The sequence below is a fragment of the Chryseobacterium sp. HNCC26DJ240 genome, assembly GCF_057180485.1.
This window is the reverse complement of the sequence record NZ_JBXUGK010000001.1, coordinates 576024-633694: the sequence shown is the minus strand read 5'-3', so window position 1 is coordinate 633694 and position 57671 is coordinate 576024. Positions and strand designations below refer to the sequence as shown.

The following is a 57671-nucleotide window of genomic DNA, read 5'->3' as shown; positions in this document are numbered from 1 at the left end:
ACTGTGAATGACAGGGAAATCTGAAATTCTTTTACCTAAAAGTGCTTCAGCATTGGAGATATCGAAAATTTCACAGATGTTTTCACTGCAGAAATTAATCGTCTCAGATACTGAACAAACGCCAATAAGGTATCCAAAACTTTGTACATGCCCAGGTATGTGAATGGGCTCTTCGTGACATTCTACGAAATTCATAAGAAATATTAAATACCAAATATACTTATAATTGATCTCTTAAATTTATGATTGAGATACGATTTGTGAAATATGTCACAATTTTAATATAAGTTAAAATTCATTAATATAATTTTAAGAATATTTATAAATCTTAACCAATATAACTATTATGAATCTTTATCCGCAAATTTATATAAATATTCTCGCGAATTACCCATTTTAAAATCAATACAAATTATAGTGTTTTTTATACTTCTTTATCAAAATACAACATATAAAATTTCCCTTTTTCATCCTGACCCTGTTCCAGCATTTTGCGGTCTCCGTGAATGTAAATATGAAAGTTTTTATCTAATTTGATAATACTTTTGAAATGCCTCTGCGTTTTTTTCACTGCCGCTTCACTGATTGGAAATTCTTCAGCAATATTGATTTGCATTTCCTGCTCATAATCGGTTTTAAAATTATTAAAACTCTCTATCACGTGCTCGTCTTTCAAAACCTCAGCTGCAAAATCATCTAATTTAAATTCTTCCTTTTCTTTAAAAAAGTTGATAGACTGATTCAGAAAATCTGCCTGATCTGCCTTTGAAACCTCAAATTCCTGCGGAAGCTGTTTAGTAATATAATCTTTATAAACCATCAAAGCCTCCTGTGTATGAAAATATTCGTCGTCACGCTGTTTTACCTTTAGAAAATCTTCAAACCAGTAATACATATCCCCGTTTTTGTTGTTGTCAACCACAGAAAGAACGTAGCCATTTTCTTTTCCGTTATTGTAAATCAACGCTGCTTTATCAATTTTTGAAAGACTGATTCCCTGATCTTTTTCAAGCTCGAAAGTTTCATTTTTAGGAAATATTTTCAGGAAAGAATCTCTTTTTTCAGTTTTAAAGATTCCGATTTTGTGTACTTTTTCGTCGCCCTCTTTTTCATCTTCAAAGAAAACAATGAATAATTCTCCACCCTGAACTCTCGGGTTTTCTGCTGCTTCGAAAAGATGTTTTGCGATGTTTTCTGCTTCCCAAAGGAACTTATCTTTATCTTCAAAAATCTCTGAAACCGCACTGTAAACAGGATTATTAACCAAATAAGTGTCACTGTAGAATTGATAAGTTTCTTCAGTTTTGAACGAACCTAAGAAATAATTTTCCAGCATTTCTACCGTTCCTTCATCCAATTGAAGCTCTTCCTGTGAAAGCAGAAGCGATTCTCCGTTAATTTTATTTCCGACTCTGTGGACAACAATTTTTGTAAACATCAATGATTTTTTATGGACTGCAAATATATTTATTCTGAAATTAAAAAAGAAAAAATATCATTTTACTTTAAACAATTAATCTGAAAATATGGCATATTTAAAATTCATTACATAATTCTACAATTTCATTACATAAAAACTAAAAACTCATCACAAAAACCTCATTTAAAATCAATAAATCATGCTTCATAACTCTTTATATAGTGAAAATAAAACATCTTGTAATTACCATCAATAAGCAAATTGAGGGAAATGTAAATTGAAATTATTATTTTTAAATTATTAAAAAAACTTCTTTATCACACGAAAGAATTGGTACGGTTTTGGCTAAAAAGAGAATATCTAAAAATATTTTAGTTATGAAGAATATGGAGATAAAAACCATTAATGAAAATGCAGCAATCGAACATTTAAAAGTATTTTACCCTACGATACAAAACGAAATCGTACAACTTTCTGCACAGGATAACTTCGCAGGAGTCATTCAGGCAACCGTAAATCACCTGAAAAACCTTTTGCAGGAATCAAAAATCAACATTGTAAATCACAACATCAAAATGATGGACTGGATTTACCGAAACGGAACAAATACCGTACAGCAAATCATTGAGAATCTTTTTGTAAGATCGTTCAGAAGTTTTAAAAAGCAAACTGACCTTCACCAATGGAATATTTTATATCAATTTATGCCAGTAAATTTTCAGAAGATTTATGTAAAGCAGACAAAAATGGATGAAATATTATTCAAAAGACACTAAATCAACTATTCATATCACGAAAAAATCCCGAAGCAAATTTGTTTCGGGATTTTTATTTTATTGACAAATCTTGTTGTTGTCAATTTGTCTACATGATTTTAATATTTTCTGATCTGCACTGCAGAAACGTTTTCTATTTTAATTTTTCTGCCCACTTTTGTAAGCAATCCGGTTTCAAAATTTCTTCTGAAAACTACGACAGTTCCGGTTCCTGTATTGGCAACAATGACAAATTTTCCGTTTTCATCCATTCCAAAAACTCGAGGGTGTTTTCCTTTTGTTGATTGATAACCGACTGGTTTTAAACTTCCATCATTTTTAACAGCAAAAATGGCAATATTATTTTCAGAACCACGGTTTGAAGCATACAAAAACTTCCCGTCGGGAGAAATATGAATGTCTGAACTTTCAAAATCTGCATTCAATTTTTCTGAATGCGTATCAATTCGCTGAATGTTTTTTAATTCTCCATTTTTACATTGATAAGCGCTTACTGCTCCTACCATTTCCTCAATCAAGTAGGCAAAATTTCCGTTGGGATGAAATGTGAAATGCCTTGGTCCGCTTCCCGCAATGGTTTTTACGAAAGGTTGTTGGCAACTTTCCAGCGGCTCGTTTTTATCTTTATTAAACTGATAACATCTGATTTTATCAGCTCCCAAATCGGGCAGAAAAATATAATTGAAATCGGGCGAAAATACCGTCGAATGAATGTGAGCACGATCCTGCCGACCTTTATTCACACTACCTTCAGAAAACTGAAAATTCTGGACAAATGGCTGAATTTTTCCATCTTCCAAAATCGGATAAACGGAAACGCTTCCTTCTGTATAGTTCCCATTTACAAGCCACTTTCCATCTTTGTGAGCCGTTAAATAAACCGGATTTTCGCCACCACTTTTCTGGCTGTTGATGAAAACCAAAGATTTATTTTTTGGATCAAATTTAAAACTACTCACGCTTCCGCCATTTTCTGTTTTGCTCTCTGTGCACGCAAAAACGTATTTACCATCTGTAGAAATCGTCAGAAAAGAAGGGTTTTTGATGTTCTTTATGGCTGTTACTTTTGATAAATTTCCTTTGATAGTGTCTAATTCGTAGACAAATAGTCCTTCCTTTTCTTTATCCCAATTGAATGAGCCGAGAAAGACGAAAGTGTTTTGAGCAAAAAGATTTGAAAAGAATAATAATGCAAGTAAAATTTGTAATGATTTCAATATAGATTTTTTTTAATTTTATTTATGCTGTTTCATCAGCCATTTTGGAATTTCATCAACCAATTCTGCAGACAAAATATTGTTGTGGTATTTATCTTTAAATTCCCAGAAGAAAATATTTCCATCGCCTTTTAATTCTTCAAAAAATTTGAGATTACTTTTTATCGAATTTTCTGTATCCAGACTTCCGTGAACCATCCAAATCGGGAGATTTTTAAGCTCATTTATTTTATTAAATTGTGAAACTCCGGAAATATTGATTGCTGCTGCAAATAAATCCGGACGGTTGGAAATCGCATTGGAAGTCGTAGAACCGCCCATAGAAAAACCCATCACATAGATTCTGTTTTTATCAATATTTTCTTTTTCGATGAAAGAATCCAATGAATTTAAAACCAAATCTAAATATGCACTGGATTCTGAGGCTAAAACATTTCTGTCTTTATCTAAATGATAATTTGACGACCGCTCAGGAAACTGTGGCGACAAAACGTACACCGGATATTTTTCTCTGTTTCCAGGCAGCAACCACATTTTCGCCAAAACTCCCATTTGGGAAGTATTGTTTGTACCAATCGCTCCCGAACCGTGAAACACCAAAACCAAGGGATACTTTTTACTTGTATCAACAATTTTTGGCTTTAAAAGACGGTAATTCACGACATTTTTTTTATTTTCAAATTTTCCTTCTTTGAAATCTGAAAAATCCAGACTTTTGATGTGCTTGATTTTCGCTAATGATTTTGCAGAATCTGCTTTGTCATGAATTTCGGTTTTTGTGCTATAGTTCATTTTTTGCGAAGTGCAGGAAAATAAAATTAGAACTGCAAAAAGGGTTAGTAAATATTGGGAAATATCTTTCATTATTCTGTAATTTTTATAACAAATTATTATTTTAACAGCACACTTTCCTGCACAATTTTTCTCACACCCTGCTCAAAATAATACGCAATATCAAAATTTTCGTTTCCCACATTTTCCATAATGATGACGCTGGTTTTGGTTTTCGGATAGTATAAATTGACAGCCGTAAAACCTTCGCCCGGATGAAAGCCAGTGTGCCCCATTTCGTTGATTTCAGCTTTATCATTTATTCTCAAACCATATCCGTAACCAATGGGATTTTCGCTGAAGACCTGATGTTTTGCTGTAATTGAATAATTGGTCATCATTTTATAAGTCGCAGGTTTCAGTAATTTTCCATTGTTAAGGGCTTCGTTCCATTTTGCTAAATCGGAAGCTGTGACGATGAGATGACTTCCGAAATAATAATTTGGTTTAAAATCTGATTTTTCATTGAGTCGGAAAGTTTCATCTTTTCTGACGGTGTGACCTTTTACCAAAAGCTTGCTGTTCGTTTCATTGGGATAAGAACTGTTTTTCATCTGGCATTTTTTGAATAAAGCTGTTACCAAATCCTCAAATTTTTTGCCGCTTTGTTTTTCCAAAACCAATCCTGCAACGGAATAGCCAATATTTGAATAACTAAATTCCGTTCCAGGCTGAAGCTTGAGATTTGGTTTTAAATCATCACTGTATAGCCCTGAAGTATGATTGAGTAACTGATGAACACTGACTGAATCTGCCCACGGATACTGAAAATCCGGTAAATATTTGCGGATGGGAACTTGTAAATCGATTTTTCCCTTTTCAACTTCCTGCAAAATTAAAGTTGCGGTAATTTGCTTGGCAATTGACATTGTTGAAAATTTGTCTGAGATTTTAAGTGGTGTTTTTTTATTAAAATCAGAGAAACCAAAAGCTTTGGAATACATTTGTTTTCCGTTTTGCTGAATGTAAACGACACCGTTGAATGACCTGGGTTTTGTAATCTTTACTAAACTGTCGATTTTTGCAGAATAATCATCTTTTTGCTGAGCAGAGGATTGAAATGATGTGAAAAACAGAGTGATAGCTAGAGAAGTCAGCCTAAATAGTTGTTTCATTTGTGGATTGAAATAATTTTTGATTAAAATAACTGAACTTAAAAGATTCTATAAATTTAAATTTTTAATCTAAAAAATAATAAAAAAAGTTATCCACAAATGTTGAGTTTTCTTTAAATAAACTTCGAGAAATATTGATTTTCAGTTTCAGTCAGCTTTTTTTTCAGCCTGAATTTCTTCATTCCTTTTTTTGAGGAACTCTGCGGGTCTCATTCCGTTTTGTTCGTAAAAGAAGTTTGAGAAACTCTGTCTGTTGCTAAAACCACATGCCAAAGCAATATCTTCAACCGAATATTTGCGCCATTCTTTATGGTTATAGATTTGGTCTACTGCATATTTTATGCGAAGATTATTGAGGTATGTATTGAAATTACTGTCTTTAAATTCACTCACAAACTGAGAAAAATAGGTTGCATTGGTTTCAAATTCTGCGGCAAGCCGTCCAGCGGTAACACCCCTCTCAAGAAATCTCTTATTCTTTTCAAAATGTTTGAATTTTTCTTTCAGGCTTTTAATAACAGTGGGATCCAGTTTTGAAACTTTTTCAATATTTTTTTCCTCAGCCTGAATAATTTCCGGTCTTACAGAATCAAGTTCACTTAAAATATGATTGTACTTTTTCTGAAGATCTTTTTTCCTTTTAAACCAATAAAAAACCAGCCCAACTAAAATCAAAAGTGCTACAGATAAAATAATAACCAGCTTTTCGCTAAAACTGTTTTTATTTTCCAGTTTGGCCTGAGCCTGAAGTAACTCTTTCGTATCATACTCCTTGTGGATGCGGTTGGCAAGGTATTTAAAATCATTCGTAAGAACGCTGTCTACCTTGATAAGCTGTTTGGTATAATATAGTTCCTGTTGAGGATTATTTTGCTTTTTATAATAGTCAATCAACTCTTCATAATTGCTTCTCGTTTGAGGAAAAATAAACTGATGCTTTGTAAAAATAGAATCTACGGTCTTGTATCGTTTGATTGCCTCTTTTGCATTTCCTTGATTTTTATAGCTCATTCCTGAATAATAATAGGCAGCAGAAATCCATGAAAAATCATTTACTTTCTTCAAGCCCGGAATAGATTTATTGAGATTGTTGATGGCTTCAGGATAATTTTTCTGATGAATCTCGTTGATGCCTTTGGCTTTATAAAAATAACTTCGTTCAAGCTCAAAATCATTCGTTAAGGGAGTTTCTTTTAACCCTTGACCGGTATGAATTACCGCATTTTTATAATCTCCCATCGCCTGCTCGCAAACAATGAGTTGGTGCAGGGCGTTTAAATATCCTTTTCGGTTATTAAAAATCAGGTTTGGATGAATATCACCTTTGGTATTTGGCTGGAAAAACGCTATACTTTTTTTAAAAATTTCTGCAGATTCACTGTAATATCCAAGATAGCTTTTTACAACACCTATATAGTATAAATTCCTGTTTTTCAAATATAAATCCTGAGAATTTTTAAGATAATTGTATGCTTTCAAATATTCATTGAGTGCCGGTTTGAATTTTCTGAAAGTAAAGTAGTAAACGCTGCCTTTAGAAAGATAGGAATTACCAATTATATCGGGATTTTTTGAGAGTTTGGCGGCTGACACTGCGCTGTCGGCATACTGCAGTTTCTTGTCTGGTGTAAACTGTATAGCATCGTGATAGGCCTGAAAAAGCTCCTTGTAATCTTTGTCTTTTTTTGCAGATTTGATATAAAGATTAACATAAGTAAAAGCTCTTTCATCATTTTCTTCAAATTCCCAATATTTATCCCTCAATTCAGAATAATATGCCTGCGATTGAAATTGAGTAAAGACAAAAAAGATAATGAAAGCTAAGATCTTCCTCTGCATTGGTAATTTTAAAAAAAGTTATACAAAAATACTGTTTTTTATATCTAAAATCATTGAATAAGTCTAAAAAAAAGCAAAAATAGAATAAACAACAATTAATTGATTTACAGTTACTTAAAAATTATTTTGGTAAAAATTTTAAAAATACATCCGTGAGATTTTAATATTCTGACCAATATAAGATTGCATGGCAGACCTACTCTTTTTAATTTAGCAAAAAATAATTCTGACGCATATAATCTGTTATACTTATTTTAAAGTAACTGGTAAATAAGAAACAGTAAATAAACGGTGCTTCGCTTTAAAAATTGTATCAGAATTTTAATTTAAGCATTAAAACAAATAACCATTTTAACTTTTAAAGAAGAGAATTTATTTTATTTCTGGTCTTATTTATAATGTCTTTGTTTGCATAAAATATACCAGACCGCTTATTTTTAATTATGTAATTTTTTCCTGTTAAGATTGAATTACGTGGAAAGATCTTTTTGTTTCAAATTGCTAAAAAACACAAAAACATTGTAATAGAAAACGGATCTTTCAGTCGACTTTTTAAGTATTGCATGAATGAAATTTTCATGAAGATGAGCGAAGTCAAACAAAAAATAACGGTAGTTTTTGTTTTAAGATTAAACAAAACTGTAAAAAACAGATGTGGATCATTAAAAGATTTTATCTGAAGGGCGGTAACTTCCAGTTATCTTGGCAGGCCTCTGAGAAGCTCGCTGTCCTGAAAAAGAATCTTTCCAGTGATTCATGTCTTTTTTTTTGTTTAAAACCTCAACCTTTTCTAAGGATTGATTTTTCCGGAAATTTCGCGCTTGAATTCTTTGTCATTTACTTCATCAAACCATTGTGAAGGATTTTTCTCATGATCAATGCTTACCGCTATATGCGTCATTGATTCAGACTCAGTTCCGCCATGCCAGTGTTTCACGTTTTTTCCGACCTTAATGACGTCACCTTTCTTAATCTTTTGTACAGGTTTTCCTTCTTCCTGATGATAGCCAATACCGTCTGTCACCAAAAGTGTCTGCCCGCCGGGATGATTATGCCAATGGGTGCGTCCGTCGGGTTCAAAAGTAACATTGCTTACACGGGTTCCTTCATCACTTAAAATTGCCTGATAGACAACTCCTGTGAATTTATCATTCGGAACTTTCTTGCCTTTCGGAAAAACTGTTTCAAGATTATTTCCCAAGCTTTTTTCCTGTGCTTCTGCAGTTTTGTTGCATGAGATAAAGCCCATTGAAATTGAAAAAAGCGTAAATATTTTTGTGATTTTCATTGAATAAAATTTAGTGTTAGAATTTTGCCAGTCGACAAAATAAACATTTTAAAAAGAAATAACACGTTAATAATAACTGATTATTTTACAATCATTTTCAATAAAATAATTAAAAAAATAAATATATTTATTATTTTTGCATTAAAATACATCTTTTAAAATTGAATAATTATAAAATTTATTAACCCTCAAAGTCTTAGATTAGAAAAACTATTTTTTTACATGAGAATATCAAATTATAAATTATCTTTATCTCTGGCACTTTTTCTGGTTAGCATGATTATACTTTCTGTTTTTACAATTATCATCTCTAAGATTATCGTTCTAAGAATTTTACTTTCTGTTTCTGTAGTGATTTTTACAGTCTTATTATGGAGAATCAGATGCGTTGTTTATGAGAATTCCGGCCATTGTATCACCTTTACAAAACATCATCCTTTCACTTTCAAAAAGTTTATTCATCCATTTGTAGAATTGCCGCAATCGAGCATTAAAGATTTTAATTTCCGACAGGGAATGATTTCAAATAAACTCATACTAAAAGTTGATTCTAAAAGAAGAAAAAAATTCATTTTAAAGATGAAACTGTTTGGATTCAGCGATGCTCAAAACAAAAAGATCATCACTTCTCTAAACTCAATAAAATTTGAAAATAAAAATTACTTATCGTCAGATAATGAAATCAGAAATATAAACCTTAGTTTATCCTAAAATTTGATTTTAAACAAACTTAAAACCCCACAATAAACCCTCAAGCTAAATAACCTGAGGGTTTTATTTTTAATTTTTCTGAGGCAAAACATCTTTATTTTCTTCTGCCTGTCTTTTATCTGATTTGTTATTTTATTTTGATAAAATTTGCTTATAGTATTAAGGTATTTTGGTTTAAATATATTCTTAATTTCTTTCAAGGCAGCATTAAATAATTACGACTAAAAATCCCCTCGCTTAAAAACGAAGGGATAATCTAATTTAAAATGAAAAAATATTTTAAGGATTTTGCTCATATCCTGCAATCTGAACCTGATTCAACGGGATTTGATACAAATAATCGTTGGTAGTAATCGTAAAATTATAGTTGTTTGCAGCGGCAGCAGCATTGATGACAGCCACTCCTGTATTCCATCTTACTAAATCGTGCCAGTAAACACCTTCACCTGCAAATTCAGATCTTCTTTCTCTTCTCAATGCAGTTGTAAAATCTGTTGAACTGATAGATGTAGGAAGTGCAGTAAGACCGGCTCTCTGGCGAATTCTGTTCAAATGAAAAACAGCCGTGCTGGTATTTCCCTGATTATCTAAAACCTCAGCATACATCAAAATTACATCTGCATATCTGATAATCGGGAAATTGATTGGCCAGTCGTAACGGCCACTGATTACAATCCCCGGCTCACGGAATTTAATAAAATAATTTGCATTATCTGGTTGACCGTTTTGTGCGATAAAAGTAGTTTTTGTAGTAATATTTTTTCTTAAATCCCCTGCTTCATAAGAATTTAGAAGAGATGTTGAAACACCCAGTTCTGCTGAGCTGTAAAGACTGCTCTGTGCGTTGTAAAGAGGATCGTTGATTCCGAAATTCGGAGAAACAAAACTTGGAAGATAAGTACCCTGAGACAAACCTCCGCTGATATGCTGAATTTCGAAAAGATGGTATTTGTTGTCATTGGCACTTTTGAAAAGATCTGCATAATTGGGTGCGAAAGTTACAAACTGACCCTCAGCCTGAATTACAGCAGACAGGTGATCTCTTGCTTTGGTAAGGTAAGAGCTGTTATTTAAAGGGTATCCATTTCCTGTAAGGTAAATTCTTCCCAACATTGCATGGGCAGCAGATTTTGTAATTCTGCCTTTATTTTTTGCGTCGTAGGTATCTTTCAAACCGTCAATAGATGCTTCAATGTCTGAAGTGATAAAATTGTACAAAGTTGCAAGATCTGTTCTGGGTATTGCCGCAGCTTCGTTGGGGCTTACAGGCTTGTCTATCAAAGGTACTTTTCCGAAAGCCCTCATCAGTTCAAAATAGGCGTAAGCTCTTAAAAATTTAACTTCAGAACGGTATTGTTCTTTTGTAGCAGGACTGGCAAAAGGTACAGCATCAATTCTTGCTAAAATATTGTTGGCATACGTCACCAGCTGATAAGCATCATCCCAAAGAATTGCCATCTCTTCAGTAGAAGAAGTATCCTGAAAACGGTTGATGGCGAAATAATCTCTGTTTCCGTTTTGAGAAATCGCATTAAAGTTATTAGAACGAACTTCGGATGCCAAAAGATAATAATTAACATCAAAACCACCTCTTGAAGACGAATTAATCATCGCAGAATATACTCCGGAAACAGCCTGCTGGATTTGCAATTCTGTGGTATAAAAAGAAGTTTGCGTAATGTTGTTTTCAGGTTCAAGCATCAGGTCTTTTTCGCAACTCACTGCTCCTAATGTTAAAGCTCCAAATAGTAAAGCTTTACCTAAAGTTTTAAAATTTAAAGGTAAAAAAGATTTATTTTTAATATTGATTGTTTTCATTTTAAAAAATTTAGAAGTTAAAGTTTAAGCCCATCATATAAACTTTCGCATTAGGATATGCACCATAATCTGTTCCGTCAGACTGCACAGATTCCGGATTATAACCGCCGTAGTAATGATCTTTTCTCCACACGTTTTCTAAACTGACATAAAGTCTAAGATTGGAAATTTTCAGTTTGCTTACCAAGTCCTGATCAAAATTATATCCTAACGTAATGTTTTTCAACTGAATATAAGTAGCGTCATAGAGCCATCTTGTATCAAGAAGTCCCCCTGTAGTACCATCCAATCTTGGTGTTTTACCATCTCCAGGATCTTCATCTGAACGCCAGCGGTTTGCCCAGTTACCCATTACGTTGCTGGTAGTACCCATACTTGTACGGTCAATTGCACGGCCTAACAAAGCGTAGCTATAACCACCTTTCTGCCCTTGGAAGAACACGGATAAATCGAAATTCTTGTAAGAGAAGGTGTTGGTAAAACCCCAGTAGTAATCAGGAGTAGGTCCACCAATGATGTGACGGTCTTTCTCATCAATTTTTCCGTCGCCATTCGCATCCTTATATTTTACGTCTCCGGCAATGGCTCCGACAGTTTTTGCAACACTTGCGTTGTTGATATCTGCAGTTGAAAGTACTCCGATGGCTTCATATAAATAGAAAGAATTTAATTCTTCACCCACCTGAATAATATTGGTAAGATTATCATAACCCGATGGAATCGGCTTGTTGTTATTACCCAGTTTTGTTACTTTATTATTATTAAACGCAATGTTTGCAGAAGAATTCCACTTGAAAGCTCCTACTAAGTTTTTGGTACTTAAATCTAATTCCAAACCTGTATTTCTTACAGAACCCACGTTTCTCCACATCGTTGTATATCCTGTAACTGAAGGAATAGGTTCCTGTAAAAGAAGATCGTTGGTATTTTTGATGTAATAATCTGCAGTGAAATCAATTCTTTTAAATAAACCCAATTCAAAACCAAAATCTGATGATCTTGTTTTTTCCCAGGTAAGATCCTTATTTTCGATCGTATTTGGAATCAAACCATTCGATAATGCTCCTCCGAAAGAATAATTACCACCGGCAAGTGTTCCGAAAGCTCTGTATTCCCCGATAGAATTATTTCCGTTTTCACCCCAGCTGTATCTTAATTTAAGGTTACTTAACCAGTTTTGATTCTGCAGAAACTCTTCTTTATCGATTTTCCAGCCTCCACCAAATGCGGCAAAAGTTCCCCAAAGATTATTCCATCCGAATCTTGAAGACCCATCTCTACGAATACTTGCCGATGCCATATATTTACCTTTGTAATTATAATTTACACGGCCAAACATAGAAACGAGCATCCACTCTGAAGCAGTATATTCTGAATTTAAAACAGCTCCTGACTGAGTGAAGTTAAAAGTTTTTAAATCATCATTAGGAAAACCTCTGTTTCGGTTGTACTGAGAGGTTGTTCTGTAATTTTCTGCACTGTAACCAGCGATAGCATCTAATTCATGGCTTCCGAAAGATTTTTTGTAGGTTAGTAATGCTTCCCCTAAATATCTGTTGTAGTTGATTGTTCTGCGGCTGGCTGTACTCACCTGCCCCGGTATGTTGGTAATTAAATCAAAAGTTGGTGTATAACCTGTATTTATATTAAAATTATTGGTTGCTCCTCCTGATAATTTAAAGTTCAATCCTTTCATAATATCATACGAAACATACAAACTTGAAAGCAATCTGAATTCGTTGGTATCATTGGTTGTATTTTCCATTAAACCAATCGGACTCTGTGTAGAACCTGCCCATCTGTATCTCAAATTTTTCCAGAAATTGGTGTAAAGACCTGCACCGACCTCTGCAACAGGTACCATCGACAACATTTTATGAGCATTATTATCTTTCCCGTCAACAGTTGCTCCGTAGCTCTTAGAATAACTTGGGCGTAAGGCAATTCCCGCTTTTAATTTATCTGTAAGATTAACGTCTACCGAAGCACTTAAATTAAATCTGTTAAACCCTGTATTAATCGCCAGACCTTCCTGATCAAAATAAGCTCCCGAAATCGCATACTTTACACCTTTTCCTCCACCTCTCACGGCAAGCTGATAATTTTGAATGGTTGCCGGACGGTAAAATGCATCCTGCCAGTCGATATTTGCTACTTGATTTGTTCCCCAACGAGGATCAATCATTGCAGTAATATTAGCAAGATTATAATCTGTATTGTTTGCCAAATTAAAATAACTCGCTCTCACTGCATAACTATCCGACGCCGAATGTCCTGGAGCTAAACCCACCCATCTTTTGTTGATGGCTTCGGTAGCAAAATCAATCCATTCTGAGCTTGTCATGATATCGAGTTTTTTCTCAATAGTCTGCACTCCATAATATTGAGAAAAGCTAAATGACGGTTTGCCGGACGTTCCTTTTTTGGTTGTTACAATCACCACACCATTAGATCCTCTGGATCCATACATTGCCGTTGAAGCCGCATCCTTAAGTACATCAATCGATTGCACATCATCTGGTGAAATGTTGGCGATATCATCTACCACAATTCCATCAACTACATAAACCGGGGAATTATTTGCTGAAATTGAAGCAGTACCACGCACTCTCACTTCCAGTGGCTCTCCAGGTTTTCCGGTAGTTGAGCGGGTTTTCACCCCTGCAATCTGACCAGTCAAGGCCTGATCTACTCTTGCAATAGGCCTGTCTTTAAAACTTTGTGCACTTACTTTCCCTACGGAACCGGTAACTTCGCCTTTCTTTTGCGAACCGTAAGCGATTACAACAACTTCCTCAATATCTTTTGTCTTGTTGTTGCCAATACTGTCTTTTTCCTGTGCGAAGATAAAACCTGTGGTACCAAATAAAATACCTAAAGCTACGATTGATTTCTTCATTCTCTGTCTGGTGGATTATTAATTATTTACTGATTAGTTTTCATTAAAATTAAAGTTGAGAAATGTTAAATCTTAACGACATGATATTTCTCATATTTTAATTTCCTAAATGTAAAGTTCTCATCATTTTCAGCTATCCTGCGGTTACCTGCTAATGTTTCGTATAGAATAAATAGCGGTTTTAAAGTGATTCAGATGATGATTTTTGTCTAAAAAAAATTGAATAACCAACAAAAATTCACAGAAAAAATAATGATAAGTGGTAAAATTATCCTGCAGATTTTGGCTTCGGGAATGCATTTTTATGAATTATTCTGAAAATTAAATTAAATTTTGCTTAAATTAATATTAAATAATTTGAAAGAAAGTTAATTGCTGAATTGAAAAAAATAGATTGGGATCAGTACACAATCTTGAGAAGATTTAAAAAATAAATTTTTATAAAGAGACTATGCATTCGAATTTTCATCCAACACATTTTTTGTAAAAGTGGCAAAATTACAGCTGAAATTCTCAATTTATTTACACAAAAAATCCCCAAGTTTTCACTCGGGGATTTCTATTTATATTGACTTTTAAAGTCTTATTTAACTTCTTCGAAATCTGCGTCTTGAACGTCCTCCGCTCCATTTGCATTTCCTTGAGTTTGTTGAGCTCCAGCATCAGCCCCCTGACCTTGAGCATACATTTCTTCAGAAGCTGCCATCCAAGCTGCATCTAAAGCTTCGGTTTTAGCTTTTACTTCTTCTCCATTCTTAGCTTCGAAAGCGGTTTTCAATTCTGCGTGAGCAGTTTCGATGGCTGCTTTTTTGTCTGCAGATAATTTATCACCGAATTCTTTCAATTGCTTTTCAGTCTGGAAAATCAATCCGTCAGCTTTGTTGAAGATTTCAACTTCTTCTTTTCTTTTGTTGTCTGCTGCAGAGTTTTCCTGAGCTTCTTTCTTCATTCTTTCGATTTCTTCGTCAGAAAGACCAGAAGATGCCTGAATTTTGATTGACTGCTCTTTACCAGTTCCTTTATCTTTAGCAGAAACACTTAAGATACCATTCGCATCAATGTCGAAAGTAACTTCGATTTGAGGAACTCCTCTTTGTGCTGGTGGAATATCTGTTAAATCAAATCTACCGATTTCTTTGTTATCATTAAACATTGGTCTTTCACCCTGTCCAACTCTGATGCTTACTGCAGGCTGATTGTCAGACGCTGTAGAGAATACTTCAGATTTTTTAGTTGGGATTGTTGTGTTTGCATCAATTAATTTTGTGAAAACAGAACCCATAGTTTCAATACCTAAAGAAAGAGGTGTAACGTCTAATAAAAGTACGTCTGTAACGTCTCCAGTTAAAACTCCACCCTGAATAGCAGCACCAATCGCTACAACTTCGTCTGGATTAACTCCTTTTGAAGGTTTTTTACCGAAGAATTTCTCAACTTCTTCCTGGATGATTGGGATTCTTGTAGAACCACCCACCAAGATTACTTCGTCGATATCTGAAGTAGATAAACCTGCATCTTTCAACGCTTTAGCAACCGGCTCCATAGATCTTCTTACTAAATCTGCAGATAACTGCTCGAATTTAGCTTTAGTTAAAGTCTTCACTAAGTGTTTAGGACCTGTAGCTGTAGCTGTAATATATGGAAGGTTGATTTCAGTTTGAGGAGAAGCAGACAATTCGATTTTTGCTTTTTCAGCAGCTTCTTTTAGTCTTTGAAGAGCGATTGGATCAGCTTTCAATTCAACACCTTCTTCAGATTTGAATTCGTCTGCCATCCAGTTGATAATTACATCATCAAAGTCATCACCACCTAAGTGCGTATCTCCGTTTGTAGACAATACTTCGAATACACCGTCTCCTAAATCAAGAATTGAAATATCGAAAGTACCACCACCTAAATCGTAAACAGCAATTTTTTGATCTTTGTTAGTTTTGTCCATACCATAAGCCAAAGCTGCTGCTGTAGGCTCGTTGATAATTCTTTCTACTTTAAGACCTGCAATTTCTCCAGCTTCTTTAGTAGCCTGTCTTTGAGCATCGTTGAAGTAAGCCGGAACAGTGATTACCGCTCTTGTTACTTCTTGTCCAAGATAATCTTCAGCAGTTTTCTTCATTTTCTGAAGCGTCATTGCAGAAATTTCCTGTGGTGTATATTCTCTGTCGTCGATTTTTACTTTTACAGTATCGTTTGGTCCTGCAACTACTGCATACGGCACTCTAGAGATTTCTTTAGCATCTTCTTTAAAGTGTGTACCGATAAATCTTTTGATAGAATATATAGTTTTTGTAGGGTTTGTTACTGCCTGTCTTTTAGCAGGATCTCCTACTTTTCTTTCTCCGTCCTCTGTGAATGCCACGATAGATGGCGTTGTTCTTTTACCTTCTGCGTTAGGGATTACAACAGCGTCTTTACCTTCCATTACGGCAACACAAGAGTTTGTTGTACCTAAATCGATTCCGATTATTTTACTCATAATATTTATATTTTTTCTAATTTTTAAAATTCAATAACACTCTCACTTTCTCAATATCTGTACCAAGGGAATTTTTATGACAAATTGACAGTTTTGGATTTTTTAAAATGAAATTAAGACAAATTTCAAATGAATCTGGTTTAAAATGACAGCGATACTGCTTTTTTTAACCGCATAAGAGACATAAGATTTTGATTTGATTTTTAGTTTTTCAAAAGTTTTCAAAATATTTGACTTAAACTTTTGCGTTTAGAAATATTTTGATTTTAAACCTAATTATTATTTATTGAAAAACGCTTCGACAGGCTCAGCGTGACATCGCTAATACTAAATGTTATTGGATTGGTTTGTAAAAAGAAACTTACAGTCAAATAATATCTGATTTCAAAATTATAACGTGTCAGGCTGAGCTTGTCGAAGCCTCTTCTATTTACAAATTATCTATTTAGTTTCCATCAAACAAACTAAATTAAAACATCGTATTTCTTAGCTAAATGAAATGCCATTGTCTACCTTATAAACAGCATCCATTAAAAAAACTTTGTCTACCCTTGCGTTTTAACAAAATTAAAATCCAAAAATTTCACTGAGATTCATATCTATGATTCTTTCAGAAATCAAAGATTCGACATATTCAATGACAAATATGTTTTTAACTTTAATTACAATAAATTACTATTTAAAAACCCATTTTCCTTCAACTAAAAATTTAATTAAGAATTAACGTAAGAATCAAAATAAAGACCAGTTTTATTACTATTTTTGAGAAATTATATACGCAAATATGTCTTTACATTTTAATCCCAGAGATGTTACATGGTTAGCATTTAACGAAAGAGTTTTACAGGAAGCAATGGACGAAAACGTGCCTCTGCACCTCAGAATTCGTTTTTTAGGGATTTTCTCAAATAATCTGGATGAGTTTTTCAGAGTGCGTGTTGCCGGTTTGAAACGTGCCATGGATTTTAAGGAAAAAGTAATCGCCGAATCGTTTTATCAGCCACCTTCAAAAATTCTTCAGAGAATTAATGAAATTGTGATTACCCAACAGGCCGATTTTGATAAAACGTGGAAGAAAATTCAGGTTGAAATGGCAGAACAAAAGGTTTTCATTAAAACTTCAAAAAATCTGACCGCGATCCAGAAAAATTTTGTGAGACAGTATTTTGATGAAGTAGTAGAATCCAATGTGATCCCGATTCTTCTGCATGAAAACACGCCAATGCCTTACCTCAGAGACAAAAGTCTTTATCTGGGCGTAGCCATGAGGAAAAAAGACTGGAATTACCACAGCAACTATGCAATTATTGAGATTCCGTCGCGTTTTGTGGGAAGGTTTGTGCTTTTACCTACAGAAGATTTAGAAGAAAAAAATGTGATGCTTCTGGAAGACGTGATTACATTCAATCTGCCGCATATTTTTTCCTATTTTGGATATGATGAATTTGCCTCACACTCCTTTAAAGTGACAAAAGATGCAGAAATGGATATCGACAATGACATCAAAACCAATTTTGCCGAAAAAATTGAAAAAGGACTGAAAAACAGACGAAAAGGGAAGCCGACCCGTTTTGTTTTCGATAAAGATATGGACAAGGCAATGCTCGAACTGCTGATCCGAAAATTAAATCTAAGCAAAAAAGACAGCATCATCCCTGGAGGAAAAATTCATAATTTCAAACATTTTATGGACTTCCCTGATGTTTTTGAATACTATAAAAAACCGGTTGAGCGGACTTCATTTACCCATCAGGCTTTTGAACATGGTGAAAGAGTGACTGATGTTATTCTGAAGCAGGATGTGCTTTTGAGCTTCCCTTACCATACTTACACACCGGTGATTGACCTTCTTCGTGAAGCGGCGATGGATCCGGATGTGAAATCAATTCAGATTACAGCTTACCGTTTGGCGAGTAATTCAAAAATAAGTAATGCCTTAATTTATGCTGCCCGAAACGGGAAAGATGTGACGGTGATGCTCGAACTTCAGGCGAGATTTGATGAAGAATCCAATTTAAAATGGAAAGAAATGTTCGAACCCGAAGGAATCACTGTTTTAATAGGAATTCCTGACAAAAAAGTTCATGCTAAACTTTGCGTCATCAAAAAAAGGGTTCACAACAAAACACTTCAGTACGGCTTCGTAAGCACAGGAAATTTCAATGAAAAGACGGCTAAAATCTACGGGGATCATTTGATTATGACCTCAGACCGAGGCATTATGGCAGACATCAACAAAGTTTTCACCGTGTTGAAAAAACCAAAAGAAGACTATCTTTCTGTATTGAAAACATGTAAAAATCTGATGGTTTGTCCGCAGTTTATGCGTGAAAAAATTGTGCATCATATCGATAAGGAAATTGAGGAAGCCAAAGCCGGAAGAAAAGCCCAGATGATCATTAAAGCCAACTCGGTGAGTGACCGTGCCCTGATTACCAAACTGTACGAGGCTGCAGGTGCAGGAGTGGTTATTAAAATTATTGTGAGAGGAATTTACTGTGCCATTAATCAGAAAGAGTTTAAAGAAAAAATAAAGGCCATCAGCATTGTAGATGAGTATCTGGAACATGCCAGAGTGATGTATTTCTACAGCAAAGGTGCAGAAGACATCTACATTTCGTCCGCCGACTGGATGAACCGAAATCTGGATTACAGAATTGAGGCTGCAGCAAAAATCACCGATAAAAACCTGAAAAAAGAGCTGAAGGATATTCTGGATATTCAATTGAGAGACAATGTAAAAGCGAGAATTTTAGATAAAAAACTCAGCAATGAATACATCAGCAATGATGAAAAAGATTGCCGCTCGCAGATTGAAACGTATAAATATCTGAAGGCGAAAACTGGTGGAAAGTGATTCTCACATTAAGTTTATTAAATTTTTAAGGACAAAAAGGCTTTAGATTTTTTAAGATTTACAGAGTAAACTCATTAAGCCGGGTCGTTGAAGTTCAGTAAATTTTAAAGGACGATTATTAGTTAAATTTTCAAATCATTTTTCTTTTCCCCGACCCTAAAGGGTGGAAAAATGATGTGAAAATTTATTGAAGCCAGTACCATAATCACAACGCTTTGACAGGCTCAGTGTGACGACACTAAGTTAAACGGTGTCAGGTTGAGCTTGTCGAAGCCCCATTTTTTATTAAACTTAATTTTTGAAACCACGGTTGAAATTGCTTTTAAATGCGTCAAATCAACCATTAAGAATTAATTTTTGTAAATTCGGATTTTAAAACGAATTTGATTTTAAATTAAACAACTGATATTCAATAAAATACAATCTAAAAATGATCATTGCAGCGATAGACATAGGAAGTAATGCAGCCCGACTTTTAATCAACGAGGTGAAAATTCAAAACGGAAAGCCGGAATTTATTAAATTAAATCTCCTCCGAATTCCTCTGCGATTGGGAATGGATGTTTTCACTCTTGGAAAAATCGGTGAAGAACGTGAGAAAATGGTATTGGATTCAATGAAAATTTTCAGTGATCTGATGAAAGTTTATAAAGTTGAACACTACAGAGCCTGCGCCACCAGTGCGATGCGTGATGCCGAAAACGGACAGGAAATTATTGAAAAAGTAAAAAACCACGCTGATCTTTCCATCGAAATTATTTCCGGAGACGAAGAAGCGACCTTGGTGTATGAAAACCACGTTGCAGAAGGCCTTGACAAAGATTTCGCTTATCTCTATGTAGACGTTGGCGGTGGTTCTACTGAACTGACTTTCTACGAAAACGATAAAATGGTCTATGAAAAATCTTTCAACATCGGCACCATCCGTCTTCTCAACAATCTCGTGACAGAAGACAACTGGAAGGAAATGAAAGAGGAAATAAAAACTAATATCAACAGCAAAATGCAAATTGTTGCCATTGGTTCTGGTGGAAACATCAACAAAGTTTTCTCAATGAGCAAAACCAAAGACGGCAAACCGATGTCCATCGCTTATCTGAAGAAGGCTTACAAAGAATTCAACGATTTAACGGTTGAGGAAAGAATGACCAAGTATGGTTTCAGACAGGACAGAGCCGACGTTTTGGTTCACGCCCTGAAAATCTATAATTTCGTAATGCACTGGGCAGATATCAACAAGATTTTTGTTCCGAAAATTTCTGTTGCGGATGGTTTGATTCATAATATTTATGAGCGGGTTTCGGGGGAGGAATAGAATTTTAAAAGCTTTAAAAGCCTGAACATCTTTAAAAAAATTGATTATGAAGTATCATTTTGCAGATTTTATAGACAGAAATGATGACTATTGGACTGTTATTCCCAACAGAGACAGGTTCGCTTTTATTGCAGACTTTGAAATTGCGAACAAAGAAGATGTAAAAATCCTGACGATAAGTAAAACTCAAGAAAAGATCTATTGGATGCAGGTCTTCGATTGTTTAAATCTTGAAGAACTCACTTTACATGACCCAAGCCATGAGCAAGTACAATCAGTTTCTAAATTAATAAATCTAAAACGATTAAGAATAACTTTTTACAGAGCCCAAAATATAGAATTTTTAAGTAAATTATCTAATTTGGAAGAACTTGTACTTGAGTATGTTTCAAGTTTTTCTGATTTAACACCTTTAAATAATTTAAAAAAATTAAAATCTGTCCATTTTGAAAATTTAAGAAAAGTAACTGATTTTGGTGGTTTGGCAGGAATTAATAGCCTAAGATACATTTATATTAACGGTACCTTAGATTGGAACCAACCTATTGAAAATTTTGATTTTTTAAGTCAACTTCCAAATTTAGAAATTCTTGCAATCGGTTTCGGTGTAAAAATATTAAATCCTCAATATCCTATCTTTAAATCATTAGTTAAACATGATAAAATAAAGAGGCTAAAAATAGGAAGAGGTTTTTGTAATTTAGAAGATTATGCTTTTGCCGAAGTTTTACTCGGAAAAGAAAATATTACATATGCGAATGGTAAAGCAGTTGAACTTTTCTACGAATATGATGGAAAGATAGAGTTCTCCGGAAAAGGCATACGGGGTATTTCTGTCAAAAATTGCGCAGAAAAATGTGAAGAAATTGCAGTAGAATATGAAAAATTAAAGGCTTACGCAAAGAAATATTTGTTGAAAAATTTTTCAGAAATTTAGTTACTCATTTAAAATTCATTTTAACTACCAAAATAAATTAATAATAATTTAAACAATCATCATAAATTGAGATGAAATCTTAACCATTTCATAACCTTCCCGTAAAACCCTCACAACCTACAACGTTCATTTTTGCACAAATAATAAATTGTAAAAATGAAGAACAAATACCTTTTGAGAGGCTTACTGCCGATTGCCGCATTATTTTACGGTTCAGTTTCAGGACAGAGCACTCTGGTTCACTACTGGAACTTTAATAACAGTACATCCGTTGCAGCACTCACCACTCCTACTACATCGCTTCTGAATGGCTCCATCACAGCAGTTTCTACAGGAACAGGAAGCACAGATACTTTTATTGATTTTGCAAATGGTGTCAACCAAAATTTCAATATTGAAAATTTAAACGCCAGAAACGGAGACGCTTCCGGAACACATTTAAGATATAATTATCCGATCAACGGAAATGTACAGTTTCTTTTGCCTACAACAGGTTATAATAATGTTGTTGTAAAATTTACAACGAGACGTTCGGGATCGGGAGCAGGAAATCAGAACTGGTTTTACTCTTTAGACGGAACTACTTTTGTTCCTTATCAGACGGTAACTTCACAGGATGCCAATCCGCAGTTGATTACATTTGATTTTTCTGCAGTTGCGGGAGTTTCAAATAATCCTAATTTCAAACTGAAAGTAGAATTCGCACAAGGTGGCGGAGGAGCCGTTGGAAACAACAGATTTGATAATTTCACAGTAGATGCAACTCCGGCCGGAGGTGTTGATACAACTCCACCAACTGTTGCCTATTTGCCTGCAAACAATGTAAACAACGCTTCTACAACAGCAAATCCTACGATCACATTCAACGAAAACGTAAGATTAATAGACAATTCTGCGATTACTGCCGCCAACGCTCAGAATTTGGTTGAATTGAGATTAAACAACGCAACTGGAACTGTCGTTCCTTTTACTACAACTTTTGCGAACAATGCAATCACGGTAATTCCAACCGCTGGTTTGGTTCCGAATCAGGCTTATTATCTGGCTTTAAAACCAAACTTGGTTGAAGACACAAGCGACAACGCAGTTACTGCGACTACTTCAAGCACATTCACAACGGCGGGAACAAGCATTGCTTTAGATAAAAATTTAATTAAAGTCAATGAAAATGCAGGAACATTAGCATTTAAGATCAATGTTACCAATCCTTCCAACGCAACGGTTAATTTGGTCGTAAAACCAGCTTCTTTCAACACCGCGAACAGCAGTGATTTTACTTTGGCTAACCAAACGATTAACATTACGCCTTCAACGACGAGTGTTACGGTAAACATTCCAATCATCGACGATACTTTGGAAGAACAGCAGGCTGAATATTTTGTAGTTGGTCTTGAAAACCCTGTAGGAACAACGATTACGGGCGACGCTAATTCTACGATTTATATTATTGATAATGATAAAGCGGCTCCGATTCCATCCAATCAAATTTCTTTAAATTACATCGGAAGTTTTGATCCATCGAATAACAACACGAGCTCAACGGAAATTGTGGTTCACGACGCTGCAACCCAAAGATTATTTACCATCAGTTCAATAACGGATGTTTTTGATATTATTAATTTCTCAAATCCTGCTGCGCCAACGGTTATTCAAACCATCAACATGGCGCCTTACGGTGGGATTACCAGCATTGCCGTAAAGAACGGAATTATTGCAGTAGCTTCTCCGAACGGAACAAATCCACAGGGAAATGGTTCGGTTGTATTTTTTGACATCAACGGTGTCTTTTTGAAACAACTTAATGTTGGGGTTTTACCTGATATGATTACATTTACTCCAGACGGAACAAAAGTAATGACCGCAAACGAGGGCGAACCGAATGATGCATACACGGTAGATCCTGAAGGTTCAATCAGTATTATTGATGTGCCGACTTTAACGGTTGCAGGAATCCAGGCTTTAACGCAAACAAATGTAACAACACTTGGTTTCACTCAGTTTAACGGACAGGAAGCTACGTTAGCAGCAACCGGCGGAAGAAAAGTAAAATCTACAAGCACTTTAGCTCAGGATTTAGAACCAGAATACATCGCCATCAGTCCGGATAGCCAGAAAGCATGGGTTTCTTGTCAGGAAAACAATGCGATTATTGAAGTTAATTTGACGACAAAAGCTTTAACCGGAATTTGGGGATTAGGTAAAAAAGACATGAGTCTTCCAGGAAATGGTTTCGATGCTTCAGACAATAACGGAGAAGTTTTAATTGCTAACTGGCCTGTAAAAGCTTACTACAACCCAGATGCAATGGCTTCATACAAAATCGGAAACACCAACTATCTGGTAACAGCTAACGAAGGTGACGAAAAAGACTTAGGTGGATTCAGTGAAAGAACGACTGTGGGAGCGAACGGATATACTTTAGATTCTACAATTTTCCCTAACGCTTCTATTTTAAAAGCTTCGCATAATTTAGGAAGATTCAGAGTGACCAATGTGAATGGAAATACTGATGGAGATGCAGATTTTGAAGAGATTCACGCTTTGGGAGCGAGATCATTCTCAATCTTCAATGCAGATACCAAACAATTAGTATTCGACAGTGGAGATCAGTTTGAAAGACACACTGCCGCTTACCATCCATTGGTTTTCAACGCCGATAACGAGGCTAACGGAGCAAAAACCCGTAGCCGCGCAAAAGGTCCTGAGCCAGAAGGCGTAACTTTAGGTACCATTAACGGTCAGACTTTCGCATTCATCACTTTAGAAAGAACGGGAGGTGTAATGGTCTACAATGTAACAGATCCTGCCAACGCAACTTTTGTAGATTACAAAAATCCAAGATCTACCTCTGCATTTGGTGGTGACAACGGTCCGGAAGGAATTACCTTCATTCCTGCTGCCAATATGAATAATGGAAAAGCTTACGTCATCGTTGCCAACGAGATCAGCGGAACATTGTCAACGTACGAAGTTACCCTTTCGCCAACGCTATCTACAGGCGAAGTAAAAACTGAAAAAGCAACGTTCAATATCTTCCCGAACCCTGTAAAACAAGGTGGAACTTTATACTTCAACAGAGCTCAGGGTTACGAATTGTTCGACATGAGCGGAAAACTTCTTGGAAAAGAAAAATCTGCCTTAACCATCGACACTTCAAGACTCAACACCGGAGTTTATTTACTGAAAACTTCTGAAGGCGAAGTGAAGAGATTCATCGTAAAATAATTTTTTTACTTAATAATTTACTTTTGAAGCCTCGAGATTTTTCTCGGGGCTTTTTTTTGTATTAAAAAAAGCGAATTGTGCATTAACCTTGTCAAGGTTGATTTAAAAAAAATAAAATCATTTTTAGCTCTCAAAAAAAGTTCAACAGTTCTCAAATTTAAAAGATCACACCCCTTTTACGTCTCTATGATCGGTATATCATCGGTATATGATCGCTTTATGCTCATAAAAAAGTAAAATTCTATTATAAAAAATTAAACACAGCATTTTTTCTTACCCTAAAAAAACTTGTCAGGATAATTTTTGAGATTGAAATAGATCTTGGAAAGCAGGTGAGAAAAACCGAAAAATTTGTCAGGTGAAAGTGAAAATTAAGCGAAAAAGAAAAAACTTGAGAAGGTTTTTGAAGTCAGAATTGAAAGTATCATATTTGTTTTTTAGATACAATTGAGCCTTTAATCTATCTGAAAATTTGTACTTTTAATTCTAAATTAAATAAACTCTAAAAACTTCCCGTGAAACAAACCCTCCTCTACATCCACGGTCTTGGCTCAGACCAGCACTCCAGAAAATTTATCAATTTAAAAGATTATTTCAAAGACCAGTTCAATTACGATTTTATTGAATGGAAAAATGACAGCATTATTTCCGAACTTCTCGACGAAGCAGAATTGAAATTGAAAAATATTGAAAATCCAATTTTGGTCGGTGATTCTACCGGAGCCAACTTTGCGTATCAACTTCGTGAACGAAGATTGCAGAAAGGTAAAAAATCAATTTTGATTTTAAGCAGTCCGCTTTTGAATATTGATGAACGAATTGCAGATTTTGAATTTCCTGAAACATTGATTCCACAATTACAAAAGTTTGACAATCCGAAAAATACTTTGATCATTGCGACTAAAAAGGATGCGATTTTAAATCAGAACTGGTTATTTGAAAAACCATTGAGTAATGTAAAATTAATCGAAGTGGATGACAATCACCGTCTGGAAAAATTTCATGAGAGTCTTGATGAGATTGAATCATATATTGGTTCTAAAAAATAAATTTTGGCTAAAGCCATTTAAATGTGCAATTGGAAAACGGGCTGAAGCCTGTTCCTGTTGATATTGAAGCAATTTCATTCTAAAAAAAAACTTGTCAAGGTTATCAACTGCATGAAGATTAACCTTGACAAGGTTTCCTATCCTACATATTTAATGCAAAAAAAAAGACAGACCCAAAAGTCTGTCTTCAAAAAATATATCGTCGTATTTTTTACTCTACATTTACTACCTTTTCAATTTCGGGAGCGTGCTGTTTGATGGTATTTTCTACCCCTAACTTCAATGTTGAGAAATTAAGAGAGCAACCTGAACAGTTTCCTAAAAGTTTTACAAAAACAGTATTATCTTTCACATCCAAAAGCTCGATATCGCCACCGTCTTTGTTCAGAAACGGACGAATGCTTTCAAGAGCTTCCATTACCTTGGTTACAGTTTGTTCGTGTGCTATATTTGTCTCCATATTTGAATTTGGTTTTTCAAAATTTAATTTGAAATCATTATTTATTTTTTGGGTGAGCAACCTGCCATTGTCGTGATTTTCACGGCTTCTGTAGGAGGTAAAAATTTGTTTCTTTCTACCAGACTCTCCACCATTTTTCTTGCCGTTTCTACATAAATTTCTGCAATTTTGGTACCTTCCTGAAGCGCTGCAGGTCTTCCTACATCTCCCGCTTCTCTGATGCTTTGAATCAAAGGAATTTCTCCCAACACAGGAATATTTAAATCATCTGCCAGATATTGTGCTCCCTGATTTCCAAAGATATAATATTTATTGTCAGGTAATTCTTCCGGCGTGAAATAAGCCATATTTTCTATCAGTCCAAGAACCGGAATGTTGATACTTTCCATATTGAACATCGCAATTCCCTTTCTCACATCCGCCAAAGCAACGTGTTGAGGCGTACTTACAATCACCGCTCCGGTTACCGGAACTTCCTGAATTATGGATAAATGAATATCACCTGTTCCAGGAGGAAGATCGATTAAAAGGAAATCAAGTTCACCCCAAGCTGCATCTCTGATCATTTGGTTTAATGCTTTTGAAGCCATTGGCCCTCTCCAAACCACTGCCTGATTGGCACCTGAAAAATATCCGATGGAAAGCATTTTCACACCGTAATTTTCAATTGGTTTCATTAAGCTTTTCCCGTTCACGTCAACAGACACTGGCTTCTGGCCTTCTGTGTCAAACATTGTCGGAACAGACGGTCCGTAAATATCGGCATCTAAAATTCCAACTTTAAAACCCATTTTGGCTAAAGTTACTGCAAGATTTGCGGCAACTGTAGACTTACCAACACCTCCTTTTCCGGATGCGATGGCAATAATATTTTGAATTCCAGGGATTTGTTTTCCTTTGATCTGACTCAGCTGAACTTCGCTTGGCTCGGGAGAAACTATTTTAAGTTTTAAATTAATTTCTTCTCCAAATTCGCTTGCAAAAGCCTGTTTCATTGCTGCTTCAAGCTTCTTTTTTTCGTGCATTGCTGGTGAATGAGCGGTCATGTCGATATACACATCGCTGCCCATTACCTGAAAGTTACTCACCAAATCATCTACTTCTATTTCTTTAAGGAAATCCTGAACTTTTTCTTTAGTCAACATAAAAATATAAATTGAGCACAAATTTACGGAAATTTTAGCTATTTAGAATCAATAAACAGACTCATAGATAAATTCTTTTGCGAACCTAAAATTTGTGTATTTTAGGGCGATTTAAATTTAACACCATGAAAAAAATAATCTTTATCCTTATCGGATTGATTAGTCATAATTTATTTTCTCAAAACTATTCACAATATGTCAATCCTTTCATCGGAACGGGCGGTCACGGGCATACTTTTCCCGGCGCTATCGTGCCTTTCGGGATGGTTCAGCTTTCTCCGGACACCAGAATTGACGGAAGCTGGGACGGCTGCAGCGGATATCATTATTCAGATTCTGTGATTTACGGATTTTCACATACGCATCTGAACGGAACCGGAGTTTCAGATTACGGAGACATTATGCTGATGCCGACGATGGGAAAAGCCAGTTTCAGCTCTAAGGAATATTCCTCCAAATTTTCTCATAAAAACGAAAAGGCGACAGCAGGTTTTTACTCCGTTAAATTAGACAAACACAATATCGACGTTCGTTTAACAACAACAAAAAGAGTCGGTTATCATGAGTATAAATTCAATAATGCCGGAGTGGCAAATATAGTTTTAGATTTAAACCACCGCGACAAACTTTTACAGGGCGAAGTAAGAATTATTGATGCTAAAACCATTGAAGTTTTAAGAAGAAGTGAAGCCTGGGCAACCAATCAGTTTGTGTACGCCAGAATTGAGTTTTCAAAGCCGATGAAAATTTCAAAAACCCTCGCTAACGGAAGTCAGGAAAGCAATTTGTATTCCGGGACTCAGCTTGCCTTGGCGTTTAGCACAAATGTAAAAAAAGGTGAAAAAATCAATGTAAAAGTTGCGCTTTCACCAACAGATTATGACGGTGCTGCCAAAAATTTCTTAACCGAAGGCAAGTCTGATAATTTCGATGACGTAAAAAAAGAAGCCGAAACTGCATGGAATAAAGAACTTTCGAAAATTGAAGTAAAATCTGACGATAAAAATAAACTCACCGTTTTCTATACAGCAATGTATCACGTTTTCACACAGCCTAATATCAATATGGATGTTGACGGAAAATACCGTGGCAGAGACAATAAGTTTTATTATGCCAAAGATTTTGATTTCTACACCGTCTTTTCACTTTGGGATACTTTCAGAGGAGCACATCCTTTGATGACCTTGATTGACAGAAAAAGAACGGCAGATTTCGTCAATACTTTCATCAAACAGCGTGAACAGGGCGGAAAGCTTCCGGTATGGGAACTGGCTTCCAATGAAACAGAATGTATGATCGGTTATCACGGAGTTTCCGTAATCGCTGATGCGATGGCAAAAGGAATTACCGGTTTTGATTATGAAAAAGCCTACGAAGCTTCGAAAAATTCTGCAATGTTGGATATTTTCGGGCTTGATGCTTACAAAAACAAAAATTACATCAGCATTGATGATGAGCACGAAAGTGTTTCAAAAACTCTCGAATACGCTTATGACGACTGGTGTATCGCTCAAATGGCGAAAATTTTAAATAAAAAAGAGGATTACGCCTACTTTATGAAACGTTCTCAAAACTGGAAAAACCTTTACAACCCAAAAAACGGTTTTATGCAGGCAAGAAAGAACGGAAACTGGTACGAACCGTTTGATCCAAGAGAAGTTAATAACAATTATACAGAAGGAAATTCATGGCATTATTCCTACTTTGTGCCACAGGATATTCCTGGATTGATTCAGGCGCATGGTGGAAAAGAGAAATTTGAACAGTTTATAGACGCTATTTTCTCAGCTCCAGACAAAACAACGGGAAGAGAACAGGTGGACATTACTGGTTTGATGGGACAATACGCTCAGGGAAATGAGCCGAGTCACCACATCGCTTATCTTTATAATTTAGTTGACAAACCTCAAAAAACGGAAGAAAAGATCAAATATATTCTCGATAATTTCTATAAAAATGCTCCGGATGGCTTGATTGGAAACGAAGATTGTGGACAGATGAGTGCGTGGTATATTTTAAGTTCAATGGGAATTTATTCCGTTACTCCCGGAAAACCTGAATGGGAAACGGTGACGCCATATTTTGATGAAATAAAACTTCATCTGGAAGACGGAACGACGAAAATCATCACCAAAAATACTCCTAAAAGTGAACTCAAAAAACTTGGATTTGAAAATGTACAGGTTGCTAAAGATTTAAAATATAAAGAACAAACTGCTTCTCCTGTTATCGCTGCAGACAGGCTTTTTGACGTGACGTCAAAGGTAGAAATTACCGCGCTTAACGAAAAGGATAAAGTATACTACATGACTTTGGATGAAGACGACAAAAACGCGAAAAAATCATTTAAGGTTTACAAAGGTCCATTAACTATTAATAAAACAACGCAGGTTTCAGCTTACTCCGAGAGAAACGGCGAAAAAAGCGGAATTACAACTGCTCAATTCAACAAAAGACCAAATCATTGGGATGTGACAATCAATGCAACGGCAAATCCGCAATACACAGCGGGTGGGAAACTGGCAATCATCGATGGAATCAACGGTGATGTAAACTGGAGAAAAGGCGAATGGCAAGGCTATCAAGGACAAACCGTGGAAGCGATTATTGATTTTAAATCTCCGCAACAGATGAGACAGATCTCTTCAACCTACCTTCAGGACAGCCGTGCGTGGATCTTAATGCCAAAAAAAGTGGAATATTATGCTTCAATGGATGGGAAAACTTTCATTTTATTGAAAACACTGGAAAATAACATCGATGCTAAAGATGAAAACGTTCAGGTAAAAGATTTTTCAACTGAAATTCTTCCTACCGAAGCCCGTTATCTGAAAGTAAAAGCTTATCATTTCGGAAAACTTCCGCAATGGCATCAGGGTGCAGGTGGTGAAGCGTATGTTTTTGTGGATGAGATTTCTGTAAAATAGAAATTTGCAATTTAAAATAATGAAACCTCTTCCGATTGGGAGAGGTTTTTGTTTTGATTCAAATCACGCTGATTTTACGGATTAAGCTGATTTTTTATCTCTGCTTAATTTGCTAAATCTTCATAAGCTAAATTTCAAACATCAATTTTCAATATTGTCATTGATAATAAATTTAAATTTATCATTTACAACAGAATGCTTTTCATCTATTTGCAACATTATTTTTTCACCTGTTGAATCTATCCTGATAGCCAGTTTGTTTGAAATGATTACATTTCCAATAGTGCTTTTGTCAAGAATAATTATTGAATCTTTCATCTGATAATTTCCTCTTGTAATATCGGCTCCTATTCCTGCATGGTCAACAAATTTGTAAGTTCCGTCTTTCCTGAATTCAAACCAGGCACCATTGAAATCCCCATCGTAACCTGCATGAATTATTATTGGAGAATTATCTCTCATATCCAAAACTAAAGAAGTAACACCAAAAGAAACCAAAATTAAAACTCCAATCAAGGAAGGAAAATAGCTATTTAAAGATTTGGAAGTTTTAAATTTTTTAAAATCTTTATTGACACTAAAACCAAGAAAAATCAAAAATATGAAAAGAAGAAATCCGAAAAATATTTCCTGAAAAACCATTTCAGTATCGGCATTTTTAATTCTCCAAAAATTATAATAAAATCCAATAATTATCATTGGAATCAGAAGCCAATTTCTTTTAATCATCTGTGTTTATTTTAATTGATTCTCTCCGACCAATTCAATTCCTCCGCAAATTCCTTATCAGAAAATTCAATATGAATCACTCTTCTCTTCTCTCCATTGGTAGTTCGGTTTGAACCGTGAAGAAGCAACGGTTTCATAATCATAATTCCTCCTTTTTCTACGTTGCAGATATTTTCTGTTTCCACCTTCCAGTCGATAGTTTCGGGTCTGTAAATTCCTTTTGCATGAGATTTTGGAACAACTTTTAATGCACCATTATTTTCGTCAGTGTCATCCAAATGAATTCTTATCGTAAAAATATTTTCGAGAATTTCTAATGGTGGTTGAACAGCAAACTGATTTTGTTTCGTCGTCCACGGTCCGAAATTTTCCAATTGAATTTTCTTGTTAACAGAAATTGTCAAATCCTGATGGTATGCAACGTACCAATTCGATTTTTCAGGTTTATCGAAGTAAATGCTTTTAACAACGAAATAATTTTCACCAAAAATTTCCTTAATGATTGTCTTTACATTTTCATTAAAAATCAAATCTTTCACCTCAGGTATTTCTTTCAAAAATTGACGGATGGCAAAAAGGTGTTCCGATTTTCTGAACGTTTCTTTAGAAGTGTCAATGCTTTGAATAACTTCACTTATTTTTTGTATTTCAGAATCTGAGAAAACACTGTTGATTACTGCGAATCCTTCAACTGAAATTTCAGATTTTTTATTTTCTAAATTCATTACAAAATATTATTCTTCAAAATCATTATTTTTAAGCAGTTCTGCCAAAACTTTTTTTGCACGCATCACCCTCACTTTGGTATTGGCAACAGAAATTCCCAGTTCATCAGCGATTTCCTTAATGCTTTTTTCTTCAAAAAATCTAAGCCTTAAAATATCCTGATAATTTTTGTCGAGAGATTCTATTGTTTTTATGATTTTCTTTTGCTCTTCATCAGAAATCATCAGTTCTTCCGGTGATTTTGCAAACTGATTTTTCACTTCATCTAAATTTTCCGTAGGATCCTGATTCTCTCGGGCTTTCTTTCTCCAAAAATCAATGATGGTGTTTTGAGCAATCGTCAAAATCCATGTTTTAAACTGAAAATGAGGATCGTACATATCCAGTTTCGACAAAACTTTAGAGAAAACATTGACCGTGATTTCATCTGCATCGTTTTCATCCCTCACTTTTTTCATCACAAAAGAAAAAACATCAACCCAAAAAATGTTGATGAGCCTCGTCTGAGCCTTCTGATCTTTATCGTTGGCTTTGGAAATGAGCAGAAATAATTGTTCGTCGTTCATTACTAACAAATATAAATGATTTTGCTTAAAAAACAAACGGGGTGCAAGTTTCGGGAAATAATTCGGGATGCGGGATGCGAGATTCGGGTTAGGATGTGTGGTTTTGTATTGTGGGGTCTGCTTAGTTATCGAACATATATTTCCATCAAATCACCTAACTAAGCAACTAACCTTTAAAAACTCTCTGCCACCAAATCCTGATATATTTAAAAGTATTTTAAAACCTGAAAACCTAATCTCAATTTTCAATAAGTAACCCCGAAATCCGAATCTCGCATCTCGTATCACGCATCACGCATCACACTCCCCGAATCCCGAAACCCGAAACCCATAACTCACACGAATTTCTTATCTTTGCCAATTAAATTTTAAACTCAAAAATAATGAACTCTTTTATTGAAGAACTGAAATGGCGAGGTCTTTTTGCAGACATGATGCCCGGAACGGATGAGCAACTTGATAAGGAAATGACAACTGCCTATATCGGTTTTGATCCTACCGCAGATTCTTTGCATATCGGAAGTTTGATTCAGATTAAAATTTTGGCTCACTTCCAGCAGCACGGTCACAAGCCAATTGCTTTGGTAGGTGGCGCTACAGGAATGATTGGTGACCCATCAGGGAAATCTGCCGAGAGAAATCTATTGGATGAAGAAACGCTTCTTCACTATGTTGACTGTCTGAAAAACCAATTATCAAGATTTTTAAATTTTGAAGGAAACGAAGCCAACAAAGCTGAACTGGTGAACAATTACGATTGGATGAAAAATATTTCTTTCCTGGATTTTGCTAAAAATGTGGGGAAAAACATCACCGTAAATTACATGATGGCTAAAGATTCCGTGAAGAAAAGGTTTTCTGGTGAAGCTGGTGCAGACGGAATGAGTTTTACAGAGTTTACTTACCAGTTAATTCAAGGTTATGACTTTTTGCATTTATACCAAAACAACGGGGTAAAGCTTCAGATGGGCGGTTCAGACCAGTGGGGAAACATCACAACAGGAACTGAATTAATCCGTAGAAAAGCGCAGGGAACAGCATTTGCATTAACCGTTCCTTTAATCACAAAAGCAGACGGTTCTAAGTTTGGAAAGTCTGAAGCCGGAGAAAATTACTGGCTAGATAAAAAGAAAACTTCACCTTACAAATTCTACCAATTCTGGCTGAATGCTACAGATGCAGATGCAGAAAGATTTATTAAATTCTATACTTTTATAAGCAAAGAAGAAATTGAGGCTTTAATTGAAGAGCACAAAACAGCTCCACACGAAAGAAAACTTCAGAAAAAACTAGCGGAAGAAGTTACGGTTTGGGTTCATGGAAAAGAAGAATTCGAGAAGGCTGTAAAAGCATCTGAAATTCTCTTCGGAAGATCTACGGCTGAAGATTTGGTAAGTCTGGATGAAGAAACTTTCCTGGAAGTATTTGACGGAGTACCACAAAAAGAAGTCAATAAATCTGATGTACTCGGAGTAAATATTGTTGATTTACTTTCAGAAAAATCCGGTTTCTTAAAATCTAAAAGTGAAGCTACCAGAGAAATCAAAGGAAATTCTATTTCAGTGAATAAAGATAAGATTGATGATCAGTACACAGCTTCTGAAAAGGATTTGATTGACGGAAAATTTCTTCTGTTGCAAAAAGGAAAGAAAAATTACTTCATTGTAAAAGCAATATAACACAAAATGAAAAAACCGCCGATTGGCGGTTTTTTTATGCTTTAAAGTTGAAAAACTTTTAATTACAATTCTAAGAAACTGAAATCTACAGAAACACTTTGAGTTCCAGATCCTACAACTTTTTTCGTAACAGCTACTTCGCCATCTACTAAAATTGTTACGCTCAATTCTGAATCACCGTTTGGTAAAGTTGCGTTCGCATCAAGATTCAACTGAGCCTGGCTTGAGTTAACAAAAAACTCTTCGCTTGACCAGTTTTGCAATCCTGGAGTTTGAGGAACGAAAAAAGTATTCTGTGCCGTTCCTATCTGGGTAACAATTGTCTTCAACAATACTTTTTCAGTGCCTGCAGGAGCACCTCCTTTCACACTTTTCACCTGAAACTGTACCAAGTGATCAGTAAAAACCTCATCATCATCGTCATCTTTGCACGACGTTGTTAACGAAAATACAGATAAAACAAAAAGGAATAAAAAAGAAAATTTAAGTAAACTTTTAGATGTGTAAAAATGCTTCATTTCTATCAGATAAATTTTTAATGATTCAAATATAGGATTTTTATCAATATAAAAATAACTTTTATGAAAATTTTCCAAGAATGCCCTTTAAATTATGTCAATTCATCAAAATTAAATTTTATTCACATAATAAGACCTCTCAGTTTTAGGCTTAATTAAAATTAAAAATGAATAATTGATTATATTTGCTTTATGAATTTAGATTATATCGTAAGAGAGCCAGAGCAGATTACCCCTTCCACTCCTATCCTTTTTATGTTGCATGGTTATGGAAGTAATGAGCAGGATCTTTTCAGTTTCAGAGAAGACCTTCCGAAAGACTGGATTTTAATAAGTTTCAGAGCTCCCGGAAGTACAGAATATGAAGGATTTTCATGGTTTGATATCAATTTTAATAATCCTGAAAACTTTATAGATATTAATCAGGCTAATGAAATGATTAAGGTTGTGATTCAAAATATTATGACAATTATAAACCATTATGGATTAACAGACAGCAAAACGCATCTTTGCGGTTTTAGTCAGGGAGGAATTCTTGCATACGCTTTAGCACTAAAACATCCTGAATTATTTAATAAAGTAGCTTTGATGAGCACTTACCCTGAAGAAAAACTGCTTACCGATATTGTAAAAGATAAAAAGAAACTTGAGAACCTTCGGTTTTTCATTTCCCACGGTACAGACGATGCCATAATTCCTTTGGAATGGGGAAGAAAAGGCGCAGATTTGCTTTATGATTTAAGCTGTTATTTTTCTTTCAGAGAATATATGAATGGGCATGGCGTAAACCAAAAAAATTACATCGACCTGATGGATTTCTTCGCTAAATAATTCACAGACAACAATATACATCTAACTAAAAACATTTTCATATCTGGAGATGTTTTTTTTATGATATTGAATGATTTTATTTATTAAATTCATTCAATGAAACCTCTTGGGATTTTACTCATTTTACTGATAAGCATTTTTTCTAATGCTCAAAATGCATTTGAGATGAAAGAGCCCAAAAAAGTGAGTATTTCTTTTCAGCTTATTAATAATTTAATTTTCGTTCCGATTGAAGTAAACGGTGTAGAACTTACATTTTTGGTGGATACAGGCGTGAACGAAACTACCATTTTCAGTCTGGAAAACAAAGAAATAAAATTGAGTAACCTCGGAAAAATGACTTTCACAGGTTTGGGAGCCAGCGGAAGTATTGAGGGTTTTAAATCAGAAGGAAATGTTGCCAAAATCGGTAAGAATTTAATAAATAAAGACTTTTCTTTTTACATTATTTCAGATCCGGACTTCAACATTTCTTCGCACATCGGAATTCCTGTGAATGGAATTATTGGTTATCAGTTTTTTAAAAATCATCCGGTAATTATTAACTATGAATCTAAAAAAATGACGCTTTTTCCCGATGATACAAGCTTTAAATCACGGGTAAGAAAATTTGAAGAATTTCCAATTACAATCGAGAAATTTAAACCTTACATTCTGGCAGATGTAGAAATGACCAATGAACCAAAAAGTTCAAAACTGCTGCTAGATCTCGGAAACACCGATGCCATCTGGCTTTTCCCTAAACTAATCAAAGATTTTGTCTACAACCGCCCGAATATTGACGATTATTTAGGAAGAGGTTTTAATGGTGATATTTTTGGCAAAAGAAGCCGTATTCATAATCTTTATTTAGGTAAATTTAAATTTGAAAAGCCTATAACTGCAATGCCAGATGAATATTCTATTCAGAATTTAAATCTTGCTAAAGACAGAAAAGGTTCCATAGGTAGTGAAATTCTGAGAAGATTTCAGGTAGCATTAGATTACAAAAACGAAAAACTTTACCTGAAAAAAAACCGGAATTTTGATGATCCTTTCCATTTTAATATGAGCGGAATTGATTTTAAACAAGACGGAATGCAGTGGGAACAGGATTTGATGCATGTGGAAACTAAGAAAAATTCAAATCAGCAGAGCACTGAGGTAATTAATAATTCATTACAATACAAGTTTGTATTAAAACCCATTTTTGCGATTGCCGGTGTGAGAAAAGATTCTCCCGGAGCGCTCGCAGGGCTTCAGAAAGATGATCTTTTAATAAAAATAAATGGTAAAAAAACCACTGATATGACCTTGCAGAAAATTGTTGATTTAATGAAATCCGACGAAGGAAAAACAATTGAAATGGACATAGAAAGAAAATTTAAACCCATGAAAATTAAATTTATCTTAGAAGACCCAATACCTTATCAGGAATAATATGAATACAGAAGAAACCACTTTAGACAAAATACGAAACAGACCGAGATTTAAAATGTTCACGCTACTTTCAAAAGAAGAGTATGCCATTAATTTAAAAGAATATTTAAACTCCCATTCTGCAGAATTTGAAGGTAATATCAATAAAGAAGTTGCTACAATCTGTGTAAAAACCGATGATGATAATTACTGGAAACCACAACTCGCTCTCCGTGTAGAAGCTGAAGATGAGAGAACGGTTGTAAGAGGCGTTTTCGGTCCCAGTTCAGCTGTGTGGACATTTTTTATGTTTCTGTATTTTCTTTTTACAATTTTCTGGATGACATTTTTCACGATGTATTATGTAGAACAGCAGATAAAAACAAATGAGTACCCGTGGGCACTCACCTTGTCTTTTGTTATGTTATTTTTCATTGGTCTTACTTATGCCGCTGCACGTTTCGGACAGTTTAAAGGAAAAGAAGAAATGCTTAAACTGAGAAAATTTGCTGAAGAATCAACACTTCCGTTTGAAAACGAAGATCAGCTGCCAATCTCCCCCGACTCCTGAATTTTCTGAGCCTCCATCGCTTTAGACTGAGAAATGGAATCTGCGACTTTCTCTCTGTTCGTCTGCTCCTTAACCATTTTATCAACCAGCGGACCGAGTAAAGTTTCCATTTGTTGTACAGAAATATTGTTGGCATTAGGATCTGTGAGAAGTTTTCTCCAGGGTTTTTGTCCGCCCCATTTGTAATCACCATAAACCATTACCGGCGTTCCTTTCGCCTTAGTTGTTGCACCACCTGGATTTAAAATCCAGGTGTCTGCATAAGAATACAGCCATTGAGCATCTTTCATCAACAACCTTAAACACGAATGTGAAGCAGGATACCCCGGAAGTTCATACTGATGCCATCCGATACCACCTGAATTGTGAATATTAAAGTTGTACGGAAGCTTCCATTCGCTGTCTACAGTTGAGATTGCCAGCTTTTTCTTCCAATTGGCAAACGTAAGGCCTCGCGTTGTCTGAGCTGCTTTTTTACCCATACTCGTTGGTCCCCACTTTACCAGATTTCCGTTTGAATAGACACCGTAGGCCTGAATAGGATATGAAAAGATGACAAATTTTTTCACATTACTCAAAACATCCAACTGAATTGGAAATGGTGAATAAGCCATCAATGTACTGTCAATTTGCGCAGGAATCACTAAAGTATCTGCACTTCTTTTGAATTTGGAATCTAATCTGTTAAGCGCTAAAATCGTATATCTGTCTTTAGCACTGTATTTTTTTTCGAAGTCTGCGTACAATGAATCTCTTAGTTTTTTGTCTTTCGGAAAAATAATTCCGCTGTAAAAACCATTCTCCTGAATCATGGGTGATACAGACTCTTTCACAGGTTCTACATCCACAGAATCCGGATCTTTAGCAGCTTCGGCTATCTCTTTAGAAATAGTCTGCTGGTCTTTTGGGTTTGAAACATCTGGTTTTTCTTCTTTACAAGAGTATAAAACGATACTTAGGATTGAAAAATAAATTAAAAATTTTGAACTGAATATTTTTTTCATACATACTGATTTCTGTATTAAAAATACAAATTTCAGACCTTATTTTTAAAATTTAATAAAAATATTTTTAAAAATTAGTTCAGTACTCATTAAATATGATTTAGCCTTTATATTCAGGGATAAAACGGTTAAGCTTAATACAATTTTCTGAAATTTTTATCACTATTAAACGAGATATCTTTAAATTTAATTTAAAATAAATCCATTCAATCCTAAATTGCATCACGTGAAAGGGATAAAATCTTTATATTTGAATAAGTACACTTAAAAGAACAAATGAAATTATGAGCTTTTTTAGAAAATTATTAAGCACTAACGAAAATCATGAAGAAAATAAAGATTTTAATGTCGAAAATCTGCTCGATTCATACAGAAAAATACCCTGGATGACCGAAATCAGACTTGAAAATTTATCAGTTTGCCTCCACTCAGGATTTAAACCTGCCACTTCCCTGCCAACAGACCTGGAAACAAGAATTCGTCCTTCAATTGAAATTGCTAAACGACTTCATGCCATTAAAGCTATCGTTCTGTGGTTAATGGTTTCAGAGGAAAACATTCCTGATGACATAATTCTAAATTTTGTAGAAAGAAATCAACTTAAAAAATTTATAGCTGATGATGAAAAAATGATTCTTGCATTACCACGAAATGACGCAGAAGCAAGAAACCTGATTGGCTGGAAATTTGAAAACGCTTGGCCTCTTGCCTGGTATTTTGGCTACAAAGAACCCGAATTTACCGGAGAGATGATGACCGGCGAGCAAATGCAGGAAATCTTGAATGATTATGCTTGTCCATTGGATGAAAATGTAGAAGAATGGATGAAGACGAGACCAATAATTTCCGAAGAAAATCTGATTAAAAAAGAAGATCTGTTTTACTGTGTTCACAATGCCGTAAGAAGCGCTCAATTGGGCGGAAAAACGGTTCCTGAAAACTTCGATCCCGTAGGAAACGGTGGCGTAATTCATGAGCGGAGACACTCTTTAACGTGGATGCTGTCTAAAGGTATAAGTTGGGACGAAACTGACCTCAGCACATAATAAAATTATATCAGCTTACGACTAACGGAATTTAGCACCATCTAAAATTGGTGATAACGTCAGAAAATAAAATTTAAACAAATAAAACTCAAATTATGAAGAAAAAATCGCTAGTACAATTATATAGTCTCTTTTTAAGCTTATTATTATTCAGCAGTTGTAATAAAAATATTGAAGAAAAAATTACAGCAGCAAACGAAACTTTGCTTGTTTCTACTCAGGGAAAGGTAATGAATATCAATTTAGGTAAGAATAAAATTCAATGGCAATATCAGTCAGATTATAATCTGGATGGCAACAGGAACTTATTTTCTTTAAGCGAAAATATGTTAATTCAACCTTTTGAAAGTGGCGAATTGATTGCTTTTGACATTCAGACAGGAAAAATTTTGTGGCAACATCATATTTTGGGAGGCGGAGATGGCAATGAAGATGCAGTGGCAACAATGGATGGAAAATTAGATACAACTTTCGTAAACAGCCTAAAACCGCTCTTTATGACACAGCCTTTAATTACAGAAACCAACGTGTACATCACTTCCACGAGCCAACCGGATAGCAACAACCAACCTGCATTCTACAATTTTAATAAAAAGACAGGTGAAAAAATTTGGATAGAAAATCTACCTACCGTTTTTAATCTTTTTAAACCTGTTTTTCATAATGATTACATCTTCGTAAATTCTGCTGTTTATCTGAATATGTTCAGTAAAAATGAAGGCACAAATACCAGCTACGGAGCATTTGACGGAGCTGATGAGTTTCCTGACGCAGAACATAATCAATTTCCAAATCCGATTTATGCTCAAATGTTGAGTGACGGAAAAAATTTATATATTGGAGATGAAAAAGGGAAATTCTATGCTTTAAAACTTGACAAAAACAACAGTTTGTCCAATTCAGACATCTCAAATCCGAATAATACTTTCATTAAAAACTCAAAATTATTTGAATGGAAATTTGAAGATCCTGCAATCATTTCTATACAGGAAGACGGCAACACATATTTGCATGACAACAATATTTTGGCAGCAGTAAACTTGGTTGAAAAATCACAACCAGCCATTATAGCTATTGATAAAAATACAGGGAAACTGCAATGGAAAACTCAGTTGAAAGGTATTGAAGAATGGCGTTTGGTTGGCGATAAAATTACAGCGACAGATGGGGAAAATATTTATGTTTTAAACACAAATGGTAAAATTGAAAATACTATTAAAACAACCAAACCGTTTGCTCCAATTTCTAATATTGAAATAGATAGCAATCAGAATCTATTATATGCAACAGAAAACGGCATTGTAAAATATGACATAAAATCTGGAAAATTCACATTATTGGTAAAACAGGCTTTCGTTAAAAATTATCACAACTATTTTCAGGTAAAATATCTTGAGAAGAAATAAACTTGTTCCAGAATACAGGAAATTTACCCCGGACAGGGATCGAACCGGTACTCCACAAAAAAACCTGTTTCATTTTGAAACAGGTTTTGCGATCCGGACGGGACTTGTTCTTATTTGAAAAACTCCCTATCCATAAGCTTTATATCGTTCTCTTATTTTTAGGTCACCGAATAGGTCACTTTTTTAAATAAGATTTAGATTGTTTGTTTTTACTGGTGCAAATATAGGTCTTTTTTTAGTTTTTCCAAAAAAAAGAAAATTTTTGATTGCTAAATTTCACTAAAACACAGAATTTCAAAGACAAAAATTAATATCTCTATATTTTTTAATGCTTAAAGATTGATCAAATAAAAAAAAAAGGACATTATATATTTGAATGAAATGCGTCAAAAAAATAAAATATCAATTACTTTATATTCTTATCTTTTCTTTAAAAGTGAAATTAGACTTGGCATACACTTAAGGATAATAACAACTCAGATGTATTTTCGGAATCTCTTACTTAGCCACTGTTAATTCACCATTCCCCATAATAGTAAGAAAATGACCTTTTCTAATATTTGTTCGGATATTGTGCATTGTTGAAAAGTCACCAGAAAACAATATTTGATCAAATAGTGTTGGATCAGGGGAATCGAATTTCATTGCGCAATCTAAAGATTTTGTTGTAATACTATCAACTTGCATTTTGGAATCTACATTTACTCGTTCAAGTCTTGCATAACTGACACGGAAACACCCGTCAGAATCTTTTGAAGTAATCCAAAATATCTTTGGAGGTTCTTTAGTATCTTCAAACTTAAGATCAATTTTTTTCACCAAAGTGTCTCCTGAAACCCTCCCATAACGATGATTTGTTGAAAAATCTTCTTCAAAAAGAACTTTTGAATTATTTTCGTTACTACAAGATGTCGTGATTAGGAGCAATAAAATGACACCTACAGTATTTTTTATAATTTTCTTGTTTACAAGTTATTAGCTTGACCTAATGTATTAAAAAAAATCATTATTTAATATTAATTCTTTGATAATAAAAAGTTTAACAATGTTATAAAAAGTATAGAAGCTAATGAAGAAAATTATATCGTAATTTTTTGATTATCTAAAATCGACAATTTTGTATTTTTACGAACCTCACCAAAAACTTATAACAATATTATGAATGATTATGTAAACAGAAAATTTGAACTTTTAAAAAGAACAATTGACCATTTAAGAAATCCTTACCAACGCGATAAAATAAGAGTTCAAGTGGAAGAATTTTTCGAAACGGTTATTGATGAAAGTCAAAAAAAAGAAATTATAGATTATTTTAGATTTAAACTTGACGAAGGATTAGTAAATCACAAAGAGATTTGTACAGCAGTAGATGGCGACTGCGTTATTGAGAAAAATTACGAAGCAACTCATTTTTTTCTAGATCAGGAGTTAAAAAAAGCTGAAAAAGAAAATACAGCTGCTTTTAAAAATTATATTCAAAATCTTACAATCCATGGAACAGGAAACATCGTCAATATTGGAGGTGTTAATGGTGATATAGTAAATAACATATCCATTTTAAAAGATAAAGGCGAAGAGAATATTGCTGGCGCATTTGAAAGGCTTACAGAAGTAATCAATAATGACACTCCCGAAGAGCAAAGAGAATTGCTGCTTGACAATATTAGCACACTTTCTAATCAAGCTACATTGGAAAGATCAGAACGTCTACCCATTAATGTTATTAAAACCATATTTTCCGGAATCAATGTATTGAGCTCCATTTCAACTGTAGCGGGTGTAGATTTAAAGACCATATTTTCCTATTTCATTCAATAAAGCTTCATCCGAGAACTTTTTTCGAATAGATTACGGTTTTCCGTAATATAATTTGGCTGTATTTCTATACTTTAGCGTTTAAACTTCTATGCCGTGGATGAAAAATTAAAAAAGCTTATTACCAAAAATAAAAAAAGTCTCGTAGACTTGACAAATGCTATCAATAATCATATTGAAAATAAGAATAGAGATATAACCACTGAAGAGTCGATTGAAGATGTTTACAAATTGGTTGAGGTTTTTTCTGATATAACAGATATTATAATAAGTTATGGCAGATATAAGGACGAGTTTGAATATGAAAAATTCTCTTTAGGTTATAATGGTCCTGAATTAATAATCAATTCGATCAAAACGAAATCAACCTTTTATATAGGATTAGGCTATGAAGGTATTTATTTAACAACGCACCTTCGCAACAATTTTAATATTAGAAATATGGATGATAAGTTTTGGATCGATCTCTTATCACTATATAATTATGGAAATTTTGAACTAGAGCAAACTGAAGGTTTTGATAGCAATTTCAAAAAAGAATTTCCTGAAATCTTTAATGTCAAAAAAAGTATAATTTTTAATATTTTCAGAAAATTCTTTGTGGATACCATTTTAGAGAAGAACAATTACCGGAAATATGACAAAGTTGGGGACTTTGGAGTTTTTAAAGTTTGTTGGGATGAAAAATTTTCTCTTGATAAGATAATAGATGAGCTGACCGCTGTTTTTAAAATTATGTATTCTTTAAATTACAAACTGTGGAAAATTGAGGACTTACAGAATAACAAAATAAAAGATTGATCCCTATCATAAACGTAGATCATTGCACGATTAATTAATAAGTCTATTTAATAATTAGTCATGTGAAAAAACATTAAATTTGCAAACTCAATTTTGAAAAAAATGGAACCTAATAAGCCGAAAGATAAAGCAAGACAATATAAACCTTCTACAGTTAGAAGGCTTGATACTCTTTCGGGCAATGAATGCGCTGAACCAACCTGTCAAAAAAGGCTCATTGCAAGTGACGGAATAAGTATTATCAGCAAAATCTGCCATATTGAAGCTGCTAGCAAAGAAGGCCCGAGGTATAATCCTGACATGACAGATGATGAACGTCGCGGCTTTGACAATCTAGTTTTACTTTGTGATGAGCATCACATTATTATTGATAATAAAGAAAATGAGAAAGATTATCCTGTGGAACTTTTAAAAAGTTGGAAAGCAGAGCATGAAAAAAAAATACTGGAGTTGATATCAAGTAAAAGCTTGCTTACCAAGCATCCACTCGCTTTAAATAGGGTCATCAATGCTGTTGGAAACAACATAAAAGAAGTCCTTGCATTACCAGGTGCAGAAAATGCGCCTGATCCGGAAGCTAAAATATTGCACAATAATGTACTTCGATATGAGGACACCATTAGGGAATTTGCCCCTTATCAAGGTAAACTTAACAAAATATATGAGGAGATTGAAAAGCAAGGTTCCGTTAAAAAAGAATTAGTTTTATATAATATCAAAAGTACCTATCTCAAAATTAAAAAAGATTATCCTAACTTAGATGCGGTTAGGAAAAATGCAGATATAATTTTTGACGAAGTAATAGAAGAAGTTTGGGAAAAGATTCATAATGCTCCAAACAAGCTTGAAGAATTTGATCAGGAAACAATCAACTTCAGTTTAATGATTGTCATTATTGATGCTTTTATGCGTTGTAATATTTTAGAAGAACCTCCAAAAATTTCTTAAGAATGATTGTAGATAAAAATATTAATCCGGAAAGAGATTTATATTATCTGGGAGGAAAACTTATAGAAGTCCTGTCTCAGAAAAGAAAGAATGAAATTGATTATTTAGAATTATATCGCCTTTTTAATAAGAAGGAAAATGTTTCTATCAATCTTTATTCATTAACTTTAGATTGGTTGTTTGTGTCAGGTGTAGTAACAAAAGGTGAAACCGGGAAAATTAAAAAATGTTTTTAAAAGAACTTACAATAGAAAATAAATTCGGTAAAATTCGTACAATCGAGTTCAAAAAAGGATTGAACTTAATTGTTGACGAAACTATTGAAAAAGATAAAAAAAGCACCGGAAACAACGTTGGTAAAACAACTGTGCTGCGACTTGTAGACTTTTGTCTTGGTTCTGATGGTAAAAACATCTATCAAGACAGCGAATTTAAAGAACAGGAGAACACTGTCATTAAAGACTTTTTGACCAGTACAGAGGTAGTTATTACATTAAGATTGGATAATGATCTTGATTTCCCATCAGAGTCAGTAATTGTTCGTAAAAATTTTTTGAAGTACGGAAAAAAACTTCAAGAATTGAATGGTGAAAATATTAAGGATAACAAAGAGTTTGATTTAGAACTTAAGAAATTAATATTTAAAACGGAAGTTGAAAAACCTACTTTTAAGCAGATCATCTCAAAAAATATCCGAGATGAAAAAAATAAATTAGCCAACATTGTAAAAGTTTTAAATGCTTATACAAAAACTGAAGAATATGAGGCTCTTTTTTTATTTTGGTTAGGTTTAAATACAGATTCTCATAATGAGAAAGAACTTTTAGTTAAGGAAAAAACAAGAGAGGATAATTACCAAAAACGATTAAAAAAGGAAGGTGAATTATCATTAATCGATCAGCAAATCGAGTTGGTAAATTCAAAAATTAAAGAATACGAAAATTTAAAGGCCAGCTTTAATTTTAATGAAAAATTCGAAGGTCAGATCAACGAATTAAATGATGTAAAACTATCTTTATCAAAGCTTTCAACTGAATTCAGCAGACTCAATATGAGAAAAGAATTAATTGTTGAAAGTAAAGAAGATCTTGAAAAAGAAAAAACAAACATCGATGTAAAACAAATAGAGCTACTTTACCAAAAGGCGTCGAAACTGATCCCTTCATTACAAGTATCTTTTCAGGAGACTGTAGAATTTCACAATGCACTAATTGATGAGAAGGTAAAATACATAGAGAAGGAATTCCCCAACATTTTAGAAAAATTAAAGGAAATAACTAAAAAAATAGATTCTTTAAGAAAAAGAGAAAGGGAGTTATCAGAATTTATCAGTGCATCAGAATACAGTGACAATTATGATTCTATACTTAAAGAATTGAATTCTTTTTTTGAATTAAAAGGTTCTCTTGAACAACGAAAAAAATATTGGATTACATCTAATGATAACTTGAAGAGAATTAACGACAAGCTAGATTCTATCAACAGCCAAATCAACTCAAAAGATGATTTTATTCAAAATAGAATTACCATATTTAACAAGTATTTCACAAAAATTTCTAATAAACTTTATGGTGAAGAATATCTCTTAAGTACACTGAAGAATGAAAAAGGCTATGACTTAATTGTAACTAATATTGAAGGAAATCCAAGTACAGGAAAGAAGAAAGGACAAATAGCTGCGTTTGACTTTGCTTACATTCAATTTGCAGAAGAAATTGATATGGATTTTATAAATTTTATAATGCATGATCAATTGGAAAACATGCATGACAATCAACTTTCCACCATATTAATTGAATTAGCTAATTCTATAAACTGCCAGTTTATTCTACCAATTGTAAGAGATAAAATCCCAGCGGAATTAGCAATAGATCAGTACATTATCCTTAAGTTATCAGAAAATGATAAACTTTTTAAAATATGATTATAGGAAATAATCTGCTGTTGTAAAACTTATAATTTAAATCTAAAGAATACTACACCACATTTTGAGTATTAGTGTCGAAATTGATATAATCAGAAAGAGTGACATTTTTTACACGAAAAAATCTTCCCTATCGATCGCACTTTTGATATAATGACATACATTTTTTTTAGGCATGACAAAAGAATGGCACATGCGTCGTGGAAAAAATTCTTTCGTAATTATCGGCGTATTCTATCCTAAATTTGAAAGTCAACTATCATTATTTTAGAATATATCTTTAAAAAAGAAAAAAAAATTATTTTACAAAATTAATACATTTATCAAAAAATATTTAGATATTTGGTTATAAAGTACTTATAACCGAACCATGAAATATATTATTGAAATATGTGTCGCTATAGATGTCGCCATATTGGGAATTGCATATCCTATCTTAGTTGATAAAATATCAAATATTGGAGAAAAATACCAATCTGAGTATCTATCTAATGTTTTTGATCTGAAATTTCCACAAAACCTTTCGATTTTCAGGTTATCTTTTTTTCAGCTGATCTTAATTCTCACACTTTTAAGTTTTATTTTTAAGATTTTAGATATTCCTCCTATAGATTATTTTAAAGATGTTTACATTGTAGAAAATTCTGCAGATATCTTGATTTTTTGTTTAACTGTCCTGCTAACCATTTCCTTTATCATCTGGCTAAATAGAATAGTTTTGTTTCAGTCCAAAACTTCCCAATTAGTTATATATCTGATCAAGAAATATGAAAATAAGACCGAAGATAAAAATTTATCAAAAACGTACTATTTAAAAACCATCAATGAGCTCACATTGTATGCGTTTAAAAACGATGATCCGCACATTGGAAAAACCCTATCTGATTTTTACTATAAACAATTTATGGACTACTGGATATAAATTCCACATCATACATAACCAACAATTCAACATTCTATGTGAGATACTAAAAAAGTGTAATCTGTATTTACATTTCAATTCGTTGCAATTGCTACCATCCATTAATAATTAATGCAAGTTTAAGTGCTTTAATTCAAGTAATACTGTGAGTATGTTCACAACTTCGTCCTACTGGAATTATATAGTAAAGGGAGCATAAATTGTTCCCGATTTTCAAGGCTATGTCAAACTTTCTGCTGAGGCCTTTAATAAAGAGAATTTTTAGTGAAATTTATTCAATTGAAAATCAATAATTTAAATTAATACAACTATATACTTTAGTGTACAAAATTGCAATTTTTCCTAAAAACTCAATTTACTATTTATCGACCAATAGATTAGATTATAAATAAGTGCAGTTTATAGTTTTTTAATTCGTTACACTAAAGTATATAATTATCATAATTATAATCACCTAACTTTATCGATCAAGGAAAATCATTTTAAGTACATTTAACCAATATATCTTTTATAAAATCAACTGCAATTTCTATTCTATCTTTTTCATCATTTTCTATTAGAAAATAGCTGTTGTTTTTTTCGGTAATATTATATTTTTCAATAATTTCCGTATCCATTACGAAGTCAGCTATGGGAGTGATTGTCCAGCCTGAACTACTACATTTTATAATAATCTCATTATTAACTTTTATATAGCTTAAAGTTGCAAACCTACCCCAATAAAGGGTTACTTTTTTATTTCCTTTGAACATTAACTTTAAAGCAGTCAAATAAGGATTCAAATGATAAGAATGTAGTGGCTGTCTACCTGAATTCCCTAAATTATTAATATCAAAACCATCGCCCTTCCAGGTAAAAACATTTAGATCTCGATAAGGATTATCCGTAACTCCTGGATACTTCACAAAATAATAAAGCCAGTCTTTCTCTTCCTCTACAAAAGCATCGATTAAACCTTGTAATTTTTCTGCAGTATCATCACCCTTTGAATCACAAAATGCAGTTAGAAATTTATCTAGTACGCCTGATACTTGTACTCTTTCCTCTTTATCACCTGCTGTCAAAATTCTATTCCAGAAACCTTTGCTTCCAAAAAACCAGATCTCTCCCAATGAGGAATAATCATGTGTCATCACAGAATAGTCACCGATCGATAAAAAAGCACGTACTATCAACGAATCTGCAACATTACCATTCCAAATTTTTAAGAAGGCATCTATCTTCTGGACAATATCGGTTGAATTCAATTTAAAATTGGAAAGATTGCCTTGTAGCTCAAGATGTTCTTCCATTATTTGAATATTTGCTTTTAAATCTGAGTTTTTTACAATTAGGGTTGCTTTTATTTTTTCGTTTGCAATATTCTCTCGGGTAAATCCAGTGAAATCTCTTTCAGAAAGAATGGTATAGACAGGCTGATTATTTGTGAAGCGAAGTTCTTCCACAAAAGCATCTATAAATTTGCAGTATTCTGATACATTTGGTAAACGCAGATTAGTAGTGTATTCAATACGTTTGGATTGATTGATCTGTCTTGCGGTAAACAAAAGATTCCGAACAATACGAATAAAGTCCTTCAACTGATCGTTGATCGATTTAATTTGCATCTTAATGCATATTTGCAATACAGCATATAAAATAGTTTTGTCTTTGACATCAAAACCATTATTTGTAATTGATCTTAAAAAATAATCATTGGTGGCTTCATCAAAAGTTGATAAATCTTTGAAGAGCTCATCAAAAAATGATTCAACATCATTCAAAGAGGATAGAAAATCTAAAGAATCGAAGAGGAAATCAATATTTTCTTTTTTACTGAAAACGCTATTTAAAAATTCAAAATCATACTTGGCATCTGCACTCAACGCATCGGGGTTTTCTCTAAAAAAAAGAAACTCTGCCACGAAATTGATGAACCTATAAATTGATGTGTCGATTTTATTGACAGCCTTATTTCTATAATTCCAAAACAAATCCATCCAGATAGAATCTATTTTAAAAGCAAAGTATTGCTGATAGCTAATCTGTGTGTTTTCATATTCTCTTGTTTCATTTTCATAATCAGTCTGTTTGGATGCCAATAATCCTGCAAACTGGGCCTTGAAATTTTCAAAAGGAGTCAAAGGTTTCCCTCTTGAATTCATCTTTATGTATAGTTCATCTGTCAGTTTGAATTCGTCGGACTTTATATCAATGAAATCAAATGTTATTTTATCATCTTCAGTAAGATTTTCCCAGGCAAAGGATGTGTTTGTAAATTCCTCCTGCAAAGTATCTAGCATATTAAGCATTGCTTTAACTGTCGGATCGTCACTCCATGAAGCCATAAACCATGGCGCATCAGTTATACTATGGCTTAAAGTAAAATTTTCATTAATTTTTAGAGTCTTGTTTATAAGAGCATAGCAAAAACGTTTCGAAGATATTCTGGTCTCATAAGTAAATTTTGATAAGTATTTCTTAACCTCCTGATCCAATTCATCATCAATTCTTGGAGCAAGCAACCAATGTGCAAGCCATAGTGTGGTTAGTCTCTGCTGACCATCCAAGGGAACAAACACTTCCTCATCAGCACCAACTTTTTCAGTATATCCGTAAATAAAGTCTAGATTCAATTTCTCCTCATTTTCTGAAAGTGTCTGCTTTATCTTGCTTACAAAACCTTTACGAAGTTCGAACTCGCTTTCACGCCCTTGAGCGTAATCCCGCTGGATTTGAGGAATCATAACTTTGTAGGTTTCCAATAAATATTTTAGGGTGTATGACATAGGTTAATTTTCAATAATAGCATTAATAAATTTCTCATATACCTGGCGAATGCTTCGCAGGTAATCTTTTCTGTCGTCAAGAGTCCAGTAGGCATTGTTTACCGGATAAGATGTATAGGCTTTGAGAAAAGCATTTCTTGTACAGAAAGGAATATAATGCCCTTTGACTTCTATTTCTTTGATAATCTCCCGCTTTACGTCAAATACAGAATTATTTAATTTGCTGTTTGTCACAGCATCTACTAAACAAAGATTATTGATAGAATGCTTACTTTGCTCATTGGCACCGGAAATTTTGTTTATCTTATCATAAACATCCGTTACAATAGATTCAAAGTCCTCCCTTTCTATATTATCGGCATTGAGCATCTCATTCATTCTGTCCAATAAAACACTAAAATCATAGGCAGTCATCCTCTGCAAAGATTTAATGTGATCACTAAGCCAAGTTTGTTGATTAGATCTGTTAGTAATTTGTTCTGAATTCTGTGCGTGTATGTGCTCTAAACTCCATTTTTCTTTTTTCTTCGTTGTTTTATAAAGATTAAAAGGGAAACGTGCTTTTTCTTTATCACTCATCAATGAGGCATAGATATTATGAAAAAGTAGAATTTTTTGAATTTCTTGTCGGTCGTGACTCTGCTGATCCTCGTTCTCGTAATTTAAATCTTCTAATTTAACCTTATATTGATTTCCATCAGAATCTTTACGTATTTTATCAATCAAAAGTATTTTTCCGATTTCACTTTCCAGATATTCAATAAATTTACTTTTACCAAGCTCAGATGATTCATTAATAAGAGTATCTATTATATTGTAATTCCTGCTGGCTATTAAAAACCCTATATAATGAAAAAGAGTTCTACTTCTATACCACTCTTTAAAATACTCAAAATATCTATTTACCTGATTCCAGATAATTTCAACAGCTTTAATCCTAGGAATTTCTTCATTCTCCAACATATCCTGCAAGTATTCCGATAGAATAAGGAAAGTTGCGTGTTTCAGCGGTTTGGAATCAAAATATCTTTTTTCTTGTTGAATCTTATCTGCAATAAGATCAAAAATAAATTCAATATGTGTGGGTTTCCGATTGTTACTGTTACTCAAAAAATACCAAAATTCTTCATCTTGTAATGTATATTCAATATTATCCCACTCAGTAGCAATTTCAAACAACCGCATTTTTGTGAATTTAATCTCGTCGGAATCATACTTGTCGCTCTGAAGAAGCAACGCCTTTATAAGTTCTGCATCCGTGAGAGGAATTTTGCCGATATTCAACCGAATGAATACTTCAATCGGATTGGTTTCATTTGGGACTTCATAACGTATAAAGCGGATATTTCGGTTGCTCTTGCTTGTATCATCCATTAAGATCGGAACAAGCTTACCTTTCGCGCCTCGGTGTTTTTCATCTTTAAACCACATATCAATTTCTTGGTAAGCTTTACAGATGTGGTAAAAATCTATATTGCTTTCATCAATATTTGCAGCAAATTTTTTGCTGCTCAAAAATTGTTCACAATTTTTACGAGTTTCATAATTCAGTGTAAATAGTGACTGAAGATAATTATCCTCTTTTATCTTATCCTCCAAGTAAACTAACAAAAGATAAAGCGTTGTGAGCCGCTGTTGTCCGTCCAATACATCATATCCATTGAGGTCGTTCTTTTTTAAAACTATTGGTTGGAGACAATAGAATTCTCCTTTATTTGAATTTTTTTCAAAATTCCAGAGATCATCAAGTAATTCATTAACTTCTTGCTTCTCCCATCTATATCCTCTTTGATAGTGGGGAATATGAAAAGTCTGATTAAAAAAATCTATTAGCGGTGTGGTTTTACTCATTTTTAAATTGTTATCAGTTTACTCGTTTCAAAATAAATATTCACGGTTTAAGCCCAAATTTAATTATATATTTTAGCTTATTGTAATATCTGAAAAAAGATTATTGATATGATTTGTCAGATTATAATGTCCTAGTCCTACGATTGAGCAACTATCAAATAAAGGTGGAATTTCAAAATTATCAAAAAAAATATTTTGTTGATTACGGATTTCCGTAAGGCAGATACTAAAATTAAATTTTCTAATTAAATGCTATTGCAAAAAATATATATAAAATACATTCTGATTTTCGATGACTTGCCGTACCCTTTTTACGCTCTTCAATCAAATAAATGAAAAAGATTTGTAAATTCTTGAAATTATCTTTTTTATGAACTTCTGATACTTTATGTAAATCAATATCTTTGTTTTCACTTAATATCAGGTTGGAAAAATATTCTTCATCAGCACTTTTAATATAATTTACCTCCATTACTGTATTATATAAAACATGGTATTAATATACTTTAGCCTACAAATTATTTGTTATCCAAAAAACTAAATTTAAATTTTTAATACTTCAGGTAAATGCACTCATTCTGATATACCTGAGCTTTAGTACAATAAAGTATATAGTTGTCAAAAATAGGCAACTATATACTTGGATGTACCTAATCAATAAAATACTATTTGTTTCACAATCAATTTTATAATACATAAAGAAGTAAAATTAATTTTTAATTAAAAATAAGTCTTGTACATTTAAGTATATTATCACCTTCACTTTTATCAATGAAAGTAAACAACATCAATGGACAAGAACAGAGCAGGTTGAAAGAGCTGCAAAATTGGGACTTCCTTTAGGAAAACGGGGAACATTATTTCATTATGCAGACATCAATTATGTTTTGCTTTCGGAAGTTATTAAGCATTTTACCAATGAGCCGTTTTATACACCAGTTCGGAAATTATTAATGTTCAAAAAGAATCATTTAAACAATACCTGGTTTATTCAGCTGGAAAGACAGCCTGAAAATACTTTACCATTAGTTAATCAATATTGGAGTCATTTTAATTGGAATATTAAAGATTTAAATCCTTCGTGGGATTTGTATGGCGGTGGCGGATTGGCTTCCAATGTAGAAGATATGGCTCACTTCTATCAATTACTTTTCACTGGAAAGATCATTAAAAATAAAGATATTTTAAAGCTAATATCTACGGATGTTCCTCCCGATTTGACCACAAATTACTGTTTGGGCATTCGTAAGATCAAGGTAGGAAATCTCATTGGTTATAATCACGGAGGTGGTTTGGGAACTGATGTGACTTATTTTCCCGAACTAAAAACTACCATTTCGATTGCTTCTGTTGAGGCGGATAAAAGAAATGTTGTTTTGCAGATAAGGGATATTCTGGTTGCAAAAATGAAAAAAGAGATCCTGAAAAGTTCTTAATAATATATTAGGGGTAACTATTACGTGGATGTACCTTATCAAAAAAATACTATTTGTTTTACAATCAATTTTATAATACATAAAGAAGTAAAATTGATTTTTCAATGTAAAAATAAGTCTTGTACATTTAAGTATATCGTCACCTTAATAATTATTGCGACCTATAAACAAAGTAAAATGAGACTTCTAAACAAAGTTGTTCCTTATTGAGGATTATAAATTTGTTTCAGTAAAAAACAAGTTTAAAATGACACAGAACAATTATCAAGGTAATTTACAGAAATCAGTAAATTCAGGATTTAACGCAGCTTCAACCTCAACAGAAGTAATCGAAGGTATTAATTTAAACGGTAAAACCGCCATAGTTACGGGAGGTTATGCAGGAATCGGATTGGAAACAGTCAAGGCATTGGCATCCGGTGGGGCAACTGTCATCGTTCCAGCAAGAAATGTTGAAAAAGCAAGTAAAAATCTTGAAGGAATTCCCAATGTAGAACTCGAAAGAATGGATCTGATGGATCCGGCCTCAATCGATTCTTTTACTGAAAAATTTCTTTCGTCTAAAAGACCATTGCATCTTCTTATCAATAGTCGGCAGCAAAGGTTGAAATAGATACAACTGTGCAAATACAGAAAGTCCGGAGAGAAATATGGTCAATTGTATTTTTTTAAATCTTCGGCTTTTTTTCTCCGCTTTCTCGAGATTCGTCGTAAGACCATTTGAATTAATTGGTTGCATAGGTAGATATGTCGTCACTTTCCTTTTTCCAGATCATCAGCAACTCCCGAACAAAACTTCAAGTGTCCTGAAATATTATATTTTTGAACAATGGTCATTTGCTTATTGCAATAATAGAACTTTGTGATCTTGTGTCAAGATGGATATGATCCAAAGATTACGGACTATATAATTTAATAACTGTTTTTATCAGAAATATACTTTAACATCAGTTCTGTATCCCAGTCGATCTCCTGAAGCATTTCTATCGTGCCTCCGTATTTCGGTTGCCAGCCTAATTGATCTCCATTGGTGCATTTCATTCTCACATTACTACCCCAAAACCACCCTGGATGCAGGCCAGTTGTTGCGATAGGACTTTGAATTAACTTTCTTGTGTATAGATTTTCAGCGATGCGTCGCGAAACGGATGACCAGACAAAATATTCACTAGTGGGGTAATATAGTCCCTTAAGACCTTTTGGTGCGATATCTTTTAATGCTGCATCAAGCAGTAATAGATACAGTTCAGCAAGATCTTTAACGTGTACATTGCTCCATTGATTTTCACCTTTGCCCACGAACATCGCTTTGCGGTTGACCAAGGATTGATAGACCAAGCGCGGTATTTGTATGGACATCCTATTTTCAGCAAATTGACCTAACCCTCGTCCAAAAACTGTAGGTGGAACCATCAAATAGGTTTTAACCGTACCGCCTTCAGCAGCAGCAAAAACCTCTGCATCAACATGCCTGTGCGGTGCATAGGCAGGAATATTTCTGTGCGCGTTGTAATCACTGTCATCCCAGATCGTTGCCGTATGATCTTCCAACGGTGAGCTTCCGAATCCTGTAGAATTTTCGGACAACACACCTCCACCCGATGTATGTATAAGGATAGGACGTTGATTGGTCTGTTGAAAGCGTTCAGTCAATCCCTGTATAATGGCCTTGACACTTCCCAGATGATCACAGTTTGCAGTGTTGAAAACGATATCTGATTCTGTAGAATTTTGCCTTAGAAGTTCTGAGTTATCCAATGTTCCTACAATTGGGATAATACCTAGATCCAGCATCGCCTTGGCATCTTTCTGAGTCCTAACCAATGCTGAAATGGTGAAATCCTCCAAATAGCCACGGTTCAGCATTAAATGCAGAAATGTGCCGCCAATGTAACCTGTAGCTCCAGTCATAAAAATCCTCGGTTTGTTTGAAATCGATGACATAAAATATTTTTTAGATTGTTGAAAAAAAAATGATGCAGTTGCTAATCATAATTGCAACTGCATCGTGTATTTAATTGTCTGTGTTAGCCCAGAAGGGAATTGATGACCAAAAATTTTTCCCAAATCTCTTGGTGTTTTTGATAAAAAGCTAAATGTACCGGGTCATAATAGTACAATTTAATATCCTCCTCTTTTAAAAACGTCATATAATGCATAACATCATACTCAGGTTTTTCAGCTAACTCTCCTAATATTGTTTTACCGGCTTTGTGCGAAAAAATTGCAGGAATACTGTGTTTTAAAGCATCGAAGTCGTCAATATGTGATTGGATCTGCTCCTCAGATGTCCCTTCTTTAAATTTGAAGCACACAATTCTTTGAATCCCTGCTATTCCCAATTTGTGGTCGGCAGATTCAATTTCGTTATTTATAGTATCGCTCATTTTACTTACTTTAATGATTTATATTTTATGAAACTTTTATAACCAATTTTCCGAACGCACCACGTTCGATATGTTCATACGCTTGCTTGGCATTTTCAAAGCTGTATACCGTATCTATCAATGGTTTGATATTATTTTGTTCTATCAATCCATTCAATTCTTCAAAAGCATCTCTGTTACCAACCAATATTCCGTTGATTCTGATCCCTTTAAAAAGAATCGTCAGCATGGCCGCGTTGGAATGCGTTCCGTTAAGGAATCCGATCACATGAATCTGTCCACCAATTGCAGCAGCCTCAACTGATTTTTCAAAATTCTCACCACCTACAACTTCCATAATATGATCGACTCCAACCCCATTGGTTAATTTGAGAACTTCTAAATGCCAATCAGGATTTGTTTTATAGTTGATCGTCTCATCTGCTCCCAGTTCTTTTGCCTTGGTCAGTTTTTCATCACTGCTCGACGTAACGATTATTTTGGCACCAAGTGCTTTTGCGATCTGTAAAGTAAACAGTGAAACTCCTCCTGTCCCCTGTATCAATACTGTCTGACCGTGCTCTAGACCACCATGGACGGTCAGCGCAAAAAATGATGTCAAAGCTGCAATTGGCAATGTCGCTGCCTCTTCATCAGTTAAACTGTTCGGCGCAATTACAGCTGCTTGCTCATCGAGGATAACATATTCCGCCAGACCTCCATCAACCGGACCACCCAAACCTGACAATGCAGTCTCGGCAGTATGCTTTTTCCCACTGATCCAGTTTCCGTATAGGTGAGAGACTACCCTATCTCCGGTTTTGAAACGCTTAACTCCACTTCCTACAGCTTCGATTGTTCCAGCCAGATCTGATACTGGTGTAAAAGGAAATTTCATAATTTCAGGAAGATATATTTGATCGATGATTGCCTTATCCCTGAAATTTAATGATACTGCTCCAACTTTCACCAAGATCTGATTCTCCCCAGGTGTTGGTATCTCAGTTTCTATGAGATTTAGGTTTTCCATTCCGAAGCCTTGCAGTTGCCAAGCTTTCATTGTTTTTGAATTTGCTGACATAGTACCTTTAGCTAAATTAGTTGATCTTGATCACGATCTTTCCAAAAGCACCACGTCCCAAATGTTCGTAAGCTTCTATAGCTTGCTCAAAAGAATATACTGTATCTATCACAGGTTTGATATTATACTTGTCGAAAGCCTTGTTCATTTCTTCAAAAGCAGATCTGTTTCCTACTGCAATACCCTGAATTTTTGTCTGTTTGAAGATGACGCGCATCAGATCGAGATTTGTTGACTGACCTGCAAGGAAACCTATAACCGCAATTTGTCCAGTTACCTTAGTGGCTTCAACAGAGTCATTCAGACCATCTCCTCCTACAACTTCCAACAATTGATCTGCACCTTTTCCATTGGTCAGCCTTTGCACTTCTTTTGCCCAATCTGGAGTAGTTACATAGTTGATGATCTCATCAGCACCAAATTCTTTTGCTCTTTTACCTTTTTCATCACTACTAGTAGTTGCAATAACCCTTGCACCCAATGCGTGAGCGATCTGGATACCAAAGATTGAGACGCCACCTGTACCTTGGATAACAACAGTTTCACCAGCCTGCAGATTTCCGTATGTTACCAATGAGTACCAAGCCGTCAAAGCAGCTATTGGAAGTGTAGATGCCTCCTCATCACTCAATGTTGCTGGTGCCAATACCGCCGATTCTTCATGGATAACCATATATTCGGCGAGACCACCAGGAAGAGGGGCACCAAAACAATAATCAGGTTCATTTGGAGCAGGTGCACCTTCGATCCATTTTGAATATAGGTGTGAAGTAACTCTGTCCCCAACTTTAAAACGTGTTACATTTGAACCAACTTTCACAATTGTACCAACTGCATCAGAAACAGGGATCAAAGGTTTTGGTATCATCTCAGGCTCATATATTCCGTCCACGATCGCTTTATCTCTAAAGTTCAGCGATACTGCACCAACTTTTATCAGTACATCGTTTTCTCCTGGAGTCGGGATGTTCACTGTATTTAAC

The 57671-nt window shown here is 34.2% G+C and carries 47 protein-coding genes (2 of these 47 cut by a window edge); 22 read left to right on the top strand and 25 right to left on the bottom strand.

The features are described from left to right. A protein-coding gene (locus AC2A1G_RS02865) for an ATP-binding protein (RefSeq protein WP_484045443.1) crosses the window boundary here: on the bottom strand, positions 1 to 195 show its 5' portion. It extends 2013 nt beyond the left edge of the window; only the first 195 of its 2208 coding nucleotides appear in the window; its start codon is at positions 193 to 195; its stop codon lies beyond the left edge, outside the window. 229 nt (positions 196 to 424) lie between these two features. Then, the gene (locus AC2A1G_RS02860) at positions 425 to 1438 is read right to left on the bottom strand and encodes a nucleoid-associated protein (RefSeq protein ID WP_191734687.1); all 1014 of its coding nucleotides are present in this window, start codon (positions 1436 to 1438) and stop codon (positions 425 to 427) included. A 359-nt stretch (positions 1439 to 1797) separates the two neighbouring features. On the opposite strand from AC2A1G_RS02860, the gene AC2A1G_RS02855 reads away from it, so the two are divergent. After that, positions 1798 to 2196: a DUF7674 family protein gene (locus tag AC2A1G_RS02855; RefSeq protein ID WP_484045442.1), complete on the top strand. Its 399-nt coding sequence runs from the start codon at positions 1798 to 1800 to the stop codon at positions 2194 to 2196. 98 nt (positions 2197 to 2294) lie between these two features. Here AC2A1G_RS02855 and AC2A1G_RS02850 read toward each other — a convergent pair whose 3' ends face one another. From AC2A1G_RS02850 to AC2A1G_RS02830, 5 genes are all read right to left on the bottom strand, one after another. Continuing rightward, positions 2295 to 3413 carry a lactonase family protein gene (locus tag AC2A1G_RS02850; protein WP_484045441.1) on the bottom strand — a complete coding sequence of 373 codons (1119 nt, stop codon included), beginning with the start codon at positions 3411 to 3413 and terminating at the stop codon, positions 2295 to 2297. A gap of 18 nt (positions 3414 to 3431) precedes the next feature. Further along, a complete protein-coding gene (locus tag AC2A1G_RS02845) occupies positions 3432 to 4205 on the bottom strand; it encodes a carboxylesterase family protein (protein WP_484045440.1) in 774 nt (257 codons plus the stop codon). Between the two features lie 98 nt (positions 4206 to 4303). Beyond that, positions 4304 to 5359, bottom strand: a complete 1056-nt coding sequence (locus AC2A1G_RS02840; protein WP_484045439.1) for a serine hydrolase domain-containing protein — start codon at positions 5357 to 5359, stop codon at positions 4304 to 4306. A 147-nt stretch (positions 5360 to 5506) separates the two neighbouring features. Further along, entirely contained in the window at positions 5507 to 7198 is a 1692-nt protein-coding gene (locus tag AC2A1G_RS02835; protein ID WP_484045438.1) for a helix-turn-helix domain-containing protein, read from the bottom strand. Between the two features lie 790 nt (positions 7199 to 7988). Then, positions 7989 to 8486: a cupin domain-containing protein gene (locus AC2A1G_RS02830; protein ID WP_484045437.1), complete on the bottom strand. Its 498-nt coding sequence runs from the start codon at positions 8484 to 8486 to the stop codon at positions 7989 to 7991. A gap of 222 nt (positions 8487 to 8708) precedes the next feature. On the opposite strand from AC2A1G_RS02830, the gene AC2A1G_RS02825 reads away from it, so the two are divergent. Continuing rightward, positions 8709 to 9197 (top strand): hypothetical protein, encoded by a 489-nt coding sequence (locus AC2A1G_RS02825; RefSeq protein ID WP_484045436.1) that lies wholly within the window; start codon positions 8709 to 8711, stop codon positions 9195 to 9197. A gap of 279 nt (positions 9198 to 9476) precedes the next feature. Here the strand turns inward: AC2A1G_RS02825 and AC2A1G_RS02820 are convergent, their stop codons facing one another. The 3 genes from AC2A1G_RS02820 to dnaK all read right to left on the bottom strand — a co-directional run bounded on the left by AC2A1G_RS02820 (position 9477) and on the right by dnaK (position 16387). Further along, positions 9477 to 11015: a RagB/SusD family nutrient uptake outer membrane protein gene (locus tag AC2A1G_RS02820; RefSeq protein WP_484045435.1), complete on the bottom strand. Its 1539-nt coding sequence runs from the start codon at positions 11013 to 11015 to the stop codon at positions 9477 to 9479. Positions 11016 to 11025: 10 nt separating this feature from the next. After that, positions 11026 to 13914: a SusC/RagA family TonB-linked outer membrane protein gene (locus AC2A1G_RS02815; RefSeq protein WP_484045434.1), complete on the bottom strand. Its 2889-nt coding sequence runs from the start codon at positions 13912 to 13914 to the stop codon at positions 11026 to 11028. Positions 13915 to 14497: 583 nt separating this feature from the next. Next, on the bottom strand, positions 14498 to 16387 hold the full coding sequence (gene dnaK, locus AC2A1G_RS02810) for a molecular chaperone DnaK (protein ID WP_484045433.1): 1890 nt from the start codon (positions 16385 to 16387) through the stop codon (positions 14498 to 14500). A 784-nt stretch (positions 16388 to 17171) separates the two neighbouring features. Between dnaK and ppk1 the strand changes: the two genes are divergently transcribed. From ppk1 to AC2A1G_RS02785, 5 genes are all read left to right on the top strand, one after another. Continuing rightward, on the top strand, positions 17172 to 19244 hold the full coding sequence (ppk1, locus tag AC2A1G_RS02805) for a polyphosphate kinase 1 (RefSeq protein WP_484045432.1): 2073 nt from the start codon (positions 17172 to 17174) through the stop codon (positions 19242 to 19244). Between the two features lie 430 nt (positions 19245 to 19674). After that, positions 19675 to 20559 carry a Ppx/GppA phosphatase family protein gene (locus AC2A1G_RS02800; RefSeq protein ID WP_484045431.1) on the top strand — a complete coding sequence of 295 codons (885 nt, stop codon included), beginning with the start codon at positions 19675 to 19677 and terminating at the stop codon, positions 20557 to 20559. Positions 20560 to 20605: 46 nt separating this feature from the next. Then, positions 20606 to 21496: a leucine-rich repeat domain-containing protein gene (locus AC2A1G_RS02795; protein ID WP_484045430.1), complete on the top strand. Its 891-nt coding sequence runs from the start codon at positions 20606 to 20608 to the stop codon at positions 21494 to 21496. Positions 21497 to 21652: 156 nt separating this feature from the next. Continuing rightward, a complete protein-coding gene (locus AC2A1G_RS02790) occupies positions 21653 to 24721 on the top strand; it encodes a choice-of-anchor I family protein (RefSeq protein ID WP_484045429.1) in 3069 nt (1022 codons plus the stop codon). Positions 24722 to 25236: 515 nt separating this feature from the next. Then, positions 25237 to 25770, top strand: coding sequence for a YqiA/YcfP family alpha/beta fold hydrolase (locus AC2A1G_RS02785; RefSeq protein WP_484045428.1), 534 nt, complete (start codon positions 25237 to 25239; stop codon positions 25768 to 25770). 211 nt (positions 25771 to 25981) lie between these two features. Here the strand turns inward: AC2A1G_RS02785 and AC2A1G_RS02780 are convergent, their stop codons facing one another. Both AC2A1G_RS02780 and AC2A1G_RS02775 read right to left on the bottom strand, forming a co-directional pair. Next, positions 25982 to 26230 carry a NifU family protein gene (locus AC2A1G_RS02780; RefSeq protein WP_052188000.1) on the bottom strand — a complete coding sequence of 83 codons (249 nt, stop codon included), beginning with the start codon at positions 26228 to 26230 and terminating at the stop codon, positions 25982 to 25984. Between the two features lie 41 nt (positions 26231 to 26271). Further along, positions 26272 to 27375: an Mrp/NBP35 family ATP-binding protein gene (locus AC2A1G_RS02775; protein WP_484045427.1), complete on the bottom strand. Its 1104-nt coding sequence runs from the start codon at positions 27373 to 27375 to the stop codon at positions 26272 to 26274. A 125-nt stretch (positions 27376 to 27500) separates the two neighbouring features. Here AC2A1G_RS02775 and AC2A1G_RS02770 point away from each other — a divergent pair, with 125 nt between their 5' ends. Beyond that, positions 27501 to 30302, top strand: coding sequence for a GH92 family glycosyl hydrolase (locus AC2A1G_RS02770; protein ID WP_484045426.1), 2802 nt, complete (start codon positions 27501 to 27503; stop codon positions 30300 to 30302). A 141-nt stretch (positions 30303 to 30443) separates the two neighbouring features. Here AC2A1G_RS02770 and AC2A1G_RS02765 read toward each other — a convergent pair whose 3' ends face one another. From AC2A1G_RS02765 to AC2A1G_RS02755, 3 genes are read right to left on the bottom strand one after another with little or no spacing between them, the layout of a single operon-like run. Next, positions 30444 to 31031: a hypothetical protein gene (locus AC2A1G_RS02765; RefSeq protein ID WP_484045425.1), complete on the bottom strand. Its 588-nt coding sequence runs from the start codon at positions 31029 to 31031 to the stop codon at positions 30444 to 30446. Positions 31032 to 31042: 11 nt separating this feature from the next. Further along, positions 31043 to 31756, bottom strand: a complete 714-nt coding sequence (locus AC2A1G_RS02760) for a phytanoyl-CoA dioxygenase family protein (RefSeq protein WP_484045424.1) — start codon at positions 31754 to 31756, stop codon at positions 31043 to 31045. Positions 31757 to 31765: 9 nt separating this feature from the next. Further along, a complete protein-coding gene (locus AC2A1G_RS02755; RefSeq protein WP_262152191.1) occupies positions 31766 to 32323 on the bottom strand; it encodes an RNA polymerase sigma factor in 558 nt (185 codons plus the stop codon). Positions 32324 to 32706: 383 nt separating this feature from the next. Here AC2A1G_RS02755 and tyrS point away from each other — a divergent pair, with 383 nt between their 5' ends. Further along, entirely contained in the window at positions 32707 to 34002 is a 1296-nt protein-coding gene (gene tyrS, locus AC2A1G_RS02750; RefSeq protein WP_484045423.1) for a tyrosine--tRNA ligase, read from the top strand. 62 nt (positions 34003 to 34064) lie between these two features. On the opposite strand, the gene AC2A1G_RS02745 is transcribed toward tyrS, so the two are convergent. Continuing rightward, positions 34065 to 34520: a hypothetical protein gene (locus AC2A1G_RS02745; RefSeq protein WP_484045422.1), complete on the bottom strand. Its 456-nt coding sequence runs from the start codon at positions 34518 to 34520 to the stop codon at positions 34065 to 34067. A gap of 192 nt (positions 34521 to 34712) precedes the next feature. Between AC2A1G_RS02745 and AC2A1G_RS02740 the strand changes: the two genes are divergently transcribed. From AC2A1G_RS02740 to AC2A1G_RS02730, 3 genes are all read left to right on the top strand, one after another. Next, entirely contained in the window at positions 34713 to 35351 is a 639-nt protein-coding gene (locus AC2A1G_RS02740; protein ID WP_484045421.1) for an alpha/beta hydrolase, read from the top strand. Positions 35352 to 35516: 165 nt separating this feature from the next. Beyond that, entirely contained in the window at positions 35517 to 36770 is a 1254-nt protein-coding gene (locus AC2A1G_RS02735; RefSeq protein WP_484045420.1) for a PDZ domain-containing protein, read from the top strand. Between the two features lies 1 nt (position 36771). Further along, the gene (locus AC2A1G_RS02730) at positions 36772 to 37320 is read left to right on the top strand and encodes a hypothetical protein (protein WP_484045419.1); all 549 of its coding nucleotides are present in this window, start codon (positions 36772 to 36774) and stop codon (positions 37318 to 37320) included. Here AC2A1G_RS02730 and AC2A1G_RS02725 read toward each other — a convergent pair. Then, positions 37293 to 38324, bottom strand: coding sequence for a L,D-transpeptidase (locus AC2A1G_RS02725; protein ID WP_484045418.1), 1032 nt, complete (start codon positions 38322 to 38324; stop codon positions 37293 to 37295). The genes AC2A1G_RS02730 and AC2A1G_RS02725 overlap by 28 nt on opposite strands. Positions 38325 to 38608: 284 nt before the next feature. On the opposite strand from AC2A1G_RS02725, the gene AC2A1G_RS02720 reads away from it, so the two are divergent. Together AC2A1G_RS02720 and AC2A1G_RS02715 are read left to right on the top strand one after the other, a co-directional pair. After that, positions 38609 to 39370 carry a DUF4272 domain-containing protein gene (locus AC2A1G_RS02720; protein ID WP_484045417.1) on the top strand — a complete coding sequence of 254 codons (762 nt, stop codon included), beginning with the start codon at positions 38609 to 38611 and terminating at the stop codon, positions 39368 to 39370. Between the two features lie 95 nt (positions 39371 to 39465). Further along, entirely contained in the window at positions 39466 to 40776 is a 1311-nt protein-coding gene (locus AC2A1G_RS02715) for an outer membrane protein assembly factor BamB family protein (protein ID WP_484045416.1), read from the top strand. Between the two features lie 498 nt (positions 40777 to 41274). On the opposite strand, the gene AC2A1G_RS02710 is transcribed toward AC2A1G_RS02715, so the two are convergent. After that, entirely contained in the window at positions 41275 to 41595 is a 321-nt protein-coding gene (locus AC2A1G_RS02710; protein ID WP_484045415.1) for a hypothetical protein, read from the bottom strand. Positions 41596 to 41934: 339 nt separating this feature from the next. Here AC2A1G_RS02710 and AC2A1G_RS02705 point away from each other — a divergent pair, with 339 nt between their 5' ends. From AC2A1G_RS02705 to AC2A1G_RS02680, 6 genes are all read left to right on the top strand, one after another. Then, the gene (locus AC2A1G_RS02705; RefSeq protein WP_484045414.1) at positions 41935 to 42594 is read left to right on the top strand and encodes a hypothetical protein; all 660 of its coding nucleotides are present in this window, start codon (positions 41935 to 41937) and stop codon (positions 42592 to 42594) included. 93 nt (positions 42595 to 42687) lie between these two features. Further along, positions 42688 to 43392, top strand: coding sequence for a hypothetical protein (locus tag AC2A1G_RS02700; protein ID WP_484045413.1), 705 nt, complete (start codon positions 42688 to 42690; stop codon positions 43390 to 43392). 102 nt (positions 43393 to 43494) lie between these two features. Continuing rightward, the gene (locus AC2A1G_RS02695) at positions 43495 to 44340 is read left to right on the top strand and encodes an ABC-three component system protein (RefSeq protein ID WP_484045412.1); all 846 of its coding nucleotides are present in this window, start codon (positions 43495 to 43497) and stop codon (positions 44338 to 44340) included. 2 nt (positions 44341 to 44342) lie between these two features. Further along, positions 44343 to 44576 carry an ABC-three component system middle component 6 gene (locus AC2A1G_RS02690; protein ID WP_421375662.1) on the top strand — a complete coding sequence of 78 codons (234 nt, stop codon included), beginning with the start codon at positions 44343 to 44345 and terminating at the stop codon, positions 44574 to 44576. Then, complete coding sequence (locus tag AC2A1G_RS02685) at positions 44567 to 46264, top strand: DUF2326 domain-containing protein (protein WP_484045411.1); 1698 nt, start codon at positions 44567 to 44569, stop codon at positions 46262 to 46264. The genes AC2A1G_RS02690 and AC2A1G_RS02685 overlap by 10 nt, the downstream gene beginning before the upstream one ends. A 370-nt stretch (positions 46265 to 46634) precedes the next feature. Next, the gene (locus AC2A1G_RS02680; RefSeq protein ID WP_484045410.1) at positions 46635 to 47186 is read left to right on the top strand and encodes a hypothetical protein; all 552 of its coding nucleotides are present in this window, start codon (positions 46635 to 46637) and stop codon (positions 47184 to 47186) included. 482 nt (positions 47187 to 47668) lie between these two features. Here AC2A1G_RS02680 and AC2A1G_RS02675 read toward each other — a convergent pair whose 3' ends face one another. The 3 genes from AC2A1G_RS02675 to AC2A1G_RS02665 form a co-directional block, all read right to left on the bottom strand. Beyond that, positions 47669 to 49954: a DUF262 domain-containing protein gene (locus AC2A1G_RS02675; RefSeq protein ID WP_484045409.1), complete on the bottom strand. Its 2286-nt coding sequence runs from the start codon at positions 49952 to 49954 to the stop codon at positions 47669 to 47671. 3 nt (positions 49955 to 49957) lie between these two features. Further along, positions 49958 to 51805, bottom strand: a complete 1848-nt coding sequence (locus tag AC2A1G_RS02670; protein WP_484045408.1) for a DUF262 domain-containing protein — start codon at positions 51803 to 51805, stop codon at positions 49958 to 49960. 241 nt (positions 51806 to 52046) lie between these two features. Beyond that, complete coding sequence (locus AC2A1G_RS02665) at positions 52047 to 52277, bottom strand: hypothetical protein (RefSeq protein WP_484045407.1); 231 nt, start codon at positions 52275 to 52277, stop codon at positions 52047 to 52049. A gap of 247 nt (positions 52278 to 52524) precedes the next feature. On the opposite strand from AC2A1G_RS02665, the gene AC2A1G_RS02660 reads away from it, so the two are divergent. Both AC2A1G_RS02660 and AC2A1G_RS02655 read left to right on the top strand, forming a co-directional pair. After that, positions 52525 to 53241: a serine hydrolase domain-containing protein gene (locus tag AC2A1G_RS02660; protein WP_484045495.1), complete on the top strand. Its 717-nt coding sequence runs from the start codon at positions 52525 to 52527 to the stop codon at positions 53239 to 53241. A 247-nt stretch (positions 53242 to 53488) separates the two neighbouring features. After that, positions 53489 to 53854: an SDR family NAD(P)-dependent oxidoreductase gene (locus tag AC2A1G_RS02655; protein WP_484045406.1), complete on the top strand. Its 366-nt coding sequence runs from the start codon at positions 53489 to 53491 to the stop codon at positions 53852 to 53854. Between the two features lie 299 nt (positions 53855 to 54153). On the opposite strand, the gene AC2A1G_RS02650 is transcribed toward AC2A1G_RS02655, so the two are convergent. From AC2A1G_RS02650 to AC2A1G_RS02635, 4 genes are all read right to left on the bottom strand, one after another. After that, positions 54154 to 55185 (bottom strand): NAD-dependent epimerase/dehydratase family protein, encoded by a 1032-nt coding sequence (locus AC2A1G_RS02650; RefSeq protein ID WP_484045405.1) that lies wholly within the window; start codon positions 55183 to 55185, stop codon positions 54154 to 54156. A gap of 83 nt (positions 55186 to 55268) precedes the next feature. After that, complete coding sequence (locus AC2A1G_RS02645; RefSeq protein ID WP_484045404.1) at positions 55269 to 55628, bottom strand: Dabb family protein; 360 nt, start codon at positions 55626 to 55628, stop codon at positions 55269 to 55271. 25 nt (positions 55629 to 55653) lie between these two features. Beyond that, a complete protein-coding gene (locus tag AC2A1G_RS02640) occupies positions 55654 to 56667 on the bottom strand; it encodes a zinc-dependent alcohol dehydrogenase family protein (protein WP_484045403.1) in 1014 nt (337 codons plus the stop codon). A 37-nt stretch (positions 56668 to 56704) separates the two neighbouring features. Further along, positions 56705 to 57671, bottom strand: partial view of a zinc-dependent alcohol dehydrogenase family protein gene (locus AC2A1G_RS02635; RefSeq protein WP_484045402.1) — the 3' portion only. Its footprint extends 44 nt past the window's final position; 967 of the gene's 1011 nt are visible here — the last part of the coding sequence; its start codon lies off the right edge, out of view; the stop codon is at positions 56705 to 56707.

What these genes read in the sequence shown, in the direction of transcription:
- AC2A1G_RS02860 (WP_191734687.1), bottom strand. Translation starts at nt 1,438, where the DNA reads ATGTTTACAAAAATTGTTGTCCACAGAGTCGGAAATAAAATTAACGGA.
- AC2A1G_RS02855 (WP_484045442.1), top strand. Translation starts at nt 1,798, where the DNA reads ATGAAGAATATGGAGATAAAAACCATTAATGAAAATGCAGCAATCGAA.
- AC2A1G_RS02845 (WP_484045440.1), bottom strand. Translation starts at nt 4,205, where the DNA reads ATGAACTATAGCACAAAAACCGAAATTCATGACAAAGCAGATTCTGCA.
- AC2A1G_RS02840 (WP_484045439.1), bottom strand. Translation starts at nt 5,359, where the DNA reads ATGAAACAACTATTTAGGCTGACTTCTCTAGCTATCACTCTGTTTTTC.
- AC2A1G_RS02835 (WP_484045438.1), bottom strand. Translation starts at nt 7,198, where the DNA reads ATGCAGAGGAAGATCTTAGCTTTCATTATCTTTTTTGTCTTTACTCAA.
- AC2A1G_RS02830 (WP_484045437.1), bottom strand. Translation starts at nt 8,486, where the DNA reads ATGAAAATCACAAAAATATTTACGCTTTTTTCAATTTCAATGGGCTTT.
- AC2A1G_RS02825 (WP_484045436.1), top strand. Translation starts at nt 8,709, where the DNA reads ATGAGAATATCAAATTATAAATTATCTTTATCTCTGGCACTTTTTCTG.
- AC2A1G_RS02820 (WP_484045435.1), bottom strand. Translation starts at nt 11,015, where the DNA reads ATGAAAACAATCAATATTAAAAATAAATCTTTTTTACCTTTAAATTTT.
- AC2A1G_RS02815 (WP_484045434.1), bottom strand. Translation starts at nt 13,914, where the DNA reads ATGAAGAAATCAATCGTAGCTTTAGGTATTTTATTTGGTACCACAGGT.
- dnaK (WP_484045433.1), bottom strand. Translation starts at nt 16,387, where the DNA reads ATGAGTAAAATAATCGGAATCGATTTAGGTACAACAAACTCTTGTGTT.
- ppk1 (WP_484045432.1), top strand. Translation starts at nt 17,172, where the DNA reads ATGTCTTTACATTTTAATCCCAGAGATGTTACATGGTTAGCATTTAAC.
- AC2A1G_RS02800 (WP_484045431.1), top strand. Translation starts at nt 19,675, where the DNA reads ATGATCATTGCAGCGATAGACATAGGAAGTAATGCAGCCCGACTTTTA.
- AC2A1G_RS02795 (WP_484045430.1), top strand. Translation starts at nt 20,606, where the DNA reads ATGAAGTATCATTTTGCAGATTTTATAGACAGAAATGATGACTATTGG.
- AC2A1G_RS02790 (WP_484045429.1), top strand. Translation starts at nt 21,653, where the DNA reads ATGAAGAACAAATACCTTTTGAGAGGCTTACTGCCGATTGCCGCATTA.
- AC2A1G_RS02780 (WP_052188000.1), bottom strand. Translation starts at nt 26,230, where the DNA reads ATGGAGACAAATATAGCACACGAACAAACTGTAACCAAGGTAATGGAA.
- AC2A1G_RS02775 (WP_484045427.1), bottom strand. Translation starts at nt 27,375, where the DNA reads ATGTTGACTAAAGAAAAAGTTCAGGATTTCCTTAAAGAAATAGAAGTA.
- AC2A1G_RS02770 (WP_484045426.1), top strand. Translation starts at nt 27,501, where the DNA reads ATGAAAAAAATAATCTTTATCCTTATCGGATTGATTAGTCATAATTTA.
- AC2A1G_RS02765 (WP_484045425.1), bottom strand. Translation starts at nt 31,031, where the DNA reads ATGATTAAAAGAAATTGGCTTCTGATTCCAATGATAATTATTGGATTT.
- AC2A1G_RS02760 (WP_484045424.1), bottom strand. Translation starts at nt 31,756, where the DNA reads ATGAATTTAGAAAATAAAAAATCTGAAATTTCAGTTGAAGGATTCGCA.
- AC2A1G_RS02755 (WP_262152191.1), bottom strand. Translation starts at nt 32,323, where the DNA reads ATGAACGACGAACAATTATTTCTGCTCATTTCCAAAGCCAACGATAAA.
- tyrS (WP_484045423.1), top strand. Translation starts at nt 32,707, where the DNA reads ATGAACTCTTTTATTGAAGAACTGAAATGGCGAGGTCTTTTTGCAGAC.
- AC2A1G_RS02745 (WP_484045422.1), bottom strand. Translation starts at nt 34,520, where the DNA reads ATGAAGCATTTTTACACATCTAAAAGTTTACTTAAATTTTCTTTTTTA.
- AC2A1G_RS02740 (WP_484045421.1), top strand. Translation starts at nt 34,713, where the DNA reads ATGAATTTAGATTATATCGTAAGAGAGCCAGAGCAGATTACCCCTTCC.
- AC2A1G_RS02735 (WP_484045420.1), top strand. Translation starts at nt 35,517, where the DNA reads ATGAAAGAGCCCAAAAAAGTGAGTATTTCTTTTCAGCTTATTAATAAT.
- AC2A1G_RS02730 (WP_484045419.1), top strand. Translation starts at nt 36,772, where the DNA reads ATGAATACAGAAGAAACCACTTTAGACAAAATACGAAACAGACCGAGA.
- AC2A1G_RS02725 (WP_484045418.1), bottom strand. Translation starts at nt 38,324, where the DNA reads ATGAAAAAAATATTCAGTTCAAAATTTTTAATTTATTTTTCAATCCTA.
- AC2A1G_RS02720 (WP_484045417.1), top strand. Translation starts at nt 38,609, where the DNA reads ATGAGCTTTTTTAGAAAATTATTAAGCACTAACGAAAATCATGAAGAA.
- AC2A1G_RS02715 (WP_484045416.1), top strand. Translation starts at nt 39,466, where the DNA reads ATGAAGAAAAAATCGCTAGTACAATTATATAGTCTCTTTTTAAGCTTA.
- AC2A1G_RS02705 (WP_484045414.1), top strand. Translation starts at nt 41,935, where the DNA reads ATGAATGATTATGTAAACAGAAAATTTGAACTTTTAAAAAGAACAATT.
- AC2A1G_RS02695 (WP_484045412.1), top strand. Translation starts at nt 43,495, where the DNA reads ATGGAACCTAATAAGCCGAAAGATAAAGCAAGACAATATAAACCTTCT.
- AC2A1G_RS02690 (WP_421375662.1), top strand. Translation starts at nt 44,343, where the DNA reads ATGATTGTAGATAAAAATATTAATCCGGAAAGAGATTTATATTATCTG.
- AC2A1G_RS02685 (WP_484045411.1), top strand. Translation starts at nt 44,567, where the DNA reads ATGTTTTTAAAAGAACTTACAATAGAAAATAAATTCGGTAAAATTCGT.
- AC2A1G_RS02680 (WP_484045410.1), top strand. Translation starts at nt 46,635, where the DNA reads ATGAAATATATTATTGAAATATGTGTCGCTATAGATGTCGCCATATTG.
- AC2A1G_RS02675 (WP_484045409.1), bottom strand. Translation starts at nt 49,954, where the DNA reads ATGTCATACACCCTAAAATATTTATTGGAAACCTACAAAGTTATGATT.
- AC2A1G_RS02670 (WP_484045408.1), bottom strand. Translation starts at nt 51,805, where the DNA reads ATGAGTAAAACCACACCGCTAATAGATTTTTTTAATCAGACTTTTCAT.
- AC2A1G_RS02665 (WP_484045407.1), bottom strand. Translation starts at nt 52,277, where the DNA reads ATGGAGGTAAATTATATTAAAAGTGCTGATGAAGAATATTTTTCCAAC.
- AC2A1G_RS02655 (WP_484045406.1), top strand. Translation starts at nt 53,489, where the DNA reads ATGACACAGAACAATTATCAAGGTAATTTACAGAAATCAGTAAATTCA.
- AC2A1G_RS02650 (WP_484045405.1), bottom strand. Translation starts at nt 55,185, where the DNA reads ATGTCATCGATTTCAAACAAACCGAGGATTTTTATGACTGGAGCTACA.
- AC2A1G_RS02645 (WP_484045404.1), bottom strand. Translation starts at nt 55,628, where the DNA reads ATGAGCGATACTATAAATAACGAAATTGAATCTGCCGACCACAAATTG.
- AC2A1G_RS02640 (WP_484045403.1), bottom strand. Translation starts at nt 56,667, where the DNA reads ATGAAAGCTTGGCAACTGCAAGGCTTCGGAATGGAAAACCTAAATCTC.